This window comes from Trichlorobacter thiogenes (assembly GCF_900167465.1).
Lineage (GTDB): Bacteria > Desulfobacterota > Desulfuromonadia > Geobacterales > Pseudopelobacteraceae > Trichlorobacter > Trichlorobacter thiogenes.
On the sequence record NZ_FUWR01000014.1, the window covers coordinates 1 to 56,849 of the forward strand.

At 51.2% G+C, this 56,849-nt stretch carries 62 protein-coding genes and 4 tRNA genes (1 of these 66 running past the window's edge); 11 read left to right on the plus strand and 55 right to left on the minus strand.

Annotation, left to right across the window (positions count from 1 at the left end):
* A partial coding sequence (gene tnpA / locus B5D39_RS11815) for an IS200/IS605 family transposase (protein WP_139366761.1) occupies positions 1-190 on the minus strand: 190 nt, incomplete at its 3' end.
* 14 nt (positions 191-204) lie between these two features.
* On the opposite strand from tnpA, the gene B5D39_RS11820 reads away from it, so the two are divergent.
* A complete protein-coding gene (locus tag B5D39_RS11820) occupies positions 205-528 on the plus strand; it encodes an amino acid--tRNA ligase-related protein (RefSeq protein WP_244161400.1) in 324 nt (107 codons plus the stop codon).
* On the opposite strand, the gene xseA is transcribed toward B5D39_RS11820, so the two are convergent.
* Positions 495-1,859, minus strand: a complete 1,365-nt coding sequence (xseA, locus tag B5D39_RS11825) for an exodeoxyribonuclease VII large subunit (RefSeq protein WP_078790680.1) — start codon at positions 1,857-1,859, stop codon at positions 495-497. The genes B5D39_RS11820 and xseA overlap by 34 nt on opposite strands.
* Between xseA and B5D39_RS11830 the strand changes: the two genes are divergently transcribed.
* Together B5D39_RS11830 and B5D39_RS11835 are read left to right on the plus strand one after the other, a co-directional pair.
* Positions 1,858-3,330 (plus strand): ParA family protein, encoded by a 1,473-nt coding sequence (locus tag B5D39_RS11830; protein WP_341865450.1) that lies wholly within the window; start codon positions 1,858-1,860, stop codon positions 3,328-3,330. The genes xseA and B5D39_RS11830 overlap by 2 nt on opposite strands.
* Before the next feature lie 36 nt (positions 3,331-3,366).
* A complete protein-coding gene (locus tag B5D39_RS11835) occupies positions 3,367-3,840 on the plus strand; it encodes a GreA/GreB family elongation factor (protein ID WP_078790681.1) in 474 nt (157 codons plus the stop codon).
* Here B5D39_RS11835 and B5D39_RS11840 read toward each other — a convergent pair.
* From B5D39_RS11840 to rnc, 31 genes are all read right to left on the minus strand, one after another.
* Complete coding sequence (locus B5D39_RS11840) at positions 3,827-4,105, minus strand: integration host factor subunit alpha (protein WP_078790682.1); 279 nt, start codon at positions 4,103-4,105, stop codon at positions 3,827-3,829. The genes B5D39_RS11835 and B5D39_RS11840 overlap by 14 nt on opposite strands.
* Before the next feature lie 52 nt (positions 4,106-4,157).
* On the minus strand, positions 4,158-5,072 hold the full coding sequence (locus B5D39_RS11845; protein WP_244161401.1) for a divergent polysaccharide deacetylase family protein: 915 nt from the start codon (positions 5,070-5,072) through the stop codon (positions 4,158-4,160).
* Between the two features lie 99 nt (positions 5,073-5,171).
* Complete coding sequence (locus B5D39_RS11850) at positions 5,172-6,536, minus strand: S41 family peptidase (RefSeq protein ID WP_078790684.1); 1,365 nt, start codon at positions 6,534-6,536, stop codon at positions 5,172-5,174.
* Between the two features lie 92 nt (positions 6,537-6,628).
* Positions 6,629-7,756, minus strand: a complete 1,128-nt coding sequence (locus B5D39_RS11855) for a murein hydrolase activator EnvC family protein (protein WP_244161402.1) — start codon at positions 7,754-7,756, stop codon at positions 6,629-6,631.
* Positions 7,757-7,832: 76 nt separating this feature from the next.
* The gene (gene ftsX / locus B5D39_RS11860) at positions 7,833-8,783 is read right to left on the minus strand and encodes a permease-like cell division protein FtsX (RefSeq protein WP_078790685.1); all 951 of its coding nucleotides are present in this window, start codon (positions 8,781-8,783) and stop codon (positions 7,833-7,835) included.
* Positions 8,767-9,453, minus strand: a complete 687-nt coding sequence (ftsE, locus tag B5D39_RS11865; protein WP_078790686.1) for a cell division ATP-binding protein FtsE — start codon at positions 9,451-9,453, stop codon at positions 8,767-8,769. The genes ftsX and ftsE overlap by 17 nt, the downstream gene beginning before the upstream one ends.
* A gap of 287 nt (positions 9,454-9,740) precedes the next feature.
* Positions 9,741-10,460, minus strand: coding sequence for a polyprenol monophosphomannose synthase (locus tag B5D39_RS11870; protein ID WP_078790687.1), 720 nt, complete (start codon positions 10,458-10,460; stop codon positions 9,741-9,743).
* Positions 10,461-10,529: 69 nt separating this feature from the next.
* Positions 10,530-10,606, minus strand: a tRNA-Asp gene (locus tag B5D39_RS11875).
* Between the two features lie 67 nt (positions 10,607-10,673).
* Positions 10,674-10,749: transfer RNA gene (locus B5D39_RS11880), tRNA-Val, on the minus strand.
* A 16-nt stretch (positions 10,750-10,765) separates the two neighbouring features.
* A tRNA-Asp gene (locus tag B5D39_RS11885) sits at positions 10,766-10,842 on the minus strand.
* 37 nt (positions 10,843-10,879) lie between these two features.
* A complete protein-coding gene (locus B5D39_RS11890; RefSeq protein ID WP_078790688.1) occupies positions 10,880-11,158 on the minus strand; it encodes an HU family DNA-binding protein in 279 nt (92 codons plus the stop codon).
* Between the two features lie 93 nt (positions 11,159-11,251).
* Positions 11,252-12,511 (minus strand): ATP-dependent Clp protease ATP-binding subunit ClpX, encoded by a 1,260-nt coding sequence (gene clpX / locus B5D39_RS11895; protein WP_078790689.1) that lies wholly within the window; start codon positions 12,509-12,511, stop codon positions 11,252-11,254.
* Position 12,512: 1 nt separating this feature from the next.
* The gene (clpP, locus tag B5D39_RS11900; protein WP_078790690.1) at positions 12,513-13,106 is read right to left on the minus strand and encodes an ATP-dependent Clp endopeptidase proteolytic subunit ClpP; all 594 of its coding nucleotides are present in this window, start codon (positions 13,104-13,106) and stop codon (positions 12,513-12,515) included.
* Positions 13,107-13,119: 13 nt separating this feature from the next.
* A complete protein-coding gene (gene tig / locus B5D39_RS11905; RefSeq protein ID WP_078790691.1) occupies positions 13,120-14,442 on the minus strand; it encodes a trigger factor in 1,323 nt (440 codons plus the stop codon).
* Positions 14,443-14,476: 34 nt separating this feature from the next.
* Positions 14,477-14,561: transfer RNA gene (locus tag B5D39_RS11910), tRNA-Leu, on the minus strand.
* A 51-nt stretch (positions 14,562-14,612) separates the two neighbouring features.
* Positions 14,613-17,864 (minus strand): UvrD-helicase domain-containing protein, encoded by a 3,252-nt coding sequence (locus B5D39_RS11915; protein WP_078790692.1) that lies wholly within the window; start codon positions 17,862-17,864, stop codon positions 14,613-14,615.
* A complete protein-coding gene (locus tag B5D39_RS11920; protein ID WP_078790693.1) occupies positions 17,861-18,262 on the minus strand; it encodes a (deoxy)nucleoside triphosphate pyrophosphohydrolase in 402 nt (133 codons plus the stop codon). Before B5D39_RS11920 ends, B5D39_RS11915 begins: the two co-directional genes overlap by 4 nt.
* Positions 18,263-18,363: 101 nt before the next feature.
* Complete coding sequence (glyA, locus tag B5D39_RS11925) at positions 18,364-19,611, minus strand: serine hydroxymethyltransferase (protein WP_078790694.1); 1,248 nt, start codon at positions 19,609-19,611, stop codon at positions 18,364-18,366.
* Positions 19,612-19,703: 92 nt separating this feature from the next.
* Complete coding sequence (gene rpiB, locus B5D39_RS11930) at positions 19,704-20,153, minus strand: ribose 5-phosphate isomerase B (protein ID WP_078790695.1); 450 nt, start codon at positions 20,151-20,153, stop codon at positions 19,704-19,706.
* Between the two features lie 2 nt (positions 20,154-20,155).
* Positions 20,156-21,388, minus strand: a complete 1,233-nt coding sequence (fabF, locus tag B5D39_RS11935) for a beta-ketoacyl-ACP synthase II (RefSeq protein ID WP_078790696.1) — start codon at positions 21,386-21,388, stop codon at positions 20,156-20,158.
* A 90-nt stretch (positions 21,389-21,478) separates the two neighbouring features.
* A complete protein-coding gene (gene acpP / locus B5D39_RS11940) occupies positions 21,479-21,712 on the minus strand; it encodes an acyl carrier protein (protein ID WP_078790697.1) in 234 nt (77 codons plus the stop codon).
* A gap of 135 nt (positions 21,713-21,847) precedes the next feature.
* Positions 21,848-22,585: a 3-oxoacyl-[acyl-carrier-protein] reductase gene (gene fabG, locus B5D39_RS11945; RefSeq protein WP_078790698.1), complete on the minus strand. Its 738-nt coding sequence runs from the start codon at positions 22,583-22,585 to the stop codon at positions 21,848-21,850.
* 24 nt (positions 22,586-22,609) lie between these two features.
* Positions 22,610-23,047: a 3-hydroxyacyl-ACP dehydratase FabZ gene (gene fabZ / locus B5D39_RS11950; protein WP_078790699.1), complete on the minus strand. Its 438-nt coding sequence runs from the start codon at positions 23,045-23,047 to the stop codon at positions 22,610-22,612.
* Between the two features lie 27 nt (positions 23,048-23,074).
* Positions 23,075-23,998 (minus strand): ACP S-malonyltransferase, encoded by a 924-nt coding sequence (fabD, locus tag B5D39_RS11955; protein ID WP_078790700.1) that lies wholly within the window; start codon positions 23,996-23,998, stop codon positions 23,075-23,077.
* Positions 23,999-24,029: 31 nt separating this feature from the next.
* Positions 24,030-25,013 carry a beta-ketoacyl-ACP synthase III gene (locus B5D39_RS11960; protein WP_078790701.1) on the minus strand — a complete coding sequence of 328 codons (984 nt, stop codon included), beginning with the start codon at positions 25,011-25,013 and terminating at the stop codon, positions 24,030-24,032.
* 70 nt (positions 25,014-25,083) lie between these two features.
* On the minus strand, positions 25,084-26,121 hold the full coding sequence (gene plsX, locus B5D39_RS11965; protein WP_078790702.1) for a phosphate acyltransferase PlsX: 1,038 nt from the start codon (positions 26,119-26,121) through the stop codon (positions 25,084-25,086).
* 21 nt (positions 26,122-26,142) lie between these two features.
* Entirely contained in the window at positions 26,143-26,328 is a 186-nt protein-coding gene (gene rpmF, locus B5D39_RS11970; protein ID WP_078790703.1) for a 50S ribosomal protein L32, read from the minus strand.
* Positions 26,329-26,366: 38 nt separating this feature from the next.
* Entirely contained in the window at positions 26,367-26,909 is a 543-nt protein-coding gene (locus B5D39_RS11975; protein ID WP_078790704.1) for a YceD family protein, read from the minus strand.
* Between the two features lie 86 nt (positions 26,910-26,995).
* Positions 26,996-28,066, minus strand: coding sequence for a M42 family metallopeptidase (locus B5D39_RS11980; protein WP_078790705.1), 1,071 nt, complete (start codon positions 28,064-28,066; stop codon positions 26,996-26,998).
* The gene (locus tag B5D39_RS11985; RefSeq protein ID WP_078790706.1) at positions 28,059-29,126 is read right to left on the minus strand and encodes an elongator complex protein 3; all 1,068 of its coding nucleotides are present in this window, start codon (positions 29,124-29,126) and stop codon (positions 28,059-28,061) included. The genes B5D39_RS11980 and B5D39_RS11985 overlap by 8 nt, the downstream gene beginning before the upstream one ends.
* Before the next feature lie 10 nt (positions 29,127-29,136).
* On the minus strand, positions 29,137-29,823 hold the full coding sequence (gene rnc / locus B5D39_RS11990; RefSeq protein WP_078790707.1) for a ribonuclease III: 687 nt from the start codon (positions 29,821-29,823) through the stop codon (positions 29,137-29,139).
* A 110-nt stretch (positions 29,824-29,933) separates the two neighbouring features.
* Between rnc and tmk the strand changes: the two genes are divergently transcribed.
* Genes tmk through metG form a run of 4 tightly spaced genes read left to right on the plus strand, consistent with a single transcriptional unit; the run spans position 29,934 to position 34,211 of the window.
* A complete protein-coding gene (tmk, locus tag B5D39_RS11995; protein WP_078790708.1) occupies positions 29,934-30,572 on the plus strand; it encodes a dTMP kinase in 639 nt (212 codons plus the stop codon).
* Entirely contained in the window at positions 30,573-31,565 is a 993-nt protein-coding gene (gene holB / locus B5D39_RS12000) for a DNA polymerase III subunit delta' (protein WP_078790709.1), read from the plus strand.
* A gap of 3 nt (positions 31,566-31,568) precedes the next feature.
* Positions 31,569-32,678 (plus strand): PSP1 domain-containing protein, encoded by a 1,110-nt coding sequence (locus tag B5D39_RS12005; protein WP_078790710.1) that lies wholly within the window; start codon positions 31,569-31,571, stop codon positions 32,676-32,678.
* Positions 32,679-32,684: 6 nt separating this feature from the next.
* Positions 32,685-34,211 (plus strand): methionine--tRNA ligase, encoded by a 1,527-nt coding sequence (gene metG, locus B5D39_RS12010; protein WP_078790711.1) that lies wholly within the window; start codon positions 32,685-32,687, stop codon positions 34,209-34,211.
* Positions 34,212-34,280: 69 nt separating this feature from the next.
* Here metG and B5D39_RS12015 read toward each other — a convergent pair whose 3' ends face one another.
* Together B5D39_RS12015 and ppnP are read right to left on the minus strand one after the other, a co-directional pair.
* Entirely contained in the window at positions 34,281-34,568 is a 288-nt protein-coding gene (locus B5D39_RS12015; RefSeq protein WP_078790712.1) for an iron-sulfur cluster biosynthesis family protein, read from the minus strand.
* Between the two features lie 79 nt (positions 34,569-34,647).
* A complete protein-coding gene (gene ppnP / locus B5D39_RS12020) occupies positions 34,648-34,962 on the minus strand; it encodes a pyrimidine/purine nucleoside phosphorylase (protein WP_078790713.1) in 315 nt (104 codons plus the stop codon).
* Positions 34,963-35,141: 179 nt separating this feature from the next.
* On the opposite strand from ppnP, the gene B5D39_RS12025 reads away from it, so the two are divergent.
* On the plus strand, positions 35,142-35,435 hold the full coding sequence (locus B5D39_RS12025; protein WP_078790714.1) for a hypothetical protein: 294 nt from the start codon (positions 35,142-35,144) through the stop codon (positions 35,433-35,435).
* Between the two features lie 45 nt (positions 35,436-35,480).
* Here B5D39_RS12025 and B5D39_RS12030 read toward each other — a convergent pair whose 3' ends face one another.
* The 13 genes from B5D39_RS12030 to iorA all read right to left on the minus strand — a co-directional run bounded on the left by B5D39_RS12030 (position 35,481) and on the right by iorA (position 48,993).
* The gene (locus B5D39_RS12030; RefSeq protein WP_078790715.1) at positions 35,481-35,948 is read right to left on the minus strand and encodes a DUF2721 domain-containing protein; all 468 of its coding nucleotides are present in this window, start codon (positions 35,946-35,948) and stop codon (positions 35,481-35,483) included.
* A gap of 17 nt (positions 35,949-35,965) precedes the next feature.
* Entirely contained in the window at positions 35,966-36,382 is a 417-nt protein-coding gene (locus B5D39_RS12035) for a hypothetical protein (RefSeq protein ID WP_078790716.1), read from the minus strand.
* Positions 36,383-36,401: 19 nt separating this feature from the next.
* Positions 36,402-38,699: an ATP-dependent DNA helicase RecG gene (gene recG, locus B5D39_RS12040; protein ID WP_078790717.1), complete on the minus strand. Its 2,298-nt coding sequence runs from the start codon at positions 38,697-38,699 to the stop codon at positions 36,402-36,404.
* Positions 38,700-38,830: 131 nt separating this feature from the next.
* Positions 38,831-39,574, minus strand: a complete 744-nt coding sequence (locus B5D39_RS12045; RefSeq protein WP_078790718.1) for an ABC transporter ATP-binding protein — start codon at positions 39,572-39,574, stop codon at positions 38,831-38,833.
* Positions 39,574-40,329, minus strand: a complete 756-nt coding sequence (locus B5D39_RS12050) for an ABC transporter ATP-binding protein (protein ID WP_078790719.1) — start codon at positions 40,327-40,329, stop codon at positions 39,574-39,576. The genes B5D39_RS12045 and B5D39_RS12050 overlap by 1 nt, the downstream gene beginning before the upstream one ends.
* On the minus strand, positions 40,322-41,287 hold the full coding sequence (locus tag B5D39_RS12055; protein ID WP_078790720.1) for a branched-chain amino acid ABC transporter permease: 966 nt from the start codon (positions 41,285-41,287) through the stop codon (positions 40,322-40,324). Before B5D39_RS12055 ends, B5D39_RS12050 begins: the two co-directional genes overlap by 8 nt.
* Before the next feature lie 2 nt (positions 41,288-41,289).
* A complete protein-coding gene (locus B5D39_RS12060) occupies positions 41,290-42,174 on the minus strand; it encodes a branched-chain amino acid ABC transporter permease (RefSeq protein ID WP_078790721.1) in 885 nt (294 codons plus the stop codon).
* Between the two features lie 103 nt (positions 42,175-42,277).
* A complete protein-coding gene (locus B5D39_RS12065; protein WP_078790722.1) occupies positions 42,278-43,417 on the minus strand; it encodes an ABC transporter substrate-binding protein in 1,140 nt (379 codons plus the stop codon).
* 13 nt (positions 43,418-43,430) lie between these two features.
* Positions 43,431-44,579: an ABC transporter substrate-binding protein gene (locus tag B5D39_RS12070; protein WP_078790723.1), complete on the minus strand. Its 1,149-nt coding sequence runs from the start codon at positions 44,577-44,579 to the stop codon at positions 43,431-43,433.
* Between the two features lie 17 nt (positions 44,580-44,596).
* The gene (locus B5D39_RS12075; protein WP_078790724.1) at positions 44,597-45,028 is read right to left on the minus strand and encodes an ACT domain-containing protein; all 432 of its coding nucleotides are present in this window, start codon (positions 45,026-45,028) and stop codon (positions 44,597-44,599) included.
* 151 nt (positions 45,029-45,179) lie between these two features.
* Positions 45,180-46,487 (minus strand): phenylacetate--CoA ligase family protein, encoded by a 1,308-nt coding sequence (locus B5D39_RS12080; RefSeq protein ID WP_078790725.1) that lies wholly within the window; start codon positions 46,485-46,487, stop codon positions 45,180-45,182.
* A gap of 152 nt (positions 46,488-46,639) precedes the next feature.
* Positions 46,640-47,218: an indolepyruvate oxidoreductase subunit beta gene (locus tag B5D39_RS12085; protein WP_078790726.1), complete on the minus strand. Its 579-nt coding sequence runs from the start codon at positions 47,216-47,218 to the stop codon at positions 46,640-46,642.
* Entirely contained in the window at positions 47,218-48,993 is a 1,776-nt protein-coding gene (gene iorA / locus B5D39_RS12090; RefSeq protein WP_078790727.1) for an indolepyruvate ferredoxin oxidoreductase subunit alpha, read from the minus strand. The genes B5D39_RS12085 and iorA overlap by 1 nt, the downstream gene beginning before the upstream one ends.
* A 216-nt stretch (positions 48,994-49,209) precedes the next feature.
* On the opposite strand from iorA, the gene B5D39_RS12095 reads away from it, so the two are divergent.
* From B5D39_RS12095 to B5D39_RS12105, 3 genes are read left to right on the plus strand one after another with little or no spacing between them, the layout of a single operon-like run.
* Complete coding sequence (locus B5D39_RS12095) at positions 49,210-49,881, plus strand: ATP-binding cassette domain-containing protein (protein ID WP_078790728.1); 672 nt, start codon at positions 49,210-49,212, stop codon at positions 49,879-49,881.
* On the plus strand, positions 49,878-50,834 hold the full coding sequence (locus tag B5D39_RS12100; protein ID WP_078790729.1) for an MlaD family protein: 957 nt from the start codon (positions 49,878-49,880) through the stop codon (positions 50,832-50,834). Before B5D39_RS12095 ends, B5D39_RS12100 begins: the two co-directional genes overlap by 4 nt.
* Positions 50,827-51,633, plus strand: coding sequence for a tetratricopeptide repeat protein (locus B5D39_RS12105; protein WP_078790730.1), 807 nt, complete (start codon positions 50,827-50,829; stop codon positions 51,631-51,633). Before B5D39_RS12100 ends, B5D39_RS12105 begins: the two co-directional genes overlap by 8 nt.
* Before the next feature lie 8 nt (positions 51,634-51,641).
* Here the strand turns inward: B5D39_RS12105 and B5D39_RS12110 are convergent, their stop codons facing one another.
* The 7 genes from B5D39_RS12110 to B5D39_RS12140 form a co-directional block, all read right to left on the minus strand.
* A complete protein-coding gene (locus B5D39_RS12110) occupies positions 51,642-52,901 on the minus strand; it encodes an EAL and HDOD domain-containing protein (protein ID WP_078790731.1) in 1,260 nt (419 codons plus the stop codon).
* A 61-nt stretch (positions 52,902-52,962) separates the two neighbouring features.
* Positions 52,963-53,877, minus strand: coding sequence for a Ppx/GppA phosphatase family protein (locus B5D39_RS12115; protein ID WP_078790732.1), 915 nt, complete (start codon positions 53,875-53,877; stop codon positions 52,963-52,965).
* A 2-nt stretch (positions 53,878-53,879) separates the two neighbouring features.
* Positions 53,880-54,161, minus strand: coding sequence for an HU family DNA-binding protein (locus B5D39_RS12120; protein WP_012469905.1), 282 nt, complete (start codon positions 54,159-54,161; stop codon positions 53,880-53,882).
* Between the two features lie 45 nt (positions 54,162-54,206).
* Positions 54,207-55,520, minus strand: a complete 1,314-nt coding sequence (rlmD, locus tag B5D39_RS12125; RefSeq protein WP_078790733.1) for a 23S rRNA (uracil(1939)-C(5))-methyltransferase RlmD — start codon at positions 55,518-55,520, stop codon at positions 54,207-54,209.
* Positions 55,517-55,909, minus strand: coding sequence for a hypothetical protein (locus B5D39_RS12130; protein WP_078790734.1), 393 nt, complete (start codon positions 55,907-55,909; stop codon positions 55,517-55,519). The genes rlmD and B5D39_RS12130 overlap by 4 nt, the downstream gene beginning before the upstream one ends.
* Positions 55,902-56,627: a creatininase family protein gene (locus B5D39_RS12135; protein ID WP_078790735.1), complete on the minus strand. Its 726-nt coding sequence runs from the start codon at positions 56,625-56,627 to the stop codon at positions 55,902-55,904. Before B5D39_RS12135 ends, B5D39_RS12130 begins: the two co-directional genes overlap by 8 nt.
* A protein-coding gene (locus B5D39_RS12140; RefSeq protein WP_244161404.1) for a 7-carboxy-7-deazaguanine synthase QueE crosses the window boundary here: on the minus strand, positions 56,627-56,849 show its end. Its footprint extends 536 nt past the window's final position; the window shows 223 of its 759 coding nt (coding positions 537-759); its start codon lies beyond the right edge, outside the window — the gene reads right to left on this strand; the stop codon is at positions 56,627-56,629. Before B5D39_RS12140 ends, B5D39_RS12135 begins: the two co-directional genes overlap by 1 nt.

A 56,849-nucleotide genomic window follows, 5' to 3' on the forward strand; every position in this document is an offset into this window, starting at 1 on the left:
GATGGATGTGGTCAGGCATGGCATGACCCTCGATAAGTTCAACTTCCTTCTGCCGACATAACTGACGGATGATTTTGCCAACTTCTCCTCGAAGCCTGCCGTAAAGAACCTTCTTACGGTATTTCGGCACGATCACAACATGATATTTGCACTCCCATTTTACATGGGCTAAACTTTGCCACTCTCGCATGGCAGTTCCTCCTGTTGATTGCCTTTAGGGGCTTTCCTCAGGAGGAACTATCGCTGGAACGGCAGAGCCTTTTCAAGTCTCACCGGCAGAGCCGGTGGTTTACTGAAAACCTTCAATTAACAGACCCTCTGGAACAGCGGACCCGTTTTGAAGAAGCCAATCTGATCAGACAACAACTGGGTAAGACAAAACTACCATTACCAGAACCGTTTTTAACTGAACTTTCAGCCATGCCCTCTTCTGCTGGCATCGCGTTAGGGGTTGATCGTCTGGTGATGCTGACCACAGGTGCAGAGCGAATTGATCAGGTGGTTGCCTTTACACCTGAGTCACTGTAAGTCTCTTCAACCTGGCAGAGCGCACTTCCCTGCTGCAATCTTAGCCGTACTTCCTGTCCTATCCGTAATTCAGCGGCATTTCTCACAATAGTTCCACCATGGAGCTGTTCAACCACAGAATACCCCCGTGACAACGTATGGAGTGGTGAAAGGGTATCAAGCCGGGCTGTTGCCTCACCATGGCTTCGGCCAAGTGCTTCAAGATGATGACATACCCGCCGCTCAGCCCGTTCAGACAACAGCAGTAGTTCCTGTCTCAGCTTGCTGATTTTTACCGCTGGATGTAATCCGGCCAGGTATTGTTCCATACGGGCGAGCTGTTCACTGCGTCGCCCCAACAAATTCCTCAGAGCCATATCAAGCCGTTCAGACAGATCATCAACCCGCTGCACCTGATGTCCCAGCATCCGGGAAGGGTCATGCAGGGCACGGCGCAACCCTGTAAGGTTTTGTAAGCGAAGACGCAGCTGACCTGAGATGGCTTGCTGCAGCCGGTGTAAAAGTGCATCCAGCTGATGAGACAATTCTTCTTTGGCAGTGCAGACCAGTTCTGCAGCAGCAGAGGGGGTAGGTGCCCGCAAATCAGCAACAAAATCACAGATAGTCCAATCAATTTCATGGCCAACAGCAGAAATAACAGGGATCTTGGAGCGATAAACCGCTCTGGCGACCATCTCTTCGTTAAAGGCCCAGAGATCCTCTAAAGATCCACCGCCACGTCCCACAATCAAAACATCAGCTGCCTGCAGTTGATTCAGATTGTCAATGGCAGCCGAAATCTCTGCTGCAGCCCCCTCCCCCTGGACCCGGACCGGATAAATTAAAAGATCCAGACCTGCATTACGTCGCCCCAACACATTCAAAATATCGTGAATTGCTGCACCAGTAGCTGAGGTAACAATGCCGACCCGTTGGGGCATGACAGGCAAAGGCTGTTTGTGAGCATCGCTGAAAAGCCCCTCTCCTGCCAACCGCTCTTTTAACTGCATAAAAGCTGCCTGCAAGGCACCAATCCCTTTAGGTTCGGCATATTCAGCGATCAGCTGATAATCACCGCGCTGGTCATAGACAGATAGTCTGCCCCGTACAATGACAGACATTCCTTCCTCAAGCTTGAACTTGAGCGCCTTAACACAACTGCGGAACATGACACCGCGCAGCATGGCTCCGCTGTCTTTAAGGGTAAAATAGGCATGGCCTGAGGCAGGCAAAGCAAGGTTGGAGACCTCGCCTTCAACCCAGACCTGGTTGAAGTTTTCTTCAATCAGGTCCTTTAAGAGCGAGGTGAGCCGGCTGACCGTCAGGATGGTCTGTTCAGAAAAGAGGTTCATGACCAGAAAGGTAGCACAGTGCCTTCAGATGGTCAAACCAGGGTTGACCACAGGGCTCTCTTTCCGTATGATGCACCCCATGAATAATTTCCCCTATATCCTGACTATTTCGTCTGAAAAGGGTGGTGTTGGTAAAACCACCTTGGCAACCAACCTGGCAATTTTTTTAAAAGCAATGCAAGAAGATCTGCCAGTTACCATCATTTCCTTCGACAATCACTTTACTGTTGACCGGATGTTTGAATTAAAGGGACAAGAACCCCACGGAACGGTTGAAGACTTTTTAACCGGCACCCGTGGTATAGACTTGCTCCATCAAGGACAGTATGGCGTTAACTACATCCCCTCATCAAACAACCTAACTGAACTGTATCAAGGTTTTAAAGGCCCCATGGCTCTTTGTCGCATGGTGGCTGAATCAGGCATTTCAGGCATTATTGTGCTGGATACCCGGCCTGATCTGAATATTCTGACTCAAAACGCCTTGTATGCTGCTGATCGGGTACTTATTCCGGTCAAGGATATGCCCAGTCTTGAAAACTGTAAGCATATCTTTGCCCTGTTTGATCAACGGGGTATTGACAAAAAGTCGCTGGCCCTGATCCCCTGTCTGATTGACAACCGGATCAAATATGACGGTCTGTTCAAGGATCAGCGTACACTGCTGCGAGCCTTTGCCATTAACCGTGGCTACCGCTGCATGGATACCTACATTTCAAAAAGTCCCAAGGTTGAAAGTCTTAACACCAACCCTGATGGCAAGATCTATCCGATTCTCAGCCATGCACGGGAGACTGAGGTACATAGCCAGTTTATCGAATTATCCAGAGATATTCTATCCAGCTACAACCAAACCAAAGAACCACGATCATACCTTTACCATCAATGGCAGACTGAGCAGGAGGGGCGTAAGAAAGAGGCCTTTCTTGCCCGACTTGAAGGGGTTTTACCCCACTGTGTTATCTGCGGTGGACTGCATGAAGGTGAAGGCTCAAAGGGTTTCTATTTTGAAACAGCTGACCGTACTTCAAGAGGATTTCTACATAGTGATTGCTTTACCGGCATGCTTTGTTCAATCCTCTATGATCTACACCCCCGTTCAGACCTGTATCAACTTTCTTTACAGGTTATCCGTGAAAGCGCTGGTGCCTCAATAGCTGTGTTTCGTCCTCTTCTGGATGAGTCTGGTCAACCTCGGCTATTTTTTCAACAGCTTGATCCAAGTGGAGCACCACTGCTTGAACGGGAACTTTCCCTGGAGGGTTTCTTTGAAGGGGTGTTTGACGGCATCCGTGATCAACTGTTTCTACTGCTGAACGAATCAATGACCGGTTATGATGGTAAATTACGTTCAAGCTGGCTGGTGGTCCATCCGGTTGATAAAGAGAAACCGGAACAGGTGCTGCAGGATGTTGCCTATCGCAGAATCCAGGATATGCACCGCTTAGTGTCAGAAATGGCTACTAACTAATTTTCTGACACTAATAAGAAAGCACACAAAGTACCTATGACAAATCTTATAACGGCTCAAGGCCTCAAACGCCTTCAGGATGAGTTTGAATATCTCTGGCGGGTAGAACGACCTAAGGTAGTTCAAGGGGTTTCAGATGCAGCGGCTGAAGGTGATCGTTCTGAAAACGCAGAATATATCTATGGCAAAAAGCGTTTACGGGAGATTGATCGCAGGCTTAAGCAGCTGGGAGGACGGCTGAAAGTGCTGGAAATAGCACCGGCCCCGCCCCTTAACCCTACACGGGTAAGTTTTGGATGCTGGGTTTCCTATGAAGATATGGAGGGAAAGCAGTATTGTTATCAGCTGGGTGGGCCGGATGAATTTGATGTAAAACAGGGAGTCATCAGTATTGACTCTCCGGTTGGCCAAGCCCTTCTTCAAAAACAGATTGATGACGAGGTCACCATCCGGCGTCCCGGTGGTGACCTCACGGTCTATATAACAGAGATCCGTTCTATTCGCGGTTGATTCCCTCTTTAAGGATTGCACTGGGCTTAAACGTCAGAACCCGTCGTGGCTCAATGGTAATAGACTCACCGGTCTGCGGGTTGCGACCACGACGGGCATTCTTGTCTCTGACCTCAAAGATGCCAAAACCAGATATCTTGACATTTTCTCCCTTTGCCAATGTTTCCTTGATCAGGTCCAACAACGCCTCAACATGATCAGCAGCCTCTTTTTGCTTGATACCCAGTTCTTGATGCAGTTGTTTGGCCAGTTCTATCTTGGTCATGAACTCCTCCTTGAAACAGGTCTGCTGTCAGCAGCCCGAGTTTAGTATTTCTTTACGGTGCAATAACCAATCTGGTTATTTTTACCAGCTTCACCCCTTTTGACTGCAGCTCAGGTAATGCCTTAGCCAATGTGGCAATTGTTGTTGGATGAGGATGGCAAATGGCAATGGCATGTCCGTTTTTACGGGCACGAGCCACCGCTTGATCAAGTTGTCCTCTGATATAACCTTCATTCTGTTCATTATCCAGAAAAACATCACGTCGGGCTGAAGATAGCTTTAACTCAGCAGCCACCTTGAGCCCCATTGTTTTGGGGGTCGTAATGCTGTCTATATAGAACAGACCTTTCTCTTTAAGCAGTTTCAACACAACACGCATCTTATCAGAATGCTCTGTAAAGCCTGATCCCATATGATTATTGGCACCCACAGCCTGCGGCAGAATCTGCAGGTAGCCAAGCAGCCTGTTGCGAAGCTCTTCATCAGACTGTTCAAGTAACAGCCCATTGGACTCCAGGCGGCGCTGGGGGTATTCTTTTGGCTGCATCGGCATATGTACCAGAATCTCGATTCCCTGTTCAGCTGCATAGGTAGCGACTGCGCGGTCGTGCTTCAATCCGGGAATAATTGCAAAATTGATAGGCACCCCAATACCTGCAAGAGAGCGAGCCTCAGCTAAAGAGCTGCCCATGTCATCAACAATAATTGCCAGCTCAGCCTTGCCTCCTGCTGGAGGACGGTGAGCAGGCGGCGGAACCAGCTGATTAGGATGAACATCACCGGTATAGTAATCTGATTGTGCTGGTTTTGGTTGCTCAACAGGTTTAACTGCTGCTGGTGGAGGCGTTATTGCCGTTGCCGATGAAAGCACTGGTTGCGGAACAGTCTGCTGTGGAATTGGCGTGGGCTTCTGAACGTGGACTGCCTGTTTCTGCTGGTAGTGATGCAGCCAATACCCGCCAATCATAAGAAGGCAGATAGCAACAAGGAAAACGGCAAGGACGAAACCGCCCTTGCCGTTCTTTTTAAACCTGTTTGCACGTGGGGATGGTTGCTTCAGGGACACTTAACGCTTCTCCGGCCCCATTTTCTTTAAAATATCCCATCCCTTGAGTAGATCAAGGGCACGTACCAATTGGTAATCAACCTTGAGTGGATCTACTGTTTTCTTTGCATCTGCCGGTTCTTTAGCAGCATCTTTTGCTTCCTTCTTATCCTCAGGCTTCTTATCTCCATCAGTATTTTCAAAGTGGTTTTCAAGATCTTTTTCGCGAATAAACATCGATTCGCGACGTGTGGTTTCCTTAGGCATTTCCATCTGTTCTACCACGATGTCAGGAGTGATTCCTTTGGCCTGAATAGAGCGCCCTTTAGGGGTGAAATAACGGGCAGTGGTCAGACGAAGGCCAGACTCATCTGAAAGAGGAATAATGGTCTGAACCGAGCCTTTGCCAAAGCTTTGCGTGCCCATGATAATGGCTCGTTGATGATCCTGCAGAGCACCGGCAACGATCTCGGAAGCACTTGCACTGCCGCCATTAATCAGAACCACAATCGGATAACCAGGCTCTTTAGCACGAGAACTGGCAGTAAACTGCATCCGCGATTCCTTTTCACGACCTTCTGTATAGACAATCAGCTTACCATTTTCAATAAAGTGATCCGAGATGCGAACAGCCTGATCAAGCAAACCGCCTGGATCATTGCGAAGGTCAAGCACCAGACCAGAAAGTTGTTTACCCTTATTCTCTTCAACCAGTGCTTTAAGCGCCTTGGCAACATCCTCATCAGAACGCTCCTGGAACTGTGCTACCCTGACATAGCCATACCCGTTATCAAGCATACGGGATTTAACACTCTTAACCTGGATGATGTCGCGAATCAGGGTAAATTCCTTGGGACGTTCAAAGCCATCCCGCATGATCGTCAGAATCACCTTGGAACCTTTAGGACCACGCATCCTTTTAACAGAATCCGTAATGGTCATATCCTTGGTAAAACGCTCATCAATTCTCAGGATCTGGTCACCTGACTTGATACCTGCCCGCTGAGCCGGAGTGTCTTCAATTGGAGAGATTACGGTCAGGACGCCATCCTTCATACTGATTTCAATCCCCAGACCTCCAAAAGCCCCCTTGGTTTCGACTTTCATCTCCTTGAACGTCTCGGGAGACATGAATGAACTGTGGGGATCCAGAGCTGAAAGCATGCCATTAATTGCGCCGTAAATCAGTTTCTTGGAGTCTACCTCCTCAACATAACTCTTTTTTACAATGGTCATTACATCGGTAAACAGACCGATATATTCGTATTCCTTGCCCCCCTGCGCATCACAGCGCCGTTGGGTGCTAATACCGATAAAGGTAACCAGTGCAACGACAACAATCACAAATCCAAACGCAATTTTTTTTGTTCTGCCGGACTTCAGCATGGTGATTCATCCTCCAGAGTAGATCAAACAAGATGTTTGTATATACATCGAACCTATCAGAAAAACGAGTGTTTTTTATAGTAGCAACAGGATTAACGCACCCATCCTGAGGGGTCCACCGGTTTACCCTGGTGTCTGATTTCAAAATAGAGCGCCGGACCTTTGGCAGAATCAACATCACCAACAGCTGCCACCACATCTCCCTTGGCTACTTCTGCACCAACCTTGCGGGAAATACGTGAGGTATAGGCATAGAGACTGAAATAACCACCACCATGATCAATGATGATCATATTGCCATACCCCTTAAAATAGTCAGCAAAGATAACCGTGCCTTCATAGACGGAGCGGATATCAGAACCCACCGGGGCTGCAATCACAATTCCCTTGCTGAAGGTATAGGAATTAAATTCAGGGTGTTTGTGCTTGCCAAAGGTCTCAATTACCTCACCTTTGACCGGCATCCGCATACGACCTTTTTGGGAGGCAAAACCACGGTCAGGCACAGGAGGGAGTTCTGGTAACTGTTTGTTTTTTGCTGCTGGATCATGCTTTACTGCGGCCTTTCGGCGACTTTGGGCTTCAAGCCGGTTAAGCATGGTCTGTAGTTTAGCGGCATTTGCCTGCAGTTCTTTAAGCGAGCTTTCGTATCCCTGACGGTCCTGACGTACCTTGCTTAAATAGCTTGATTTCTTCTGTTTATCCTGTTCAATCTCGATTTTCTTAGAGGCTATATTTCCCTTGAGGCGTTCCTTACGGGTAGCATCTTGTTCAAGACGAAGTTTCAGCTGGCGTAACTCTTCAATTTTTTGATTGTATTCGGCAAAGATCCGCTTATCCTGCGTCAGTACAGAGCGCATGTAACGCATGTTTTCAGCCATTTGCGGGAAACTTTCGGCAGAAAAAAACATCCGTATAGCTCCCAGTTCCCCAGCTTTATAAAGTGAAGTCAGGCGCCGTTCAATCTGCAACTGCTTTTGTTGTGCCTCAACAGTTACACGTGCTATCTCTGAACCTGTTCTGCCAATACTGCCTTCTACGGTCAGAAGATCACGATCAAGCTGTTTTAGTTCTGACTCTTTTCTGTCCAACGAACGGATAATCTCCTGCAATTCACTCGAAACAGCAGCTTCAACCTTGCGTGTCTTTTTGATCAGATGTTGCTTTTCACGAATTTCCTTCTTAACACCACGCAGTTCATCCTGAGGACTGGCACTCACAGTAAAGCTGTTACTCAGAATCAGGGCGAGCGATGCGATGCAAGCTATTATGAAGGGTGTCAGTCTCACGTTTCAGTTAACCGGTTATCTCATTGATAAAACGCCGCAAGGCAGCAAGACTGCCAAGAAAACCAAGCATGGCTCCGGCTCCCAGTAGTCCAGCACTATACTCAGGCGGCAAAAAGGCAAGTCCGGCAGTAGCAGGATTAAAGGTCAGGAAATTGCCTGCATTATGTAAAAACAGGAGGTGTACCGCCAGCAAAAGAAGCAGAGCTAAAACGCCTCCTGCCAACCCTTGAAGCAATCCCTCCAGCAGATAGGGCATTTTGATGAACAGCCGCGTGGCACCAACCAGCGACATGACCTCTAGTTCATCCCGACGGGCGTAAATGGTAAGTTGAATGGTATTTGAAACAATAAAGATTACTGCCAGAACAAGAAAGCCACCAACCAGGCCACCTACAATCCGCATAAAGGTCAAAAAAGTATTAAAACGACGTACCCATTCTTCACCATACTGAATCTCACCAATACCCTGGATATTCTTCAGCTTGGCAACATAGGCAGCCACATCTTCTGAACTGCGACTGGCCTTTTTAAGGCTGATTTCAAAGGATGTTGGCAGCACCTCTGGCCTGATCCCCTCAAGCAGGGTCTCTTGACCTTTTAAGCGTCCTTTAAAGCGCTTTAATGCCTCATCACGACCGACCCAGGTCACTTTTGACGTGGCAGGGAGGGCTTGTATTTTGTTTTTAAGATCACTCTGCTCCTGCGGGGTAAGCTCCTTATCAAAATAAACAGTAACCTGTACCTTTTCACTCCAGTTATCCGCCGCATTTTCAAGGTTTACAAATAACAGTAAAAACAAAGAGACTATCAGCAGTGCCAAGGTGATGGTACCGACCGTCACAACGTTTACAAATACATTCTGACGAATATTGCTTAAGGCCCGCCCTATAAAATAACGCAGCCGCCCCTGTGCACCCGGTGTAGTCATGGCAGGACGCTTGTTAGTGAATTTCTTCATTGCGTACCTCCCCGTTATCTGCAAGTTCACCATTTTGCAGCCGTATGATCCGGTAATGGGCATGCTCAATCAGGCGTCGATCATGGGTGGCAACAACCACAGTCGTACCTCTGACATTAGCCTCTTTAAAGATATTCATAATTTGCATCTTGTTTGCATCATCAAGATTTCCGGTGGGCTCATCAGCCAGCAGGATTTTTGGCTCATTAACAAGGGCCCTGGCCAGAGCAACCCGTTGCTGTTCGCCACCGGAAAGACGCTGCGGTGTCAGGCTGATTTTGCTTTCCATCCCCATCTGACGCAAAATATGCATGACCCGCTTGCTGATATCAGCCTTACTTCCCCCACCCTGCACCTCAAGAGTAATGGCTACATTCTCAAAGACCGTCCTGTTTTGAAGCAGCTTAAAATCCTGAAAAACAACACCGATGCTGCGCCGTAAAAAAGGGAGTTGAGATGATGTTAAGCGGCTGACATTCTGACCATCAATTAACACCTGTCCACGGGATGGGGTCAGAGCACCATAGATAAGCCTTAAAAGAGAGGTTTTACCTGCACCTGAGGGGCCGGTCAAAAACACAAACTCGCCCTTTGCAACGCTAAAACTGACATTTTGCAGCGCAGTTGCATCCTTTTGATAGGCCAGAAAAACATTATGGAACTGAATCATCGTTGTCACCAGTGAGTAAAGGGATGTTCAGATTGTAATACCACAGATGGGTGTTAATGGGAAAACTGAAAAAGGCTGGTAAGAAGTAATGATCTGTATCATGCCAGGCGAAGGGCTATCATCCATAAACTTGCACACAAAACAGATACAACGCCCCAGATCAAGGCAGGGCGGGATTGAAAAACTCCAAGTCGTGGAAAGGCCTTAAAGATAAACAGCAGGCTAGAGGCGACCCACCCCCAAAACATGATAATAGCAATAACTGACCATGCTTCGGAAGTCACTGATTACCTCCTGCGCCCAAACAGACTGCCCAGCTTTAACTTCCAAACCATCAGCACCGCTTCTCGCACAATCCGTTTTGACATCTTTGATTGACCAACACGGCGATCAATAAAAATAATCGGCACTTCAGTTATCCTTGCTCCAAGTTCAGCAGACCTGAAATGCATCTCAATCTGAAATGAATAACCATCGGACTTGACGCGATCAAGATCAATCAACTCAATCAGGCTACGACGAAAGCATTTAAAACCACTGGTACAATCCATAATAGTCAGACCAGTGACCAGGCGGGTATACCAGTTGGCTCCATAGCTGAGCATCAACCGCCTCAAGGGCCAGTTAACCACACTGATACCATTCAGGTACCGTGATCCAATGACCAGATCATGGTCTTTAATCTGCTCAAGAAAGATCGGTAAAATTGAGGGATCATGGGAAAAATCAGCATCCATTTCAATCAGCAGATCCGCCCCCAACTGCATAGCGCGTCGAAACCCGTCCCGGTAGGCAGACCCAAGCCCCAATTTGCCAGGACGATGCAGCACGTTGATACGGTCATTGGTGCTGGCAAGCTCATCAGCCAACCGCCCTGTACCATCGGGAGAGTTGTCATCAACAACCAGGACCTGCAGGGATGCATCCTGTTGCAATACCTGTTCTATCAGGCGCTGCAGGTTATCCTGTTCATTGTAGGTCGGTATGACAACAAAGGCCTTACTCATGCTGGATGATTTACCTCGTATCACTACAAAAAGAAAGAGGGTGCCTGGAGAGCACCCTCTAAAAACTAATGGCGGGGTTGACGGGGCTCGAACCCGCGACCTCCGGCGTGACAGGCCGGCACTCTAACCAACTGAGCTACAACCCCAAAATGTAAAACAACAGACATCAATCTGATAAAAAAAGGAAAAGTTGCCTTTTCCTTTTAATAGTTATGGTGGGTGAAGAGGGGATCGAACCCCCGACATCCAGCTTGTAAGGCTGGCGCTCTCCCAGCTGAGCTATTCACCCAAATCTACTTTTAAAATGGCGGGGTTGACGGGGCTCGAACCCGCGACCTCCGGCGTGACAGGCCGGCACTCTAACCAACTGAGCTACAACCCCAATTGTGTATCAGGTATAACGTGGTGATGCAGACTTCTTACTTACCGTTTACAGCTTCCTTCAAGGTCTTGCCAGGCTTGAACTTAGGCACAGTTGCAGCAGCAATGTTAATCTTCTTGCCGGTCTGTGGGTTCTGACCTTTACGAGCAGCGCGCTTGCTGGTGCTGAAGGTACCAAAGCCAACCAGGCTGAGCTTATCGCCCTGCTTGAGACAGCCGGTCACAGCGGAGACAAATGCAGCAACAGCTTTTTCAGCCTCAACTTTTTTCAGACCAGCTTTCTCAGCAACGGCGGTAATCAGTTCAGCTTTTGTCACGTTACACCTCCATAAGAGATTGGTTAGGGAAGAATCAAAGAGAAGAAGTTTTTATCAATGCTATTCAAAACTGTCAAGCACTTTTTTCAGTATTTATGCGACTGCAGAGCTGGTTGACTGATCATAGACCAGTAAAGGCCGCTCTTTATGGTAAATTACATCCTCACTGATAACAACTTCACGCACAGTATTTTGTGAAGGAATCTCATACATTACGTCCAGCATGGATCCTTCAAGGATGGCACGCAGACCACGTGCACCGGTATTACGCTTTAATGCTTCCTTGGCTATGCTTACCAGGGCACCATCAGTGAAACGTAACCGGACACCTTCCATATCAAACAGCTTCATATACTGTTTGGTAAGGGCATTTTTAGGTTCAGTCAGAATCTGTACCAGTGCGTCTTCATCCAGTTCAGTCAAACTGGCAAGCATTGGCAATCTGCCGATAAATTCAGGAATATACCCGTACTTAAGCAGGTCTTCCGGCGTTACCTGCAGCAACAGTTCACCGGCCTTTTTCTCCAGCTTTTTCTTGACATCTGCACCAAAGCCCAGGGTCTTTTTACCAATCCGTTGCTGAATGACGCCATCAAGGCCGGCAAAAGCACCACCGCAGATAAAGAGTATATTACTGGTATCAACCTTAAGGAATTCCTGTTGGGGATGCTTGCGACCACCCTTGGGAGGAATGCTGGCTACCGTGCCTTCAATAATCTTCAGTAGTGCCTGCTGCACACCTTCACCAGACACATCACGGGTCAGTGAAGGGGATTCAGCCTTGCGGGCGATCTTGTCGATTTCGTCAATATAGACAATACCTTTTTGAGCACGTTCAACATCATAATCTGCAGCCTGCAGCAGACTCAGGATGATATTTTCAACATCCTCACCAACATAGCCAGCTTCAGTCAGGTTGGTTGCATCGGCAATGGCAAACGGTACCTTCAGCATCCGGGCCAGAGTCTGAGCCAACAGGGTCTTGCCTGAACCGGTGGGACCCAGGATCAGGATGTTGCTCTTCTGCATCTCTACATCGCCCGGCTTTGCTGGGCGTTCGATCCGCTTGTAATGATTATAAACAGCAACCGACAGGACCTTTTTAGCTGTTTCCTGACCAATCACATACTCGTCAAGAAACTCCTTGATCTCCCGTGGCTTGGGAAGCTTGGTAACATCTGGGCCCAGGGCATCTTCCATACGGATTTCTTCTGCAATGATGTCATTACACAGCTCAATACACTCATCACAGATATAGACTGCCGGGCCGGCAATCAGCTTTTTGACTTCATCTTGACTCTTGCCGCAAAAAGAGCAGGTCAGGTGATGCTGGGATGTGTCTCTTCGACTCACGTTAGTCACCTCCCTCTGGACGACGGGACATGACAGCATCAATCAGGCCATAATTCTGGGCCTCTTCAGCCGACATGAAAAAGTCACGCTCCGTGTCCCGTTCCAGACGCTCCACCGGTTGCCCTGAAAGGTCAGCCAGTAACTGGTTCAACTCCCGCTTCATACGCAGAATTTCTTCAGCCTGAATCATGATATCGGTAGCCTGCCCGCGTGACCCCCCTGAAGGTTGGTGAATCATAATACGGGCATGGGGCAGCGCAAAACGCTTACCCTTCTCTCCCGCAGTCAGCAGTACCGCCCCCATGGAGGCAGCCTGACCGATGCAGATGGTGGAAACCGGGGCCTTGATATAGTTCATGGTGTCAAGAATAGCCATACCTGCAGTAACCACACCACCAGGTGAGTTTATATACAGATGAATATCCTTATCCGGGTCTTCTGCCTCAAGAAACAACAGTTGAGCAATGATCAGATCCGCGACCGGATCATTAATTTCACCCCCCAGAAAGACAATCCGTTCTTTCAGAAGCCGTGAATAGATATCATAGGCCCGTTCACCGCGGCCGCTCTGCTCAACCACCATAGGTACATACATGGAGATAAATCCTTTACTCTGCAGCTGCAGGAGCGTTCAACTCTGCGGCATCTACTTCGCTAACCACTGCATTTTCAAGCAGGAAGGCGATGGCCTTGTCTTCCTTGATTTCTGCCACCATTGAGTTGCGTGCATTTGCCTGGTTGGCATAGAACTCCTTGATCCGGCCGAGCATATCTTCATTACCAGCGGCGATCTGCGTGTAACGGGCCTCAAGGTCAGCATCTTCAACAGCAATGTTTTCTTTTTCAACCAGCGCCATAACCAGCAGACCGCCTTTTACCTTCTGCGCGGCCTCACCCCAGAAACGCTGCCTAAAGCCGTCATCGTTAAGTCCCATTTGCTCTATGGACATGTTCTGACCCTTCAAGCGATTCTTGAGGTTTTCCAGCATAAAGTCAGTCTGGCGACGAACCATTGAATCAGGGACTTCAAGGGGGTTTTTCTCAATTAGCGCATCAATAACACGGGTCTTGAGGTCTGTTTTGATCCGCTCAAGCTCTTGCTGTTCACGCATCTCAGCCAGCTTCACCCGCATATCAGCGATGGTCTCAAAATCACCAAACTGTTGAGCAAACTCATCATCCAGTGCAGGCAGTTCCTTTTTCTTGATCTCTTTCAGGGTAACGGTAAACACACCAGGCTTGCCGGCAAGTTCTTTGTTTGGATTATCATCCGGCATCGTCACGGTAATATCTTTGGTTTCGCCCAGAGACATACCCAGCAGGCCCTCTTCCAGCCCAGGCAGCAGGCGACCGTTGCCAACTTCAACAGAGGCATCCTTGCCGCTGGTCTCTTCTTCAGGATAACCAGGTACCGCAAAAGAGAAATCAACCGTCAGAACCATACCTTTTTCAACGGCTCCCTCTTCAATCGGTGCCAGTTGCGCCATGTTCTCGCGCATCCGCTCGATTTCACCTTCAACCGCTTTTTCATCAGCGATGTAACGCTCTTTTTTGACCTGCAGCCCCTTGTACTCACCAAGCAGAATCTGCGGCATAATCTCAATCAAGGCAGAATATTTGAAGGGAGTCCCCTCCTCTACCATGGCGATATCATCGATCATTGGAGCATCAACAGGCTCAAGCTTATGCTCTTCAAGTGCCGGAAAAAGGGTCTGCTCATACAGGCGACGCATAACTTCATCCTGCATGGCATTACGATAAAACTTTTTGACCATCTGCATCGGCGCCTTGCCCTTACGGAAACCGGAAAGGGTGGCTTTTTTTTGGATACCAGCAAATGACTTTTCAATTTCAGCATTTACCCGCTCAGCAGGAACTTCAACACTTATCTTGCGCTTAACCGAGTTGATCTCTTCTATCTGAACCTGCATACCTGTTCCTCGCTTGCGTGGGATGAAATTTAAATGGTGCGAGAGAGGAGACTTGAACTCCTATACCTTGCGGTGCCAGATCCTAAGTCTGGTGCGTCTGCCAATTCCGCCACTCTCGCAATTTGAATTGGTTAAATTAGGCGAATTACCTTATTTCGTCAAGGTAATTTCTAAAACAATTCCATCTGAGCCTCTGATTCGGCTGAATTCCTGCGTCTCTGTCTGCCTGCTTCTGGCTTGTCAACCAATTCTGCAGGCAGCTCAGAAACAAATCGGGACAACTCCCGTAACCCCTGACCGATCCAGCCTCTGTAACCTGAGGCGGTCAGAATGACCCGTTGTTTCGCACGGGTCAGACCAACATAAAAGAGACGACGTTCCTCTTCCACATTTGGGGTACCCATCAGGGTGCAGGGGAAAATCCCCTCTTCAAGCCCAGTCATGAAGACGACCGGAAATTCCAGACCCTTTGCACTATGGCAAGACATCAGTGCAACAGCTTCTGCCCGCTGATCATAGACCGTTGCAGTGGCATACTGCTGCAGGTGATGACTGAAGGCGGGCAGATTGGATCCAAATCCCTCTGCCTGGTGTAGCAGCCGATCAACACCAGTATCATCGGATTCCAGGGCAAACACCGGCAAGGCTAGGCGCAGGGCTGTTGCGACGCCCTGAGCTGCAGCAGCCTGAATAAACCGCTCAAGCGTGGTTGTCAGCAGCTTGAGGGCCTTGCCTGTTGCTGGCGTATGATCATACTCTGCTGCAAGCTCAAGAAAATTGCCTTTAAGCGGCAGTTTTGATTCAAGCCGGTCAAGTGTGGTTGCGCCAACACCTTTGAGGGCACCAAACAGATCAAGCCATAGGGCTATTTCATCACTGCCATCTGCTGCCTGCAGTAATTGATACAGAGGCCGTAGCTTTGTCTCCATGTAGAAAGGAGTTGCTCCAACCAGCTGATACGGTATGCCGCGTCTGGCAAGCGCTTCTGCCAGTTCTTCTGCCTGTCGTCCCAACCGGAACAGAATGGCAAAATCAGCAAAGCTCAAGCCATCTGTTGGGGTAGCGTTACCACTCCGACCAGTGCTGCGGGAAAAGCTGTCCACTCCACCGATCAACTCTTCAATCCGCCTGACAATCAACTCAGCCTCAGAACCTGGAGAGAGCGTACGGTGAAACTCAATCGCACCTTCAGGACAGTGATCCGCAGCAGAAAGTGGCAGACCGCTGCAGATCAGGTTACGGCAAATCAGACTGCCCGCTGCCTGCACTATCTTTCTGGGGAGCCGATAGCTAGTCTTTAACGGCAATAAAACCGTACCCGGCACCTCGGCAAAGCGGAAAAAATAGCGAAGATCGCCTCCCCTGAAGCCATAAATGGCCTGATCAGGGTCACCGATGGCAAAGACCGTTGCCTGCTCTGCCAGTAATTGCACCAGATCATATTGGGATCGGTTCAAGTCCTGAAATTCATCCACAAACAGGTGCTGAACAGCTTGCTGCACCCGCTGTTTGAATGATTGATCGGCATTCATAAGCTGTACACAGACCGGAATAATAGCATCCAAGTCAAGGGCGTTCAGGCGCACCAGTTCATCCACGTAGAGCTTGGTTTCTTCTGTCAGCGTCAGCTGGATACCGGAACAGTGGGCAGCAATAGCATTGGTGATTCTGCTGCGCTCAGCAACGCCACGATCAGCATACAGTCTCTTTAATAGACGTTGACGACTTTCAGGTCCAACCACGGTCAGCCCAGGATTATCCTGACGTAACTGTTCCAGGCAGAAGCGATGAAAGGTGCCGATAAACAGGTTTTCTGCCAGCAGACCGCAGCTTTTTTTCAGGCGTTCCTGCATCTCTTCAGCAGTGCGGGTCGTAAAGGTAATAGCAACCATACGGGTGGGATCAGCGCCCTGATCAAGCAAGCGCTGCAGGCGAGACACCAGGGTAAAGGTCTTGCCGGTACCTGGTCCGGCAGCCACCAACACGCGCCGACCATCAGCCTGAATGGCTGTCTGCTGCTCAGGATTAGGTCCGGTTGTCTTGAGAGCAACAGGTTCCGTTATTTTACGGGGTGGATCATTCTGCTTTAGTAATGGTTCTGATGCTGTTTTCTTGCGGCTTTTGGGGGCACGCTGCTCACCGAACAGCCCCCCCTGCCCTGCCAGTTGAACCAGTTCACCTTCTTCAAACAGACGGATCACACCAAATTCACCGTCATAGCCTGGCTGCCGGATTACGGTGCCTGCTCGCATCCGCTTAACCGCTTCAGCCAAGAGCGGTTCATGATCGTTGATCTGCTCCAGATCCGCATGTAACAGCAGGTTGAATTCTGATCCAAACTGAGTCAGCGCCCGGCCATACTGATGGATGACCTGTTTGGATGATGGACCAACCTGCAGCAGCTCACCAAGAATTTCCGTCAGCGGAATCAAGGAGTAAAACCCAGGTGCATCATCGTGATACTGTGGTGTTGCACGATCTGCCAACTCAAGTACCCGATGGTGAACCCCCACGGTAACCGGCTTTCCGCAGGCTGGACAAAGATTGTTCAAGCGACGGGTTTCATGGGGGTCAAGGCAGACCTTGCAGTCACGGTGACCGTCAAAATGGTATTTTCCCTCTTCAGGAAAAAACTCAATTGTGCCGCAAAAGGTATCGCGCCTGTTCTGCTTCAGGGCCTCACGCAAAGAAAAGAAATCGAACCCGGTATTGAACAGGTTGGCCTCACGCCCCAGCTTTGATGGCGAATGGCAGTCAGAGTTGGAGATCAGGGCACAATGATCCAGTCCTGAGATCAGGCGGTTCATTTCAGGATCAGAGGAAAGTCCGGTTTCAAGGGCAAAGATATGGCTGGTCAGGTCACCAAAACATTCTTCAATACTGTCAAAACCTGATTTGGAGCCAAACAGGGAAAACCAGGGGGTCCAGATATGGGCCGGCACCATAAAGGCATCGCTTGAACATTCCAGCAAGATCTCCAGCAGGTTACGGCTATCTAGCCCCAGAATTGGCCGGCCATCTGAGACAATATTGCCGATACCGGACAGTCGGGCATTCAGACGCTCAACCGAGGCGAAATCTGGCAGATACAGCAGATTATGCACCTTGCGGGTTGCTCCGCCCCGCTTGTAAATAGAACTGATCTCGGCAGATAACAGAAAGCGTACCGGAGTGTCAGGTTGTATCACCCCAGGCAGGATGGCAGGAATGGCCTTTTCATCTTTCAGGCGGTAAAAACCAGGCTCTGCAGGCTCCAACTGTTCTTTCAACAGCTTGAACCAACCGGGGTGAGTACAGTCACCGGTGCCGATGACCTGAATCCCTTTCAGCCGTGCCCAGGCAGCCAGACCTGCCGGGCTGCTGTCCGGGCTGGTGGCCCGTGAAAAGGGAGAATGGATATGCAGATCCGCACAATAGTTCATAGGTGGTGTGCCAATTGCGAAATGATCGGCCAGTCAGCCTCAGCCCAATCAAGGGTTGGTAGTTCATTTGGGGTAAGCCAGCAGGCTGCACTGTGCTCATGCAGGATCATGGTGCCTTCAAGAGAGTCACAGAAAAAGGGATAAAGCGTAACTTTAAAAGCTGGATAACTGTGGGTGACCGGTGGCAACCCCTGCCCTACCCTGACCGTAATCGCCAGTTCTTCCTGTAGCTCCCGCTGCAGACACTGTTCCGGTGTCTCGCCAGCTTCCAGCTTGCCACCGGGGAATTCCCATTTAAGCGGCAAAGACATGGTTGCAGAACGTTGGGTGGCCAGTATCAGGCCATCCATTTGGATGATGGCACAGGCTACATGAATATGTGGAATCTTGTCAGGCATGGCACTATCTGTATCATACTGCATCAAGAGGAACAATCAGGGAAAAGCAAAAGCCCGGCAACAAGGGTCGCCAGGCTTTTATTGAGCTTGCAAATTTCAGACTATTTCAGGCGGTTTGCATACAGCGGAAACTTCTTCATCATCTCATTTACCCGCTTCTGAATACCGGCCAGGGCCTCGTCATTGCCGATATTGGCAACAGCGTCGGCAATAAATCCGGCAACCTGCTCCATGTCGTTCTCTTTCAGGCCATGGGAGGTACAGGCTGGCGTACCAACCCGGATACCGGAGGTAACAAAAGGAGAACGGGTCTCAAACGGTACGGTGTTCTTGTTTACGGTAATGCCTGCCTTGTCCAGAGCCTCTTCAGCAGCCTTGCCGGTAATCTCGGTGCCGGTGAAGTTGATCAGCATCAGGTGGTTATCAGTACCGCCGGAAGTCAACTTAAACCCTTTTGCCATCAGGCATTCTGCCAGCTTGGCAGCGTTCTTGACGATCTGCTGCTGATAGGTCTTGAACTCAGGCTGCAGCGCCTCTTTAAAGGCAACTGCCTTGGCAGCAATCACATGCATCAACGGTCCACCCTGAATACCAGGGAAGATCTGGGAATTAATGGTTTTGGCAAACTCTTCACGACAGAGAATCATACCGCCACGGGGGCCACGCAGGGTCTTGTGGGTGGTGGTGGTAACAAACTCGGCATAGGGAACCGGGTTGGGGTGTACACCGGCAGCAACCAGACCGGCAATGTGGGCCATATCCACCATCACCTTGGCGCCAACCTTGTCAGCAATGGTACGGAAGGCCGGGAAGTCAATGATGCGGGGATAGGCGCTGGCGCCAACCACGATCATCTTTGGCTTATGCTCCAATGCCAGACGTTCGACTTCATTATAATCAATGGTTTCCGTGTCAGGAGAAACGCCGTAAGGCACCACTTTATAGAAGCGGCCCGAGAAGTTAACCGGGCTGCCGTGGGTCAGGTGACCACCATGGGAGAGATTCATCCCCAGGATGGTATCGCCTGGTTGGCAAACCGCATTGTAGACCGCCATATTGGCCTGTGAACCGGCATGGGGCTGCACATTGGCATGATCTGCACCAAACAGCTCCTTGGCACGCTCAATGGCCAGATTTTCAACCACATCCACATGGTGACAGCCGCCATAGTAGCGCTTGCCTGGGTAACCTTCAGCATACTTGTTGGTCATTACGCTGCCCTGAGCTTCCAGGACTGCTTCAGAGACAAAGTTTTCAGAGGCGATCAGCTCCAGGTTGTATTCCTGACGCTCGGTCTCATGCTGAATCGCTTCAGCAACTGCTGGGTCAAACTGGGAGAGAATTGACATCGTTCAAGCTCCTTATCTGGTGTATACGGTTAGTACAAAAAGGAAACGGGACTTTTGCAAGTCCCGCTTGATGATATAGTTGCTAACAGACGCTACTGACAACTCTTTTTCTCAATGTCAGTAATCTTGTCAAGACGACGTTGGTGACGGTCGCCTTCATAGGATGCATCCAACCAAGCTGCCACACAAGCCTCTGCTGTTTCTACCGACAGAATGCGGCCACCCAGAGCAAGGATGTTGGCATTGTTGTGCTGCTTGGCTAACTCTGCCATCTGAGGTGTGGTTACCAGGGCTGCCCTGATTCCTGGCACCTTGTTGGCGGCAATGGAAATACCGATGCCGGTGCCGCAGATGACAATACCGGCGTCAGCCTCACCATGCACCACCAGCAGGGCCACTGCTTCGGCAAACTCAGGATAATCAACCGAATCAGTTGTATAGGTGCCAGCATCAGCCACTTCAATGTCTCTACCCTGCAGAAACGGGATCAGGGCCTGTTTTAATTCAAATCCGCCGTGGTCAGAACCGATGGCAATCTTCATTGCTAGACCCTCTTGAACAGCAATGTGGCGTTGGTGCCACCGAAGCCCAGTGAGTTACTCATGACATAATCCACTTTAGTTTCACGAGCTGTGTTGGGCACATAATCAAGATCACATTCTGGATCAGGCTCTTCGTAGTTAATGGTTGGCGGAATAACATTCTTATCCAGCACCATACAGCTGATAACTGCCTCAAGCCCCCCAGCTGCACCCAGCAGGTGGCCGGTCATGGACTTGGTGGAGGAAACCATCAGTTTGTAGGCATGATCACCAAAAACCGATTTAATGGCCAGGGTTTCGTTCAGGTCATTAAAGTAGGTTGAAGTACCGTGGGCATTGATATAGCCGACCTGCTCAGGATTCACGCCGGCATTCCTGAGCGCCATCTTCATACAACGTGCTGCACCTTCGCCACCTTCTGCAGGGGTTGTCATATGGTAGGCATCACCGGTCAGACCATAGCCAACCACTTCGGCATAAATCTTTGCACCACGTTTTTTGGCGGCTTCATACTCTTCCAGCACAACGATACCTGCACCTTCACCAAGGATAAAACCATTACGTCCCTTGTCAAAAGGTCGGGAAGCACGCTGTGGCTCATCATTGCGATCTGATAATGCCTTCATTACGGCAAAGCCACCAATTCCCAGCGGCGTAACTGTTGACTCAGTGCCTCCGGCAATCATGGCATCGGCATCACCACGGGCAATCATGTGATAGGCATCACCAATGGAGTGGGTACCGGTTGCACATGCTGACACAGAAGACAGATTCGGGCCTTTAGCGCCGTATTTGATAGAGATATGACCAGGTGCCAGGTTAATAATCAGCATTGGGATAAAGAAGGGGGAAATTTTCTTGTAACCACCCTCTTGCAACGCAATATGGTACTTTTCAATGGCTGGCAAGCCACCCAAACCGGCTCCAACCAGTACGCCGACCTGCTCGGCATTCTCTTCGGTGATCTGCAGACCGGAATCTTCCATGGCAAACTGGGCAGCGGCCATGGCGTATTGAATAAAGAGATCCATTTTTTTGATCTCTTTTTTATCAATATACTGCTCCGCATCAAAATCCTTTACCTCACCGGCAATTCTTACCGGTAGAGAGCTGGCATCAAAGCGGGTGATATGGTCAATGCCGGAGCGACCACTCATCAGGCCATCCCAGTTTTTCTGATTGCCGGTTCCTAACGGGGAAACGGCACCCACACCGGTAACGACGACTCTTCTCATCTGTAAACTCCCATTCATAGTGGGTCTGGTAAAAAAGGAAAAGAGGGGACCAGTCCCCCCTTTTCAATCCTGCCGGTCTTCAGTCAGATCCTAGGTGTGCTCAACGATGTAATCAATGGCATCCTGAACGGTCTGGATTTTCTCAGCATCTTCATCAGGGATTTCGATGTCGAATTCCTCTTCAAGAGCCATAACCAGCTCAACGGTGTCAAGGGAGTCTGCACCCAGGTCATCCATGAAGGATGCCTCGGAAACAGCCTGTGCCTCGTCAACTCCCAGCTGCTCGGCAACAATTTCTTTTACTCTTTTCGCTACATCAGACATCTTACACCTCCGTGTGATATAAACCGTTGCTGGTTTTGTTTTTGAAAACGTCTCTGCTTCTTAGCAAACAGAAACGACAAATGTCAAAGCAATTTTTCAGGAGATTGGATCAATATCCAACCACCTGAAATCATACTACATATACATACCGCCATTAACCGCCAGCACATGGCCAGTGATGTAGGCAGAGGCCTCTGAGGCCAAAAAGACGACAGCATTGGCAATATCATCGGCTGAACCAAGCCGCTCCAGAGGAATCTGGGCTGCCAGTTCTCCACGTACTTTATCGGACAAGGCGTCGGTCATGGCAGTGGCAATAAAGCCGGGAGCAACGGCATTAACCGTCACATTCCGCTTGGCCATTTCACGGGCATTGGACTTGGTCAGACCGATCAGACCTGCCTTGCTGGCGCAGTAGTTGGCCTGTCCGGCATTGCCCATCTGCCCTACAATTGAGGCGATATTGATAATCCGACCATAGCGTTGCTTGCTCATCACCTTGAAGGCGGTACGGGTACAGACAAAGGCGCCTTTCAGGTTGACGCTCAGAACGGCATCCCAGTCTTCGTCCTTCATCCGCATGATCAGGCCGTCACGGGTGATGCCTGCGTTATTAACCAGGATATCCACCCGGCCAAAGGCCTCAACAGCTGCATCAATCATCCGCTCAACATCATCGGTAACAGTTACGTTACCAACCACGGCCAGTGCCTTGGCACCAGTTGCCTGCAGTTCTGCAACGGTTGCATCAGTGCTAGCCTGATCCATATCCATGGCTACAATGGTGGCACCCTGCGCTGCCAGCGCAAAGGCAATACTTTTCCCAATTCCTCGTGATGCACCGGTAATAACGGCTACTTTCCCTTTTGGCATAGTCTGTCTCCTCGTAAATAACTATCAGGATTGCTTATCTGCAAAGGTTGCCTTTAAATCTGCCTCGGTTACGACCTTGCCATCCACCAACGCCTTGGCGCTAAAGAACCAGATCCCACGTTTGCATGCCGTTGCTTCGACTTCAAAACGCAGCTGATCCCCAGGCATGACCGGTTTACGGAACTTGGCATTATCAATGCCGGTGAAATAGGTCACCTTGTCACGAATAGATTCATCGGACTGATAGGCCAAAATGCCGGCAACCTGCGCCATTGCTTCGATAATAAGAACCCCGGGCATAACCGGATGTCCAGGAAAATGGCCAGGGAAAAACGGTTCATTAATAGTGACATTCTTAAGACCGACAATCTTCTTTCCAACCTCAATCTCAAGAATGCGGTCAACCATCAAAAACGGATGGCGATGGGGCAGTATCTTCATAATCTGATTGATATCAAGCATAGGGAACACCCTCCTTTAAAACAGGAATCAGGCAGCTGCTTTTACACCGGCAGTGTCTTCAATGTTAACCAGGGTCATCTCTTTGTTGATCCGCTTTACCAGTCCGGTCAACACCTTACCCGGTCCGATCTCAACAAAGCGGGTTACCTCTTGATTGATCATGGCATGTACTGACTGTTCCCAACGTACCGGCGCACAGACCTGAGCCACCAGCAGTTCACGCACCCGCGCCGCATCCTGGTTCGCCACAGCTTCAACGTTGGTAATAACTGGCAGGGAAAGTGGGTGTACCAGCACGCAGTCGAGTACCTCTTTCAGGCGGTCGGCAGCAGGCTGCATTAAGGCGCAATGGAATGGGGCGCTTACCGGAAGCAACATGGCCTTGCGGAACCCTTTGGCCTTGGCCAGCTCAATAGTGCGGTTCACTGCAGTTGCGTGTCCGGCAATCACGATCTGTCCAGGGGAGTTAAAGTTTGCCGGAGCAACCACTTCGCCCTGCGCAGCCTCTTCGCAGATGGCTGCCAATACATCAGCTTCAATCGAAAGCATGGCCGCCATGGCCCCGACACCAACCGGCACCGCCTCCTGCATAAAGGTACCGCGGGAGCGCACGGTCTTGGCTGCATCAGCAAGAGACAGGGCACCGCTGCAAACCAGGGCGGAATACTCACCCAATGAGTGACCGGCAACACAATCAGCCTTTAGGCCGGTCTCCTGCTGCACCACCCGCAGGGCTGCAATACTTGCTGTTAAGATAGCAGGCTGGGTATTAAAGGTCAGCTTGAGATCCTCTTCAGGACCTTCAAAACAGAGCTTTGAAAGTTTAAATCCAAGCGCTTCGTCTGCCTCTTCAAAGGTCTGACGTGCTATGGAGAAATTTTCTGCCAGATCCTTGCCCATACCGGCATACTGGGAACCTTGTCCAGGAAACAGGAAAGCTGTTTTACTCATAATTATAACCCTTTATTGTAACGTTATACTGCTACCACTTTAACAATACTGAACCATAGGTAAAACCACCACCAAAGGCATCCAGCAGCACCAGATCGCCGGATTTCAGGCGACCTTCACGGTTGGCCTCATCCAGAGCCAAGGGGATGGAGGCAGAAGAGGTGTTGCCATATTTATGAAGATTAACAAAGATCCGTTCTTCAGGAATACCAACCCGCTTGCCGGTTGCCTCAATAATGCGGCGATTGGCTTGATGGGGAATCAACAGCGCGACATCATCAGCTGTGACTGCATTATGTTCAAGGGCTGCAACAGCAGCATCACCCATGGCGCGTACCGCATGCTTGAAGACTTCATTGCCTTCCATTCTCAGGTAATGCAGCTTGTCGGTAAAGGTGTTTGGTGCCGTAGCAGGATTTCTGCCGCCGCAACCAGGCTGGTACAACAGACCCCAGTGGGTGCCATTGGTAAAGATATGGCTTGAAAGTATCCCCTGTTCACCACCATCAGCTTCCACCACAACCGCACCAGCCCCATCACCAAACAGGATACAGGTGTTACGGTCGGCGAAATCCACAATACGGGTGAGCACCTCTGCCCCCATGACCAGCACCTTGCGCGCCATACCACTCTTGATATACGCCTCAGCCATATTCAGGCCATAAATAAAACCTGAACAGGCAGCTGAAAGATCAAATGCAGCGGCATTATGAGCACCCAGTTCTTTTTGGATGATACAGGATGTAGCAGGAAACGGGAAATCAGGAGTGACGGTACCCAGGATAATCAGGTCAAGCTCTTCTGGCGAGACATTGGCCATTTCAAGAGCCCGGCGTGCTGCCAGTGTGGCAAAGGTGGAAGTGTATTCGTTCTCAGCAGCAATCCGACGTTGTTTAATACCGGTTCTGGTGGTGATCCACTCATCATTGGTATCAACCAGTTTTTCAAGGTCGTGATTAGTAAGAACCTTATCGGGAACAGCAGAACCGGTTCCCGTGATGCGGGCGCGCAGCATGTGACCCCCAACCGGAACTGAGGGAGATCTGGTTCCGGCACGTAAATAACAGATGGAAGGAAACCTACGGTCAGGAAACTGGCGGTACAGATTGATTGCTGCGTGGAAACAGTGCCCCGTAATTTTCAGACAGTTTCTCGGCAATACGTTCTGTTACGCCACTGGTTGCATAATCATGGGCAAAGCGGATGGCATTCTTGATCGCCTTGGCATTGGAACCGCCATGGCAGATCATGCCAACGCCGTTAATACCGATCAGAGGTGCGCCGCCATACTCAGCATAGTCAACAGTCTTTTTAAAGCGTTTAAAGGCGCCGCGCATGAACAGATAGCCCATCTTGGCTATCATATCGCCCATAATCTCACGCTTTAACATGGTACCGGTCGCCTCAGCCAGCCCTTCAGACAGCTTAAGCACCACGTTTCCCACAAAACCGTCGCAGACCACTACCTCAACCGTGCCTTTGAAGATATCACGGCCTTCCACATAACCGGCATAGTTCAGTGATGTTTGGCGCAGAATAGCATTGGTTTCGCGGGTCAGTTCATTGCCCTTGGAATCTTCTTCACCATTGGAAAGCAGACCGATGCGAGGATTAGGAATGCCCAGCGCATGCTTGGCATAGACCTGTCCCATAATGGCAAACTGCACCAGATGGGAGGCCTTGCAATCAACATTGCCCCCCACATCCAGCACCAGCGTCTTGCCTTCAAGGGTCGGAAAAACCTGGGCTATGGCTGGCCGTTCAATTCCGCTGATCCGCTTCAGGACGAACATACCGGCAGCCATGGTGGCACCGGAATTACCGGCACTGACCGCAGCACAGGCCTGACCATCCTTGACCAGTTCAAAGGCTAGACGAACCGATGAATTACGCTTTTTACGTACCGCATCAGAGGCAGAATCATGCATTCCCACCACCTCACTGGCATGGTGAATGGTGATATCAAGCCCTGACGCAGCATGACGATCTAGTTCCTGACGGAGACGATCCTCATCTCCGACCAGAACAATCGGAATACCGAACTGACGGGATGCAGCAACAGCACCCTCAACCTCAATGGCTGGGGCGTTGTCGCCTCCCATGGCATCAACAGCAACTCTCATGGACATGCAAGTCAGGCCCGATTAGGCCTGCTTCGCAGCCCCGACTACTTCCTTGCCTTTGTAAATTCCGCAGGAAGGGCAGGCGCGGTGCGGCATTTTAGGGGATTTGCACTCTGGGCAGACCGACAGGCTGGGGGCGGTCAGAAAATCGTGGGCCCGACGCATATTCTTACGTGATTTGGATGTTTTCTTCTTGGGTACTGCCATGGCTGATACTCCTTTGTTGGTGGCCTTGAGACCACTGTTTATGGGCGGACTTTGAAGTCCTTTAAAGCAGCAAACTTGGATTGCTTCTGTTCAATAATACAACTACAGGAACCGGAATTCAGGTCAATGCCACAGACCGGACATAACCCTTTGCAGTTCTCTGAACAAAGTGGTTTAAGCGGGATCTCCAGGGCAACCTGCTCGGCGATCTCAGGCAGCAGATCAATTTCATCACCACTGAAGCAGGTGGAAATCAGATCATGTTCGCCAAGTTCAACTTCGTCTTCTTCTTCGTGATTTGCTGCACTGTCTTCACGGAAGAAGATCGTAAACTCTGAATGCACGGTTCGGTCAAAACTGCAGAGACAGCGGGAACAGTCCAGCTGAACCGGTACTGTTACGGTTCCTTCAACGCGATAGTGGTCAAGCTCCCGTCCAGCTGTTAACGCAACCTGCACAGAACCGGTAAATCGACACTCACCAGCAGCCACCATCTCGGCAAGAACCGGAAATGATTCTGCCGGTTCATTGAAGGAATACTCCCGAACGGCTTCCTTGATATGTTCGGTTCTGACCTTCATGCACGTACCTCTGGCTGTGGAGGGTTAAGAAATGAGGTAATATAGTGAAAGCTGATAGTTTGTCAAGAATAAAGAGCTTTTTTACTTTATTGTGGCACAAACGCCCCACGGTCAGTAATCCGCTTGAGGGTTGCCACAATCAGCTTGGCTGACTGCTCCAGGTCCCCCAGCGACACCACCTCTACCGGCGTATGCATGTAACGCAACGGTAACTTTACCAGGGCAGTGGCCACGCCGCCCCGGGAAATCTGCATCACATTTGCATCAGTTCCGGTTGCGCGGGGATTAGCGGTCAATTGCACGGCAATCTTATCCTTCTGGGCTGTAGCGTACAGCAGCTCAAACAGGGCATGGTTGATATTGGCGCCACGGGTTAGAATCGGCCCCTTACCCAGGGCAACCTCACCATTATGCTTCCGCTCAACATCCGGCTGGTCAGTGGCAAAATCCACCTCAACACAGATACCGATATCTGGATTAACCGTGTAGCAGCTGGTGGTGCCACCGCGCAGACCGATCTCCTCCTGTACTGATGAGACACCATACAGATCAACCGGAAGTTTTTTCTTTTCTGCTGCCACCAGACGCAGCACCTCTGCCACCACAAAGGAGCCAGCCTTGTCATCAAAGCCACGGGATGCGACCCGGTCACCCTGCAGACGGGTAAACTCGCTAGCAAAGGTGATACAATCCCCTACCCGCACCAGCTTCTGGGCCTCTTTTTTATCCTTGGCGCCAATATCAATATACTGGGCCTCCAGCTTGACCACGGTTTCGCGGTCCTTGGCATCCATCAGATGGATCGGTCGCTTGCCCACCACCCCTGACAGTGGCCCATCAGCCGTATGGATATGCACCACCTTACCCGGCGTCAGATGGGCATCCACCCCACCAATGGCGGCAAAATAGAGAAATCCTTTATCATCAATATACTTAACCTGCAGACCGATCTCGTCAGAATGTCCAACCAGCATTACCTTGGGACGATCCTTGCCTTGCCCAGGAATAAAACCATAGACATTTCCCATTACATCACTACTGACCTGGCAGTAGGGAGCAACATAGTCACGAAACAGTCGCTGGGCAGGTTGCTCATAGCCAGAGGGACTGGGGGCTGCCAACAGTTTTTCAAGAAACGCCAGTGATTCTTTACGCATCAGATCTCTCCTTATAAATACATGTGGTTATGATAGAACCTCTACACTTTTGCTGTATGTTTGAAAGAAGCACTTGATCATATTGCAGGTTGGCATCGGTCTGAACTTTTTTGATCACGATACCGGACTGCTGCCAATGAATCAGGTTGTCCCGTGCATGGCCCTGCACTTCTGATAGTCGGTCAGGATGACAGACAAGCTGTAACCCTTCAGTTGACAGGAACTGCCCTGCAAGCATTTCAACCAGATCATAATACAGTTGAGCCTTAACCAGCTGCCCCAAGGCAGGGTGCCAGCAACCAGCCAGAATAGCACCGTCCACAGACAGTCCTTCTTCGGCCTGCAGGCCGATCCGAATAACCGGTATACCTGCCTGCAGACAGAGATGCAACATTCGCGCACAGTTTTTTACACCCTGTTCAAGACCGGGCGGTTGATACTGGCCAGCGTTAAACTGATCTGCCAGTGCAGTGCCTGAGAGTACCACTGCCGGATAGATCCGAACAAACTCTGCTCCTGCGGCAATAACCCCCTTAACGCTGGCCAGAGCCTTTACCTGGGTATCTCCAGGCAGGCCGGGTAACAGTTGAGCACCAACCTGAAACCCTGCAGCCTTGACGCGCTGAATAGCAGCTAGACTCTCAGCTGCAGTATGACCTCGCCTGCTCTGTTGCAGCACCTGATCATCAAGTGATTGCACCCCAACCTCAATGGTGGTTACCTTGTGGTTTGCAAGAAATGCCAGTACTGCTTCATCAAGTGCATCAGGTCTGGTTGAAATTCTTACACTTTTAATTTTTTGTTGCTCTATCAGTGATTGAACAGCACCAAGCAACTGCTCCTGTTGCTTTCTGGGCAACAAGGTAAAACTGCCACCATAAAAGGCAACTTCAGCAACCCTATCAGGAGAACGGGCCAGCCACTGCTGCACGGTTTCTTGTATCAGCTCTGCTGATGGCAGATCTTGTTTAACACCGGAAATCAGATGCTGGTTACAGAAGAGACAGGTATGTGGACAGCCTGCATGGGGGATAAAAAACGGGATAATCAAAGGACGCATGATGCCTGGATTAACTCCTCAAGCGGGCTAAAGCTGCCTCTGCTGCTGACTGCTGGGCTGCTTTTTTACTGCGGCCCTGCCCTTGCCCCAGCACGGTGCCATCGACAACCACCGCTACACTGAAGAGGCGGTCATGGTCAGGCCCCTGCTGATCAACCAGATTATAAACCGGAGTTGGTTGCTTTCTGGCTGCCAGCAGCTCCTGCAGTTCACTCTTGGCATCATGTTGTGCTGAAGCACCTGACCCAATGGCAGCAACCAACGGTGTATAGATCTGCTTAATCACCTTTTGTACTGCCACAAATCCGGCATCACAGTAGATGGCGCCGATCAACGCCTCAAACACATCAGCCAGAATAGAGGGGTTGGTGCGTCCCCCTTCCCGCTCCGCTCCTTTGCCCATCAGAATCAGTGAGGCGATCCCTGCATCAACAGCCAGCCCGGCCAGGCGGGGCTGATCAACCAGAGAAGATCGCAAACGGGACAGGTCTCCCTCAGGAAGTCCGGGAAACTGCTGATAAAGCAGGTCTGCCAGTAACAGTCCCAGCACCGCATCTCCCAGAAATTCAAGCCGCTGGTAGTCAGTAGCCCCTTCCTGGCGTGCCTCATTCAGATAGGAAGGATGGGTCAGAGCCTGCTGTAGCAGGGTTTGGTTGACAAAACGGTGGTTAAGTATCGATTCTGGAAAGAGTGACATGGGCAGGAGTATACGGGATGCACCGGTTGGCTGCAAGTAGCTTTGATTGTTGATTTGCGTTGCCAAGTATAGCCTGGATGCCTATAATGATCCACTTTCATGGAGACCGTATGTTTATTACCTTTGAAGGCATAGAAGGCTGTGGCAAAAGCACCCAGATTACGCTGCTTGCGGATGCCCTGCAACAGGCTGGTCAACGGGTGCTGCTCACCCGTGAACCGGGCGGTTGCCCCATAGCCAACCAGATCCGCAGCGTTTTGCTGGATGCTGCCAACACAGCTCTGGTACCAATGGCTGAACTGATGCTGTACGCTGCTGCCCGGGCTCAACATCTGGCAGAGGTGATCCGCCCGACCCTTTCAGACGGCGCCATTGTACTCTGCGACCGGTTCAGCGATGCCACCCGTGCTTACCAGTCCTTTGGCCGTGGCCTGGATCGCCAGACCATCGAAACCCTGAATGACCTGGCCTGCAATGGCATCAGCCCTGATCTGACCCTACTGCTTGACTGTCCGGTTGAGGTTGGTCTGGGACGTGCCAGGCAGAGGATAGAAAGCACCAGCGGCCCTCGGGAAGAGCGGTTTGAACTTGAATCGCTTGCCTTCCATCAACGGGTACGGGATGGCTATCTGCAGCTTGCAGCAGAAGAACCGGACCGTTTTGTGACTGTAGATGCGACCGGTCAACCGGATCAGGTAGCGCGTGCTATTTCAGACGCACTGTTGCCGCGCCTTGTGGTACCTGCCTAGATGCCACTCAGTGCAATAAAAGGCCAAAATCGCGTCATAGATGCCTTGAAACGCTCCATCACTGCCAATCGGGTGGCCCATGCCTACCTGTTTGAAGGACCAGATGGCTGTGGGCGACGCACCACCGCTTTGGCCCTGATGCAGGCGCTTTTTTGTAAGGAACCGATTGATGGCGATGCCTGTGGCAGCTGTTCGTCCTGTCGTAAACTGGCTTCCGGCAACCATCCTGACCTGCATCTTCTGTCACCATTGCCGGATAAACGGGATATCAGCATTGAGCAAATCAGGGAGCTACAGCAACAGCTTTCTCTGCGTCCCTTTGAGGCTAAGCGCAAGGCCTGCCTGATTGAACCAGCAGAACGGATGAATGAAAAATCAGCCAATGCGCTGTTAAAGACCCTTGAAGAACCACCGGGACATGCGATCATTATCCTGCTGACAACCCAGGCGGATCTGCTGCTATCAACCATCCGCTCCCGTTGTCAGCACCTGCGCTTCAGCCCACTGGATGACAGCTCTGTGGTAGAGTTGCTGGTGCAACAGGGAATGGCGTCTTCAAAGGCGCTGGAACTGGCTCCGCTGGCAGAAGGAAGCATGGAACGGGCCACTGCGCTGGAAGAAGAATCAGATGCAGTGCGACGCCAGGAGTTGTTGGCACTGTTGTCAAAGGTATCATCAAAACATATTGCCACTGTTTTTGATGTTGCCGAGTCAGTGGCCGGTGGACGGGAAGAAACCGTTCTGACCTTCAATCTGCTGATATCATTATTGCGTGACCTGCTACTGATCCGTTCCTGCGGACAGGTTGGCATAGCAAATCGTTTTTTACATACTGAACTTACTGCTGAAGCCGCCCGTTTTACCCCGACTGGCAGTATGGAAATCCTTGAGCGTGCCCTTGAAATCAGACGGGCGGTTCAGGGTAATGCCAACCCAAAGCTGGCAATGGAGCGCTTCCTGCTGACCTATGATCGTTTACGAAAAGGAGTCTGATACGTGATACGTGTTGTTTCCATACAGTTTAATCCGGCAGGCAAGATGTATGATTTTAATGCCGGCGACCTTGATTTAAAGCCAGGAGATCGGGTGGTGGTTGAAACCGAGCGGGGCATCAGCCTGGGGTCTGTAGTAACCGGCCCGGAAGAAAAAGATGAAACCAGCTTCAGTCATCCCCTGGCACCGGTTCAACGCCTGCTGGGGCCAGAGGATGAAAAGACCCTGGCCCATCACAACCGTCGGGAAAAAGAGGCCTATGACTTCTGCCTGCGCCGGATCAAAGAGCGCAACATGGATATGAAACTGGTCCGGGTTGAGCATCTCTTTGATGGTAGCAAGGCGATCTTTTATTTTACCGCTGATGGCAGGGTTGATTTTCGTGAGCTGGTCAAGGATCTGGCCCACACCTTCCACACCCGGATCGAGATGCGCCAGATCGGGGTGCGGGATGAAGCCAAGATGGTTGGCGGCCTGGGGATCTGCGGACGTGAACTGTGCTGCGCCTCGTTTCTGCGGGACTTTCAACCGGTATCGGTCAAGATGGCCAAGGAGCAGAACCTTGCTCTGAACCCATCCAAGATCTCAGGACAGTGCGGCAGACTGCTCTGCTGCCTTGATTATGAATATGAGACCTACTGTGACCTGCGGAAAAACTTCCCCAAGTGTGGCAAGCGGGTTCGCACGGTCCAGTACAGCGGTACCGTAGAAAAGATGAACCTCTTGACTGGCGAACTGATCCTGCGCCAGGAAGATGGCAAACAGATCTCTGTAAAGGTCAAAGAACTGCTTGATGAAAACAGCCCGCTTGCTGCCCAGCCAGAACCGGCAAAAGAACAGGAACAGGTCCAGCACCAGCAGGCCCCGCGCCGACCACGTGAACAACAGCCCCAACAGAGACGTCAACGCCCTGCACCTTCAGCGGCAGCAGCAACAGCTCCTGCTCCAGAAGCTGTTGCTCATATAGCAACAAAAGCTCCAGTAGCTGAAAAAGCCGAGGCTGCCACCCAGCAGCCCAAGGCTGATGACAAGCAGAAGCGTAAAAAGCGTAACCGGCGTCATGGACATCGTAAGCCATCTGATCAGAAAACAGAAAGACCACCCCAGGAGTAATCAGCAATGAAACCAACTTTTTACGTTACCACACCGATCTACTACGTTAACGACGTGCCCCATATCGGCCATGCCTATACCACTGTTGCGGCCGATGTTCTGGCCCGTTACAAGCGGATGAAGGGGTTTGATGTCTTTTTTCTGACCGGCAGTGATGAACATGGTCAGAAGGTTGAAAAGGCTGCCCAGACTAACGGCGAAACTCCGCTTGAACTTGCAGACCGTGTGGTAAAGCGCTTTCAGGCACTGTGGGAAAAGCTGGGCATCTCCCACAACGACTTTATCCGCACGACCCAGGAACGCCACAAGCAGGGTGTCACCCATATCTTTAAACAGTTGATGGAACAGGGTGATATCTATCTGGGCGAGTACGAGGACTGGTACTGCACCCCTTGCGAGACTTTCTGGACCGAGACCCAGGTAGAAGATGGCAAATGCCCGGATTGTAACCGTCCGGTTGAAAAACTGAAGGAAGAGTCCTACTTCTTCAAGATGAGCGCCTATGGTGAAAAACTGCTGGCCCATATTGAGGCAAATCCTGAATTTATCCAGCCCAAGACCAGACGTAATGAGATCATCTCCTTTGTTAAAGAAGGGTTACGTGACCTGTCCGTATCCCGCACCTCTTTTTCCTGGGGTATTCCGGTGCCTGGTAATGAGCGCCATGTCATCTATGTCTGGTTTGACGCCCTGACCAACTACATCAGTGCACTTGGCTATCCAAATTCTGATGGCAACTATGGTCGTTACTGGCCTGCCGATGCCCACCTGATCGGCAAGGATATCCTGCGTTTCCATACGGTCTACTGGCCAACCTTCCTGATGGCAGCTGGTCTGCCGATCCCCCAGAAGGTCTTTGCCCATGGCTGGTGGACAGTGGAAGGCCAGAAGATGTCAAAGTCTCTGCAGAACGTTGTTGAACCAAACATGCTGATCGACAAGTATGGCGTGGATGTGGTGCGCTACTTCCTGATGCGTGAGGTACCCTTTGGTCTGGATGGTGATTTCTCCCACGGATCATTGATCAACCGGATCAATTCTGACCTGGCCAACGACCTGGGCAACCTGCTGTCCCGTTCAACCGCCATGCTGGTCAAATATTTTGATGGCATCCTGCCTGCGCCAGGTCCTTTTTCAGAGCTTGATGGCACTCTGAAGGCCAAGGCTGAAGGGATGATTACTGCGGTTGATAACTGCATGGATGAGCTGGCCTTCAGTAAGGCCCTGCAGGCAATCTGGGATGTTATTTCAGCCGGCAATAAATACATTGATGAAACCGCACCCTGGGGCCTTGCCAAAGATCCTGCCAAGCGTGAGCAACTTGCAACCGTCATGTATTGTCTGCTTGAGGCCCAGCGATTGGTACATTCTCTGGTAGCGCCATTTATGCCTGACACCGCACGCAAGGCGCTTGCCTGTCTTGGCTGGCAGAAGGAAGCAGCTGAAGAGGATCTGGTCTGGGGCAAACTTGCCCCAGGTACTGCAATTGAAAAGGCGGCAGCGTTGTTCCCGCGGATTGAAACAAAAGAATAGTTCCAATAGAAATGGGGAGGCCGATTCGGCCTCCCCATTTTTCTTCATCATCTCGTATCAAAATTGTCTCTATGAGCAGGAAGAACCAAACTCCGGAGAAATCACAAAACCTTCCCGCATACCAGAATTAACAAAGTCAATCACCTGACCATCCAGAAAAGAGTTCAGACTTTTTTCTGCAAGCAATTCAATCCCGTTCAATGTCAGCTTGTTATCATTTTCACCCGGCTCATCCAGAGCCAGCCCCAGACGGGGTCCGCCTCAACCAAAACCTTCAAACACCACCCGCAGCAGTTTGCCGGGGTTCTGGGCCAGAATCGGCTCCAGAGCTGTCTTTGCTGCATCCGTAATTTTCATAACGATGCTCCTTTAGAAGTATTCATATATCTGAATATATCAAGTGAGACTAACAAAAGCCAGAAAATTTTAAAAATTACTAAGCCAGAAATGAGCAGCAGTAGTCAGCTACGGTCTGAACCTTCATGGTGAAGGAAGAGTTTGCTGCAACCTCAAACGACTGCCCGCCGCCAATCCGCCGCCAGCCGGTCTCACCAGCCAGTTGCAGGTCCAGTTCGCCGGTCAGTATCTCCATCAATTCAGCAGCACCGGTGTTAAAGGTATATTCACCCGGTTGCATGATCCCCAATGTCTTCTTGGAACCATCAGGAAACAACACAGTGTGGCTGGCAACAGCACCATTAAAATAGATATTTGCTTCACGAACAACGGTTACACCTGCAAACTCTGACATACGCCTACTCCTTTGATCATTAGATATGTCTTAAAAAAGGTAAAACTCACCTTTAAACAGCTATGGCAAAACAACGAAAACCTTATCAACAAAATTAAATTCATGAATTTCAAGCAATTGCAAAACATGGCACGCCTGATGCTCTTTGATGAGTAACACATCTCACAAGGAGGAGTACCATGAAACGGCTTATTTTCGCAATTACCGCATCACTGATTACCCTGGCAACAGCATCATTTGCAGAAGAGGTTAAAATAGTCGGCCCTGTTATCAAGGTTCAGGCCGAAGCTGGCAAGGCATCAGTCGTGATCAAGGACAACACCAGTGGCAAGGATATTACCGTTACTGTAACTGATCAACTAACGGTGGATAAACTTACTGATAAACGAATCACCACCGGCGATGAAGTTCGGGTAAAATACGACACTAAAGACAATATTTCCAAGCTTTTCAGAAAAACAGCCGGTTGTTAAATGTTTACAGGGTCAGACCACACGGTCTGGCCCTTTTTTAATGCTTTAATTCGGCGGTGGTGCCTGCGAACCCGGCCCAATCCGTAAATTCGCCGTGGCAATATAGATTTCCCTCAAAAACCAGACCAATCCAAGTACCATGGAGAGCATGGCACAGATAAACAGGATCGCCACCGGAATGGAAGGATCAATCCCAAGAAAGGCGCCGATAAACATCAGTGCGATAACGGTACAGACCAGGAAAGCAGTGGTTGTACAGAGGTTAATGGCCCTACCGATCAGCTTGGCCCGTATGGCCAGTGTGTTAAGGTCACTACGAATCAGTTCCTTATGCTCATCAAGCGTAGCGATTTCAAAACGTGATTCAAGCAGGCGGGCACGGTCAATCACCCGTCCCAGCCGGTTGGTTAACACCGAAAGAATAGCACCGATACCGGTCAGCAGAAAAACCGGTGCCACTGAAAGCTGGATGGCATGGGAAACCGTATTAACGTCTGACAAGGTACGCTGCATTGTTCAACACTCCTGACCTAGCGTCGTCCATTCCAGTCAAACTTTTCTGGATGACCATCGGTCTGCCAGGAACCGTAGAATAATTTAAAACCTTCTTCAAACTGGATATCCAATCTGCCGGTACCATACTTGTCTGTCCAGACACAACTGACACGGGGAGGCGTTGATTTGGCTGTACAGGGAAACAGAATCCCTTCAACCAAGGTATCTTTCTCTTCAAAGGTATAGTTGCCAGCCAGATCCCCCTGCTGATTAATCTCAAAGGTCGTGTTTCCCTTCAATAATTCACCAGCGCTGTGAATATCACTTTGGTAGCTGCCTATGGCCCAGTGAAACCACTCAAGCGGTTCACCCGGTCCAGCCTGTGCAACAACAGCAATAGCGACAATCAACAAAGAGAAGATAAACGTTCTTTGCAGTATCCTGATAATCATACGGTTCCTCCCTTGCAAGTTATGCAATAGCGGCCAACTCCAAACGGGTTCCCCAACGGCGCAACAGCTCTTCTTTTATCCTTTGTCCATCCGGCATTGTCAACCCAGGATCATGCTCCAGCAATTCCAGGGCTACTGTGCGAGCCTGCTCCAATATAACGCCATCCCGCAGAATACTTGCCACCCTGAAATCAGGCATGCCGGATTGCCGCGTACCCAGAAAATCGCCTGGACCGCGGATTTCAAGATCAGCCTCGGCAATCCTGAAACCATCGGTGGTGGCCTCCATCACCCTGAGCCGTTTCTCACCATCTTCAGACAGTTTGCCCGCTGTTAACAGTATACAGTGTGACTGATGACTGCCACGCCCTACCCTGCCCCGTAACTGGTGTAGTTGGGACAGACCAAAACGCTCGGCATGCTCAATTACCATCAGGGTGGCATTGGGCACATCAATCCCCACCTCAATCACGGTGGTGGCCACCAGGATGTCCAGTTCATGGTTTTTAAATGAGGCCATCACCGCCTCTTTTTCCTCCGGCTTCATCCGGCCATGCAACAGCCCCAGCTTAAGTCCAGGGAAAATATCAGCCTGCAGATGTTCAGCCATCTGGGTTGCGGCCTTGAGATCAGACTTCTCAGACTCTTCAACCAGAGGATAGATAACGTATGCCTGACGTCCCAGACCAACCTCTTTATGAATCATTTCGTACACCTGTTTACGGCGTGATTCAAAATATATCTTGGTATTGATGGGAGTTCTACCTGGTGGCAGCTCATCAATCACTGACAGGGAAAGATCACCAAACAGGGTCATGGCCAGGGTACGGGGGATCGGGGTGGCGGTCATGACCAGAATGTCAGGATTAGCCCCTTTTTTCTTAAGGATACTACGCTGCAGAACACCAAAGCGGTGTTGCTCATCCACAATACCTAATCCCAGACGACTGAACTCAACCTTATCCTGAATCACCGCGTGGGTACCGATCACAATGGCTGCCCGGCCATCAACCACCTGCTGCATCGCCTCTTGCTTGGCCTTACCCCGCATACCAGAGGTAAGTAGGACAACAGTGATACCCAGCTGGTCGCACCAATGGTGAATATTGTGCCAATGCTGTTCAGCCAGGATCTCGGTAGGTGCCATGATTGCCACCTGGTACTCATTTTCAACCGCCACCAGTGCAGCCATCAGCGCCACCAAGGTCTTGCCGCTACCAACATCCCCCTGCACCAAGCGATGCATCGGGTGGGGAGCCATCATATCAGCCTTGATCTCAGACAGTACCCGTCGCTGGGCACCAGTCATCTGAAACGGCAACAGCTTGACCAGCTCTTTGGTATAACGATGGGTAACCTGAAACGAGATTCCTGTCTCAAGGGCCACACCGCGCTTTTTCAGGGCCAAACCCAGTTCCCAGAAAAAGAACTCATCAAAGGCCAAAGAACGGTGGGCCAGAGTACGGCCTTCATTGAGATCATTCAGGGGCGCTTCTGAAGGTGGCAGATGCACCAGACCAAGCGCTTCCTGTAGCGGAAGATACTGATAGCGACCCAACAGGGACTGAGGCAGGATGTTTTCAAGGTTAGGGAGAAAGCTATCAACCACCTGACGCATCACCCGCCGCATCCCCTTTTGATGCAAACCTTCCGTCAAGGGATAGACCGGCACGATCCGCCCAAAATTGACCGGATCAGCAGCCATCACAGCGTTCACATCGGCACCATTTTCTAACCATTCAACATCTGGATGATGCACCTCAGGTTTCCATCCAAAACTGGTCACCTCACCGGTAAAAACCCCCTGTTTACCTATCTGCCAAGTCCGTTTCATCCAGACACCATTGGCATGAAACCACTTCAGTACGATACTGCCACTCTCATCCTGCACCACCGCCTCAAAGACCTTGCGCCCCCCTTTGGTGGTGGCACTTTCAGCAGAAACAATTGTGCCTTGAAAGACCTGTGTCAGCCCGGGTTTTAACTGTCTGATGGGAATGAGTTGACGGCGGTCTTCATAGCGGTGGGGCAGACAAAACAAGGCATCTTCAACCGTATGAATACTGCGCTTGGCAAGCAGTTCAGCCAGCTTGGGGCCAACTCCTTTAAGAAACTGGATACCGGTCTGAAGGTTTTTGCGGGCAATCGCCTGTTGTACTGAAACCACAGGCGGCACTACTGTAACCAGTTTACGCAGCAGCAAGCCTGTATCATTGGCTTCAATACCCACACAGTCGCCCGGCTGAAGACCAAGCTGTAGCAGCTCCTCTGCGGGGATTAACAGTGAACCGGTATGATCAACCTGAAGTTTTGTCATGGCAGTAGGGTCAGTGGCCAATCATGAGGTAAATCTCAAGTTACTTTATGAAAAATCACTCCCGAAGCGGCGTGGGAAGCTAATCAGGAAAACGAATGATTTTGAGTTGTTTTTAAAGGGCTGTTAAAACGTTACCGCTCCCATATCTCTTTTTTGTCTTTGCCCAGATAAGCCCGCTTAACCTCGGCATTTTCCAGTAGTTCGTCTGCAGCACCTTCCAGAATCACCTTGCCGGTTTCCAGCACATAGCCTCGATCAGCCAGTTTGAGGGCTGCTTTGGCGTTCTGTTCCACCAGCAGGATCGTGACACCCCGTTCATCCCGTAGACGCTGCAATACCCGAAAGATTTCCTGCACCACCAACGGTGCCAGACCCATGGATGGTTCATCCAGCAGCAACAGTTTAGGACGGGCCATCAAGGCACGACCAATGGCCAGCATCTGCTGTTCACCACCGGACATGGTACCGGCTGCCTGTTTGCGGCGTTCTTCCAGACGGGGAAAGAGCTGAAAAATCTCTTCCTTGTCTTTCAGGATCTCTGCCTTGGGATCACGCGCACGGTAGCGCAGGTAGGCCCCCAGCTCAAGGTTTTCATCTACGGTCATCGGTTTAAAGACCTGGCGGCCTTCAGGTACCTGAGATATGCCCAGCTTGACGATCCGATCCGGGGCCAGGGCCTTAATCTCCTCTTTCTGGAAGAGCAGATCACCGCCATTGGCAGGTGTTACACCAGAGATGGTGTTCAGGATGGTGGTCTTGCCGGCACCATTGGCACCGATCAGGGTGACGATCTCCCCTTCTGCCAGATGCAGGGAGACATTCTTAAGGGCATGGACCTTACCGTAGTAGGTATTGATATTTTTAAGTCTTAACATTATTCGTCGTCACCTAAATAGGCTGCAATAACTTCCGGGTTATCCTGAATTTCCCGCGGTGTTCCTTCGGCCAGTTTCTGGCCCAGGTTCAGCACCACGATCCGGTCACAAATATCCATGACCAGCTCCATGTCGTGCTCCACCAACACCACCGTTACTCCCAGATCACGGATCTTACGGATTAGCTCAGCAAGGCCAACAGTTTCCTGGGAGTTTAGGCCGGCAGCAGGTTCATCCATCAGGATCAAGCGTGGTTTGCAGGCCATGGCCCGGGCGATCTCCAGCATTCTGCCCTTACCAAAGGGCAGGTTTGATGCCTGGACATCAGCCAGTTGTTCGATACCAACAAAGCGCAGCCACTCATGGGCCTCTTCGCGGATGCGGCGTTCTTCCGTTATCGCCCAAGGGGCCTTGAAAGAACAGGCAAACAGTCCGCTTTTACTCTTGCTGTGCAGACCAACCATGACGTTTTCAAGTACAGTCATCTGACCAAAAAGCTCGATATTCTGGAAGGTACGTACCATCCCTTTGGCAGCCAGACGCTCCACCGGAATGCCGCTGATGTCGCTACCTTCAAAGATCACCTGACCTCTGGTCTGTTGATAGATACCGGTCACAATATTAAACAGGGTGGTCTTGCCAGCACCATTGGGGCCGATCACACCGGTAATCTGATCAGCATGGATAGAAAAGGATACGTCGTTTAAGGCAGTAACCCCGCCAAAGATCTGGGTGATGCCTTGTAGTTCAAGCATGGGCACCCCCCTTTTTGTTCTTCAGGCCGGTAATCTTGCGAAACAGGTCAGGTATACCACGCACAAGTCCACCAGGCATGAAAATGGTCATGACCATCAGCAATCCGCCATAAAAGACAATGTCATAGTCATGCATAAAACGCAGGAATTCAGGAAGCAGTGTCAACAGCAACGCCCCCAGGAAGGAACCATAGATACTGCCCAGACCACCGATCACCACCATGGTCAGCAGCTCTACCGAAATATTGAAACCAAAGGAGGGAGGTGCCACAAAGGTCATGACATGGGCATACAGGGAACCGGCAATGGCGCAGATCATGGCAGACAGGGCAAATACCTGCACCTTAAGCAGACGTGCATTCACCCCCATTACGCGTGCTGCCACCTCAGCATCATGGATCGCCCGAAAGGCCCTGCCAATACGTGAGTTTGCCAGGTTGACCGACAACAGTACACAGCCCAGCACAAAGCTCCAGACCAGATAGTAGTTCTTAAGGTCGCTATCAAAGACAAGTGGCCCCAATTCCAGGTTGGGAATACCGGAAAAGCCCGATGGCCCGCCAGTGATGGCAACCCATTCGTTAAAGACAATATAGACGATGATCCCCATCCCCAGGGTTGCCATGGCCAGATAATGACCTTTCAGCTTCAGGATCGGGAAACCGATGGCAAAGGCCAGCCCCCCCACCACGAGCGCAACCACGGTCATGGCAAGCCACGGATTCCAGTTATAGGTTGTGGATAGAATACCGGAACCATAGGCACCCAGCCCAAAGAAGGCAGCATGTCCCAACGAGATCTGGCCAGCATAGCCCAACAGCAGGTTAAGCGCCACCGCCAGCATGGTGTGAATCCCCACAAAGACCAGTACATTCATCAGGTAATTGCCGGAAAAGACCAGGGGAGCAAGCAGGATACAGAGGGCAAAAACAGCGTATTTGATCAGTTCCTTCTTCACTGTTACACCCGTTCACTTTCCGGCTTGCCGAACAGGCCCTGGGGACGGATGAACAGAATCAACAGCAGAATCACAAAAGCAATGGCATCTTTGTAGCCAGAGGAGATCAGGCCAGCCCCCAGTGACTCCAGCACCCCCAGGATCAGCCCGCCAATCACGGTGGGAATGCCACTGGACATCCCGCCAATAATGGCAGCACAGAACCCTTTCAGGCCCAGCATAACGCCAACGTCATAGGAGGTCATGGTTAACGGCGCCACAATAATACCGGCCAGAGAGCCCATGGCAGCGCTGATCACAAAAGAGAGTAACACCATCCGGCGCACGTCAATCCCTACCAGGCCTGCTGCACGGGGATTATAGGAACAGGCCCGCATCGCCTTGCCGCTGATGGTATGGCTGAAGAACCACTTATTCAGGCCGATCAGCACCACCGTGATACCCAGAATCCAGAAATGTTGTGGCAACACAGTGGCACCGGCAATCATAATCGGCTCTTCGCTGGAAAATGGCGGCAGGGCATGGGTATCCTTATCCCAGATCAGCATGGATAGACCACGGATCAGGATTGAACCGCCAATGGTAATGATCACCAGACTAATGGGTGAAGCCTTGCGTAAAGGACGGATAGCCAGCCGTTCAAAGAGCAGACCAACCAGGGTGGCCAGCAGAACAGCCAGTGGAATAGCTGCCCAGAGGGGAAGCTTCAGAGTTTCCATTAGAAACAGGGTCAGCATCCCGCCCAGCATGACAAACTCGCCCTGGGCAAAGTTGATGATGCCGGTGGCATTGTAGATAATGGAAAAGCCGATCCCGATCAGGGCGTAGATAGCCCCGGTGGAAAGCCCTGACAGCAGATATTGCAGTAATTGGTTACCTAATTCCATGGATGCTGTTTACCAACCCTTTACAGACGTAAAGACAGGCGCACTAAAACGCCTGTCTTTACGGTAGTGTGTCTATACCTCATACCGACAGAAAAGACTGTTTCTATTTTGCAATCACCCAGTCTTTGTTCTTGATCTCAACCATCACAAAGGCATCTTTGTTCAGGCCGGCATGATCTCCAGCTGAAAAGTTAAAGGTACCACCAATGCCGTGAAAATCCTTGAGCCCTTCCAGGCCGGCACGGATTCCTTCAGTGGTTGCCCCACCCTTTTCAATGGCAGCCTTGACCAGCATCACACCATCCCAGGCATGGCCACCAAAGTGGTCACCTTCAGCCTTGAAATGCTTTTGATAATCCTTGACATAGGCCAGAAGCGAACCTTTTTGAGGATCATTCTTGGGCAGTACATCTGAAACAATCACCTTGCCGGATGGCAGTTTGACACCTTCTGCTGCATCACCAGCCAGGGCAATAAACTTCTTGGAGGAGACGCCATGGCTCATGTAGAGCGGCAGCTTAAGTCCAAGCTGTTTGGCGTTCTTGGCAATCACTGCCGGACCAGGATTGGTACCCCAGACAATCAGTACCTGGGCCTGTGAGCCGCGAATCTTGGTCAGCTGCGAGGTCATGTCAGTATCTTTGGGGCCATAGGTGTCATCAACCACAACCTGCATGCCAAACTTGCCTGCCAGAGACTTGAGCTGCTCCCGACCAGAAGCGCCAAAACCATCAGAGACGGTCAGGATAGCAACCTTGTTCTGCTTATGTTTTTGCAGGTATTCATAGATCTTTGCCACTGCCAGACCGTCATTCTGGGCAGTCTTGAAGACATAACGTTTAACCGGGTCGGTTATCTTGCTGCCTGCTGCACAGGAGATCAACGGCACCTTCTCCCGTTCAGCAACCGGAATCACCGCCATGCTCTCACCCGTGGTGCTGGGCCCGATAATGGCAATCACCTTGTCATCCTTGATCAGTTTGGTGGCCATCTGCACAGCCTTGGTGGCATCACCGGCAGTGTCATACACCACCAGTTCAAGTTTTTGCCCTTTAATGCCGCCTGCCTTGTTGATGCTGTCCACCACCATTTTAGCGGTATTGCGTTCTGGCTCTCCCAGAAAGGCGGGAGGACCGGTCACTGAAAAGAGGCCACCGATCTTGATGGTACCGGCAGCAAAGGAAAGAGATGCAGTAAGAAGCAGCAGTGCTGCAGTTGTCAGAGTTGTAAATCGGAAACGCATGCTGGTATCTCCTTTATTTCAGTATGGACCAATCGCCCTTGTGAATCTTCACCATTTCAAAGGCTGACAGATCCAGGCCGTTGTGATCGGTAGCCGCCATGTTAAACACACCGGAGACACTGACCAGCTTTTTGGTCTGCTCCAGGCCGTCACGAATCTGGGCAGGAGTTACACCCTTGGTCTTGATGGCATTGGTTACCAGCAGGAACGCATCGTAGGCATAGCCGCCAAAGGTAGACGCCTCAACGCCGTGAGCCTTTTTGTAGGCAGCATCATATTCGCGTAACAGCTTCTGTTGCGGATCATTTTTAGGCAGCGCATCATACACAGCAAGCTTTCCTGCAGGCAGCATGATCCCTTCCGCTGCTGCCGGGCTGGCCAGTTCAATGTACTTTTTGGAGGCAACACCATGGCTCATATAGACCGGTGTCTTAATCCCCAGCTGCTTGATATTTTTGGTGATAATGGCAGGACCGGGGTTAGTACCCCAGCAGATGATCGCATCAGCCTTGCTGGAGCGGATCTTGGTCAGTTGCGGGGTCATATCGGTGTCTTTGGGGCCATAGGTTTCATCAGCGACAATCTTGAAACCCTTTTGAGCAGCAGAGACCTTCAGCTGCTCACGACCTGATGCGCCAAACCCGTCAGTTACCGTAAGAATAGCCAGATTCTTCTGCTTAACCTTGGCAGCATACTGCAGGATCTTTTCCACTGCCACATGGTCATTGGCCGGGGTCTTAAAGGTAAACTTGCGATCCTTGGCAGGCTCGGTGATCTTGATGCCGGCTGCGCAGGAGATCAGCGGAATCTTCTCTTTCTCGGTCAGGGCCAGCACAGCCATGGATTCACCAGTGGTGCTGGGGCCGATGATGGCAACCACCTTGTCATTCTTGATCAGCTTGGTGGCCAGTTGCACCGCCTTGGTGGCGTCACCGGCAGTATCATAGATTACTGCCTCAAGTTTCTGGCCATTGATGCCACCCTTGGCATTCAGATCAGCCACCAGCATCTCCAGAGTCTTCTTTTCTGGCTCACCCAGGAATGATGCCGGACCGGTCACGCTGAACAGACCACCGATCTTGATCGTACCGGCTGCCAGAGCCATTGTTGCACTGCAAAGCAGCACTGCTGCCATACTGCAGACCATCACCAGTTTTTTCATGCTCTCCCCCTGTTTAACTACATTGAATAGAGTCGCTCACCTGCAAGGATATTAAAATTGTTGGCCGTTAGTGTGGCAATCGCCTTGTCGGTCTCATCAAAGCGGAAGATGATTACCGCATTGCCACCACAACGTTCCACAAAGGCATACATATATTCAACATTGGTGTTATCCCGATCAAGAGCCTGCAGAATGGTGGACAGGCCACCGGGTTGATCCGGCACCTCAACCGCCACCACTTCAGTTTTAGAGACCGTAAAACCTTTATCCTTCAACACTGCCTTGGCCTTTTCAACCTCATTCACGATCAGGCGCAGGATCCCGAAATCAGAGGTATCAGCCAGAGACAGGGCACGAATGTTGATGCCTGCCTCGCCCAGAATACGGGTGATCTCGGCCAGACGGCCGGACTTGTTTTCTATGAAGATGGAGATCTGTTCAACTTTCATCTGTAGTCCTCCTTGTTAGCTTGAAATAAGAAACGAGGATTTTTTTTGTTCTGGTACAGTCGGCAAAAAAATGGCGCGGAGGCGTACACGAGAGGTACGCCGCACAAGGCATTTTGATAGACGGCTGTGCCAGGGCAGAAAAAGACCGTTTCTACAGCTTCCGATTATCGCGCACACGCTGCGCCTTGCCTTCACTACGCTGAATAGTCTTGGGCTCCACCAGCTTAACCGTGCAGGTAACCCCCAGCATATCCTTGATCTCTTTCTCGATCTGGCGTGACAGGGTCTGCAACACCTTGATTTCGTCAGAGAAGATCCGCTCATCCACCTCCACCTGCACCTCAAGGGTATCCAGGTTATCCTTGCGATCAACAATCAACAGGTAGTGGGGCTCAACCCCCTCAATCCGTACCAGAATTGATTCAATCTGGGACGGGAAGACGTTCACACCACGGATGATCAGCATATCATCGGAACGTCCGCTCATCCGGGCGATCCGGCCATGGGTCCGTCCACAGGCACAGGGAGCATAGCTGATACTGGTGATATCACGGGTACGATAACGGATCAGCGGTATGCCCTGCTTGGTGATGGTGGTGATGACCAGCTCACCCTTTTCCCCTTCAGCAACCGGCTGGCCGGTCTCAGGATTGATAATCTCCGGTATGAAATGATCTTCCCAGATATGCAGACCATGCTTTTCTTCGATGCACTCAATCGCTACACCAGGTCCCATGATCTCTGACAGACCATAAATATCAATGGCATCCAGACCAAGATTGGCCTCAATCTCGCCCCGCATCGCCTCAGACCAGGGCTCGGCGCCAAAGATGCCGACCCGTAGCTTGGAGGATTTGATATCCACCCCTTCTGCAGCAGCCTCTTCAGCCAGATACAGGGAATAGGACGGGGTACAGGTCAGCACGGTGGAGCCAAAATCCTGCATGATCATGATCTGACGCTTGGTATTGCCGCCAGAGATCGGGATAACTGATGCCCCCAGTTTTTCAGCACCGTAGTGGGCACCCAGGCCACCGGTAAACAGGCCATAGCCATAGGCGTTGTGGATGATATCACCCTTATGGGCACCGGCAGCCATAAAGGAACGGGCCATCAGTTCAGACCAGGTCTCGATATCCTTCTGGGTATAGCCAACGACGGTCGGCTTGCCGGTGGTGCCGGACGAGGCATGAATCCTGACGATCTCCTCCATGGGGGCTGCAAACAGACCATAGGGATAGGAGTCACGCATATTCTGCTTGGTGGTAAAGGGCAGACGCTGCAGGTCAGCTAAGCTCTTGATATCTTCAGGCTTGATACCGGCAGCATCAAAGGATTGCTTGTAAAACGGCACGTTAGCATAGACCCGTGCAACAGTTGCCTGCAGACGCTTCAGTTGGAGCGCCTCCAGAGCTGCACGTGGCAGGGTCTCAAACTCTTCATTGAAATAGTTGGCCATAGAAAAACTCCAAAACAAAAACTAAAATTATTAACGCAGAGACGCAGAGACGCAGAGACTCAAAGAAAACAAGGAAAATAAAGGAGGTAAAAAACTATTGATTTTCTCTGCGTCTTTGCACCTCTATTTTAACCTCTGCGTTAAAATGCCTTTTACAACCCACGACCAAATTCAAAAGCCTTCAGGTTGATCTCCAATGCCTTCTTGGGCACCATCTTTTCCAAAGCCTGCTGCCAGACCCCGTCAGCAATCTGCAGACGCTTGGAAACCGCACCCAGCATCACCGTATTGGCAGCCCGCACATCACCGGCCTTCAACGCCAGTCCCTGACCATCAACCAGCAGAAAATCAGGGAATTTGGCCTTTATTTTTTCAGGTAATGCTTGAGGATAGACAGCCTGCCCCAGCAGTATTGAAGGAGGGGCGATCTTGTAATCATTGGCCACCACGGTAGCACCTGGCTTGAGCAGCGACAGGTAACGATAGGTCTCCAGCAGCTCAAAGCCGAACAGGATATCCCCCTGCCCTTCTGGCACCACCGGAGAAAAGACCTCTTTACCAAAACGGACATGGGAGACCACGCTGCCGCCCCGCTGGGACATGCCGTGAATCTCGCTCTTCTTGACATCAAAACCTGCCAGCATAAACGCCTCTGACAGAATCTCCGAAGCCAGCAGAATCCCCTGCCCACCTACTCCCACCAGGAGGATGTTTGTGATTGTGGTATCCATTACTTTCTCCCCCCGATGGCGTTGAATTTACAGAGCTGCTGACAGACCGTACAACCGGTGCAGAGCTGCGGGTCAATAAAGGCCTTGCCTTTGTTGCCATCCGGGTTTGGTTTCCACTCAATGGCAGGACAGCCGATCCGCAGACAAGCCTTGCAGCCGGTACACTTGCCCTGATCCACCTCCAGGATCTTTCCTTTTTCAAAACGTCCAGCCCCCTTGATCAGGCAGCAGGGACGATTGGTGATGATCACCGATGGCTCTGGGCGGTTCATCTCTTCTTCAATGGCCAGTCTGGTGGCATCCAGATCATAGGGATCAACCACACGGACATGCTTGATGCCCAGCACCCGGCACAGTTCCGGGATATTCACCTCAGATGTTTCTTCACCGGCAAGGGTAAAACCAGAGGCCGGGTTTTCCTGACGGCCGGTCATGGCCGTAATCCGGTTATCCAGAATAATTACCGTGGCCGGCGCCTTGTTCCAGGCCATCTCCATCAAACTGTTGATGCCGGTATGCAGGAAGGTGGAATCACCGATCACCGCCACTACCCGCTTCTGCTCTTCCGGGGGCAGCGCCCGCACCATACCGGAGCCCATGCTGATGGAGGCCCCCATGCAGACACAGGTATCCATGGCATTCAGAGGAGGCATAAAGCCCAGGGTATAGCAGCCGATATCACCGGTAACATAGGCGTTGGCACGGTTCAACTGATAGAAAACACCACGGTGGGGACAGCCGGGGCACATGTTGGGCGGACGGGGCGGTACCGGTTCAGCAGCAATGACTTCTGATGCAGCAACCTTGATGATACCGGCCTTGGCAAAGGCAGCCTGAATCCGGCCAGGTGACAGCTCACCACACAGTGTGGTCAACTCCTTGCCCTGGCAGGCAATTCCCATCGCCTTGACCTGATCTTCAATAAACGGATCAAGCTCCTCAACCACAAACAGCTGCTTGACCTTGGCAGCAAACTCACGAATCAGGGCATGCGGCAACGGCCAGACCATGCCCAGCTTCAGCACACTGGCATCAGGCAGCGCTTCACGAACATACTGATAGGTCACGCCGGCGCAGATTACACCGATCTCGCTGGAATGGAGCTCCATCCGGTTAATAGCAGCAGAGCTGCCGTAGTCCGATAACTTGAGCGTGCGTTCTTCAACCAGGGGATGGCGAACCCGGGCATTACCGGGCAGCATTACCAGCTTGGGTGCGTCTTTCACCAACTTGGGAGTTGGCAGGCCAGTAACCCGCTCACCCAACTCCACCACTGACTTGCCGTGGGAGATGCGGGTGCAACTGCGCAGCATCACCGGGGTATCAAACTGCTCAGACAGCTCAAAGGCCAGTTTGGTAAACTCTTTGCACTCAGCTGAATCAGCCGGTTCCAGCATCGGAACCTTGGCAAATTTGGCATAATTACGGCTATCCTGCTCATTCTGAGAGGAGTGCATCTCCGGATCATCAGCAGCAATCAGCACCAACCCGCCCTTGACACCGGTATAGGAGGCGGTAAACAGCGGGTCAGCAGCTACGTTCACACCGACATGCTTCATGCAGGACAGAGCGCGTGCCCCACCAAATGAAGCGCCAATCGCAACCTCAAGGGCAACTTTCTCATTGGGGGCCCAGGAGGCGTTGATCTCTTTGTAATTGATGACATTCTCAAGGATTTCAGTGGAAGGGGTACCGGGATAGGCACTGGCCACCAGGCAACCAGCCTCATAGGCGCCCCGTGCAATGGCCTCGTTGCCGGACAGAATTTCTTTCATAGGGACACATCTCACTTTACGACATAAAAATAGACTTAAAGGCGTAATTTATACACGTTGATACACTGTATTGTCAATTCGTTTACTCTTGTTTCATATCCTCAAATGGGCGAATCTTCACGCTTTGTGAAGCGGCCCAGTTTGTGGTATGTAGACTGACACGTAGCAGATTATGCCACCGGTCTACCGGTTACAAAACAGGAGCCTGTTTTTGCCATGCCTTCGCTGCTTGAACTGAGAGATCTTACTATCCCTGGCATTGTCAGCAACCTGGACCTGAGTCTATCCCAGGGACAGATTGCCCTGTGCAGAACAAGCGGGGAGCAGGAGACCAAACAGTTTCTCAGGACCGTTATTGGCGAATCCGCACCAGAATCAGGATCGGTACTGTTTGATGATCAACCGCTCTATGAGCTTGATCAAGACCAGCTGTTCAGAATCAGAAAAAACGTGGCTACGGTCACTGCACAGGCAGGGTTAATCTCGAACCTGAAGGTCTGGGAAAATATCACCCTACCCCTGTTGTACCACCATGGCATTGTGTCTGATCAAGCAGCAGAAAAAGCCATGCAGCTACTTGAAAAACTTGGCTACAAAGGTAACATCTGGGCACTTCCTGGGCATTTGAGCTATGCAGAGCGAATAATGGCCGCCTTTGTCCGGGCAGCTATTTCTTCACCACGTCTGATGGTGTATGCTGAATGCCTTGACGACCTGCCCAGGCAGCACCGGGAAAATCTGCTGACACAGGCCATCGCCCTGCAAGACCAGGCTGATGCACCTGCAGCACTGTTCATTATTACAGGCGATATCCAGCTGCCGCTACTGGTTCCTGATATTACCTGTGACCTGCGCTATAATCCGCCACAGATCACGAGGCATACATGATCACGCAACAAGACCCCAGATTCAAAAACCTTGAACGAAAAATCGGCCTGTTTACCCTGTTGGCACTGGCTGGTGTGGCACTGGTAGTGCTGCTGGTGGGTGTCCAGAAAGACCTTTTCAGCCCCAAATACAGCCTGAACGTGACCGTTGACCGTGGTACCGGCTTTACCAAAGGGATGCCGGTCAAGCTATCCGGTTTCAGGGTGGGACGAATTACTGATATGGCCTTGAATGAGCAGGCCATGGTTGAAATCACCATTGAAATTGCAAAGAAATACAGCAAATGGATCCGCAGCGACTCAACCGTCAAGCTGGTTAAAGAAGGACTGGTGGGTGACAGTATTGTTGAAGTTGCCGTAGGTTCTCTGGATAAGCCGGAGCTGAAACCGGGTGAATCCATCACCTACCTGAAGACCAAAGGGCTGGATGAACTGGCAGATGAGATCGCTGAAAAGGTTAAACCGGTGCTGATTGAGGTGCGGGATATTATCGGCTACGTCAATGACCCCAATGGTGACCTGAAAAAGACTATCCGTAATCTTGAGGTACTGACCCGGCATCTTGAGGCGACCCGTAGCAATGCCGATACCCTGCTGATAAGCACTACCCGCAACCTTGAGGCGATCAGTAACCGGACCACAACCTTGCTGGATACCACCACCCGCAAGATTGACAGCCTGGATGTGGCCAAACTGAATACAACCCTTGATAAATTTCCGCCGCTACTGGAAAAGACCGACGCTGCCATGGCCAATGTAACCGCCATTTCAGCAGAAACAAAAAAGCTGTCGCAACAGGCATTCCCTCTGATCCCAGGGGTACTCTCACGCACTGAAGAGCTTTTGTTCAGTACTGACCGGCTGATGAACACCCTGAACAGTTCATGGCTGCTGGGAGGTGGTTCAGCCCCTGCCCCGGTCCGTTCCTTCAAGGCAGGTGACAGCCATGACTAATACATTTTTGAAGTTGGCACTCTGTGTGGCGGTCTGTGGCCTGTTAAACGGGTGTGCCGCTAACAAGGCAACCCAACTGAGCGAACATGAACGCAGGGTTACTAATCTTAATGAGCGGGCTCTGGATAGCGCTGCAAAAGGATATGACACTGATGCCCAGAAACTGCTGCAGGAGGCGTTACAACGTTCCTTGGCACAGGATGACCGTAGTGGTGTCACTGTAACCTTGTTGAACCAGAGCAGGCTTGCCCGTCATGGCGGTAACCTGCAGTTGGCTGCGCAGCTGGTGGAACAGGCCCTTGTCAGTGCAACCGGCACCACACAGTATGCCGATGTTGCCCAGGAAAAGGCCTTACAGGAGCTGGCGGATAATCGCCTTGCAGAAGCTGGTCGCTGGGCTGAGATCGCCCGAACATCAGAAAAGGGCAACCTGCTGGGCCGTCGCCTGAATCTGCTGGCGCGGATCGCCTTGTTAAAAAAGGAAAGCAACGCAGCAACCCTCCTGGCTGAACAGGCCTTGGCAGCCAACAAGGGTGATGGTATGGAGCTGGAGCGGGCAAACTCGCTGCGGATGTTGGGATTAATCAGGGCGCAGGAGAGACAGTTTGATAAGGCAGAAGAGTTTCTGCAGGAGGCGCTGAGCCTTGACAAGCAACAGGCTGCATCCGCAAAGATTGCAGCAGATCTGGAAGCATTGTCAGAACTGGCTGGATTAAAGGGTGACAAGAACCTGCAGCAGGGCTATTCGCAGCGGGCTAAGACGGTACGGGAAAACAACAGGGTAGTATCAAAACAGTAAACAGCAGATCAGATCAGACTGTTTCGCCAGCTATAGGCCTTTTTCTGACAGGCAAGGACCAGGTCAGGACACACTCCCAGCCGTCCAAGACATTGCTCTGCCTCTTCAAACTCAAGCTGCTCAATCATCTCTGCCAGACAAAGCATGGTGCCCAGATCGCCCTCATGGGCTATCATGGCGCCAACAAGATCATCCGACAAATTCAGACTTTTACGCATCTCATCTGCGCCGATCTCAAAGACATCCTTGAGGACAGACAAGGTTCCCAGCATAAAACACTCATCCGGCTGGGCATAACGTAGCAAACGTGTCTTTTTCAACTCAAGTCGGGCCATTTCCTCCATAAAGGCTGCCCGCACCGCTGCCATATCCAGAAGCGGATTATTCATCCCCAGGCCACCATCATCAGCAAAAATAGCCAGTTGCACCCAGCGCTTCAGGTGCTGCATCCCCACCAGCGTAATGGCATGACGCACGGTACGGATCTTTTCACGGGTAGCAAACGAGACCGAATTGACCAACAGCAGCAGTTTGTAGGTCAGGGCCGGACTTTGCTTAAAGGTATGCTCAATCTCATCAATATCAGCATTGCGGGAGAGTTGCTGCATCAACTGAAAAAAGGTACTGGCAGAATTGGTTAAACGAGTCTTCTTGATCAGCGAGGGGCGGGCAAAAAAGTAGCCTTGAAACAGCTCAAATCCCATCTTGCGGCAGCGCAGATACATATGTCGGCTGTCAACTTTTTCAGCCAGCAACGTAACCGGATAACGGTTAAACAGTTCAATCTCCCGATACTGATCTTCAAGGGGAGTGGTGATCATATCCACTTTAATTATGTCAACCAGACCATCATACAGCGCTTCATACTGAGGTTCATAGCGATGATCATCAAGAACCAGTTGATAGCCTTGCGCCTTCAGATTTCGGCAACGTTCAATAATTTCAGGGGTAATAGCAACATCTTCAAGCAGCTCAAGACCGATTGACGAGCCGGGAAGCAATTCTATTGCATCGCTTAACAGCATCTCTGCATCCACATTGATATAGCCGGGCAGATCGCCCAACATTTCATGGACACCGAAACTGGAGAGTACATCTAACATCACACGGGAGGTTGCCTGAACCGGACACTGAATGTTTGCAGATGCGATGGATTTTGGAGAACGGAACAGCAATTCATAGCCGACAACCTCTTCAAGGCCGTTCAGGATCGGCTGCCTACCCATCAGATAACTGTTACTCTCCACAAAAACTCCCTGGCTGATCATCTGTATAGTGCATTGATACTATACCATCTGTTTGAAATTTGTCATGTCAGTTTCTGTTTAATCAAATCAAGTCTGACAGCACCAAACCTTCAAGCAGACCATAATCACTGACTTTCATTGAGCTGAAACCAAAACGTTGGAGGGTAAGCAGGGTAATCAGGCTGCCAGCGATAATCAGGTCTTCACGACCTTTTTCCAGACCGGCAATTGAGAGACGTTCTTGAGGGGAAAGGGGCAACAGCAGGTTGTAGATACGTTGTATTTCCTGCTGTTCCAGCAGACAGTTGTTGACCTTGCGATAGTCATATTCTGTCATTTCCTGGGAGATGGCAGCCAGGGTAGTAGCTGTACCGGCAGTACCCACCAGCAGGGTGTTGGGGGAAAGTGCAATCTGTGCCTGTGCCATCTGCTGCTGCAGGCTGTCCAGTTCACGTCCAATCTTATCCGCCATGGCTGCAGGATCAGGTTTACCTTCGGTCAGCCGCACCACCCCCAGCGGCAGGCTATGCACAAAAAGGGGGCAAGTGCCCCGAGCAACAGTATACTCGGTACTCCCCCCCCCTACATCAAACATCAGTATCTGTTCCGGCTCTTGATCCAGACCAGCCAGTACCCCGGCCAGGGTCACGCGGCCTTCAGTTAGACCGTCGATAACCCCAAGCCTGATACCGGTTTCCTGGGCCATCTGATCCACAAAGGCCGGGCCATTGACTGCATCACGAACTGCGCTGGTTGCCACAGCACGCACCGTATCTACCCCATGCCTGCGAATGGTCTCAGCAAACTGGTGCAGGCAAGTTCTGGCACGCTGCATGGCATCTGCAGCCAGACCGGTTTCACGGCTGAAACCGCCCCCCAGACGAACAATGGTCCGGTTAAGGGCCACCTGCTCAAACTGCCTATCATCAAACAGATCAGCAATCAGGAGCCGTGCGGTGTTGGTTCCAAAATCAATGGCTGCAATACGACGAGACATGCTTACTCGCCGTCCAGGATACGCTCCTTCAGCTCTTTACCAACCTTAAAGAACGGCAGTTTCTTCGGCTTAACTTCAATCGGCTCACCGGTTTTGGGATTACGACCAGTATAGGCACCATACTCCTTAACCACAAAGCTCCCCAGGCCACGAATTTCGATCCGCTCACCAGCGGTCATCGCCTCGCTCATGGAGTTAAAAATCATGTTGACCACCTCTTCAGCCCGCTTGTGAGAGATCTCGCGTTGGAGTGCAAAGGTTTCGATCAGTTCAGACTTGTTCATGGTACGCTCCTTGTTGTGCAGATTCGCTATAAAAAAACAGCTTATTCAGGTTTTAGTCAGTAGGGCCACTGTTTCCAGGTGGCCGGTCTGGGGAAACATGTCCAGTGGTGTTGCTTCAATCAGCCGGTAACCAGCAGCTCCGCACAGGTGGCCCAGGTCACGGGCCAGGGTAGCAGGATCACAGGAAACATAGACAATCCGCTGCGCCCCAAGTTGGCCTAGTTCGCGGGCCACATCAGCTGCTCCAGCCCTTGGCGGGTCCAGCAGCACCAGATCAAACTGGGCATGTTGCGCTATCAAGTGACGCAACTCTTTTGAGGCGTCGTTACATCTGAAAGTGCTATTGTTTACACGAAGTTGTCGGGCATTGTCAACTGCCGATGCAATCGAGGGAGCAAACCCTTCAATCCCCAGCAGTTCCTGCACCGCACAGGACAACGGCAGCGAGAGGTTACCGTTGCCACAGAACAGATCCAGCATACGCTGGTTTGCAGCCGGTTGGGCATAGTCGCAGACCAGTTTAACCATGCTCTGGTTTTGCAGACGATTGACCTGTGAAAACCCGCCAATTTCATAGCCAAGGGTCATGATGGTAGCAGCTGGATCGCAGCACGGCACCTGATAGGTCAGATGACCAGAGCCAAAGACCGGCTGCAGCGCCTCTTTCCTGCCGATCTGCAAAAAAAGCCCGCTCAGGCCCAACTGGTCCTGATGCTGCAAGAACAGGTGCTTCAAACGCTGCAGGTCGCCACCAGTATACTGCACAACAGCCACGACCCCTGCCAGCCCCTCTTCCAGGCTGATCTGAGGCAGACGGTTGATATCCGGCAGCGACTGCATAACCTGACGCAGCTTCAGCATGGCAGCATTAATGGGTGAGGTACAGATTGGGCAGCCCTGGGGCAGATCAATCACAACATGCGACCCACGCCGAAAAAAGCCAACCGCAAGACCAGCCGGAGTTGCATGCAGCTTGAACTTGGCCCGGGCCCGATAGCCATAATCCAACTTGGATGATACCGTTGCAGCGACCTGCGGGGTATCAAGCCGGGCCACCCGTTGCAGTGTCTGAGTCAGGATCTGTTGTTTGGCATGGGCTTGCGCCTGGTAGCTGATATGTTGCCAATCACAGCCACCGCACTGCTCAAAGACGGGACAGCGTGGTTCAACCCGTTGCGGTGATGCTTCAAGCAGATCAACCAGTTCAGCCTCGCAGTAAGAGCGATGTTCCCGTGTCACCCGCACCTTCAGCCGGTCTCCTGGTGCAGAAAACGGCACAAAGCAGACCTTGCCGTCAATTCTACCTACACCACTGCCCCCCAGGGCCAGCCGTTCAATCAGACATTCATGCACATTCATAGCAGACAGGGGATCCCACGGTTACTCTTCTTGCAGCGTTTTTGAAATTCAGCTTGAATAAAGCGGGATGGAAACTGCTGATTGCCAAGAAACGGCAACAGGTGGCGATCAAACCGCTCCAGCAGTTCCTGACGCACTGCTGCCAGTTCATCACCATGCACCGCCATTTTTTCCAGATGGCGTACAAAGGGAACAGCTGTCCCCAAAAGCCGTCGGGCATCCGCTTCAACTGACGGATCAGAAAACTGCCCCATTTCAAGGGGAACCAGACAGCTGACCTCAAGGCAAACCTGCCAATAGCCACCATAGTAATGACGTGAGACATCGGACACAGTAACCTTCAGGCCGTTAGGGAGGGCACTTTCACGCAGGAACGACTGTTCAGACATAGCGTCCCTCTTCCAGGGCCTTAACCAGTTCCACCACCTTACGGGCAACCAGCTCTTCTATCCTGGCACCTTTATCCACAGTTGCCTTGGATGGATCGCCCCAGACCCCGCCAGGCCAGTAGCGGCGCTTATCCCGCACCAGAATACCGGTGGGAAAGGTTGGATATTCTTCCGGCGCTGTACCCTGCACCAGGTGGGGATGGCTGTGCATGATCCGTGAGGTTTCGATCTCACCGGCATGGGCATCACCAGGGGTTTCAATGATCCCCCTGCCCTCATCCTTGGCCAGTTCATATTCAGTAACTACCGCTATCCGCAATTCCGGCAGTTCATCCAGCAGTTCTTCACCGGCATCCTGCAAGGCCAGGCGATGGGCGCCGCCGGCATGACCGGTCAGCACCACCACATTGCACATGCCTTGACGATAGAAAGAACGTACCAGGTCTTTTAACAGACTCCGCAGGGTAGCCGTGGAGATGGAGACCGTACCGGGATGGCAGTTAGTTGAGCGGCAGTTACCGTAAGGGATTGGGGGTGCAACAAAGAGCGGGATCAGCTCAGCTGCCCGCTTGCCTACCTGATAGGCTTGGATGGTATCAGTGGCCAGCGGCAGGTGAGGACCATGCTCTTCAAGCGCGCCAAAGGGGATATAGACGGTTCTACAGCCAGCAGCCAGAGCAGCCTCCACCTGGGGCAGGGTCATCTCTTCCAGCAGCATCAGGCCACCTCAAGAAAACGGTGCATCTGGGGCAGGACCCGCACATCACACAGTTTTTTTGCTGCAACAGCCTGAAACTTCATCAGCCGCTCCGGGGCTACGGCCACCCGACCGTCCCGACCGGTAACCGGCTGAATAATAAACGAAATTTCATCATCAACCTCTGCAACCAGTTTACAGGCCTGCAGCAGCTCTTGTTCAGTAGTCAACTCGCCCACAATC

Excerpts from the sequence above, each read along its gene's own strand:
- B5D39_RS11830 (WP_341865450.1), top strand. The coding sequence starts at position 1,858 with ATGACCAGAAAGGTAGCACAGTGCCTTCAGATGGTCAAACCAGGGTTG.
- xseA (WP_078790680.1), bottom strand. The coding sequence starts at position 1,859 with ATGAACCTCTTTTCTGAACAGACCATCCTGACGGTCAGCCGGCTCACC.
- B5D39_RS11835 (WP_078790681.1), top strand. The coding sequence starts at position 3,367 with ATGACAAATCTTATAACGGCTCAAGGCCTCAAACGCCTTCAGGATGAG.
- B5D39_RS11840 (WP_078790682.1), bottom strand. The coding sequence starts at position 4,105 with ATGACCAAGATAGAACTGGCCAAACAACTGCATCAAGAACTGGGTATC.
- B5D39_RS11845 (WP_244161401.1), bottom strand. The coding sequence starts at position 5,072 with ATGATTGGCGGGTATTGGCTGCATCACTACCAGCAGAAACAGGCAGTC.
- B5D39_RS11850 (WP_078790684.1), bottom strand. The coding sequence starts at position 6,536 with ATGCTGAAGTCCGGCAGAACAAAAAAAATTGCGTTTGGATTTGTGATT.
- ftsX (WP_078790685.1), bottom strand. The coding sequence starts at position 8,783 with ATGAAGAAATTCACTAACAAGCGTCCTGCCATGACTACACCGGGTGCA.
- ftsE (WP_078790686.1), bottom strand. The coding sequence starts at position 9,453 with ATGATTCAGTTCCATAATGTTTTTCTGGCCTATCAAAAGGATGCAACT.
- B5D39_RS11870 (WP_078790687.1), bottom strand. The coding sequence starts at position 10,460 with ATGAGTAAGGCCTTTGTTGTCATACCGACCTACAATGAACAGGATAAC.
- clpP (WP_078790690.1), bottom strand. The coding sequence starts at position 13,106 with ATGTATGTACCTATGGTGGTTGAGCAGAGCGGCCGCGGTGAACGGGCC.
- tig (WP_078790691.1), bottom strand. The coding sequence starts at position 14,442 with ATGCAGGTTCAGATAGAAGAGATCAACTCGGTTAAGCGCAAGATAAGT.
- B5D39_RS11915 (WP_078790692.1), bottom strand. The coding sequence starts at position 17,864 with ATGAACTATTGTGCGGATCTGCATATCCATTCTCCCTTTTCACGGGCC.
- B5D39_RS11920 (WP_078790693.1), bottom strand. The coding sequence starts at position 18,262 with ATGCCTGACAAGATTCCACATATTCATGTAGCCTGTGCCATCATCCAA.
- glyA (WP_078790694.1), bottom strand. The coding sequence starts at position 19,611 with ATGTCAATTCTCTCCCAGTTTGACCCAGCAGTTGCTGAAGCGATTCAG.
- rpiB (WP_078790695.1), bottom strand. The coding sequence starts at position 20,153 with ATGAAGATTGCCATCGGTTCTGACCACGGCGGATTTGAATTAAAACAG.
- fabF (WP_078790696.1), bottom strand. The coding sequence starts at position 21,388 with ATGAGAAGAGTCGTCGTTACCGGTGTGGGTGCCGTTTCCCCGTTAGGA.
- acpP (WP_078790697.1), bottom strand. The coding sequence starts at position 21,712 with ATGTCTGATGTAGCGAAAAGAGTAAAAGAAATTGTTGCCGAGCAGCTG.
- fabG (WP_078790698.1), bottom strand. The coding sequence starts at position 22,585 with ATGCCAAAAGGGAAAGTAGCCGTTATTACCGGTGCATCACGAGGAATT.
- fabZ (WP_078790699.1), bottom strand. The coding sequence starts at position 23,047 with ATGCTTGATATCAATCAGATTATGAAGATACTGCCCCATCGCCATCCG.
- fabD (WP_078790700.1), bottom strand. The coding sequence starts at position 23,998 with ATGAGTAAAACAGCTTTCCTGTTTCCTGGACAAGGTTCCCAGTATGCC.
- B5D39_RS11960 (WP_078790701.1), bottom strand. The coding sequence starts at position 25,013 with ATGCTGCGCGCCCGCATCACGGGAACCGGTTCTGCTGTTCCCGATAAG.
- plsX (WP_078790702.1), bottom strand. The coding sequence starts at position 26,121 with ATGAGAGTTGCTGTTGATGCCATGGGAGGCGACAACGCCCCAGCCATT.
- rpmF (WP_078790703.1), bottom strand. The coding sequence starts at position 26,328 with ATGGCAGTACCCAAGAAGAAAACATCCAAATCACGTAAGAATATGCGT.
- B5D39_RS11975 (WP_078790704.1), bottom strand. The coding sequence starts at position 26,909 with ATGAAGGTCAGAACCGAACATATCAAGGAAGCCGTTCGGGAGTATTCC.
- B5D39_RS11980 (WP_078790705.1), bottom strand. The coding sequence starts at position 28,066 with ATGCGTAAAGAATCACTGGCGTTTCTTGAAAAACTGTTGGCAGCCCCC.
- B5D39_RS11985 (WP_078790706.1), bottom strand. The coding sequence starts at position 29,126 with ATGCGTCCTTTGATTATCCCGTTTTTTATCCCCCATGCAGGCTGTCCA.
- rnc (WP_078790707.1), bottom strand. The coding sequence starts at position 29,823 with ATGTCACTCTTTCCAGAATCGATACTTAACCACCGTTTTGTCAACCAA.
- tmk (WP_078790708.1), top strand. The coding sequence starts at position 29,934 with ATGTTTATTACCTTTGAAGGCATAGAAGGCTGTGGCAAAAGCACCCAG.
- holB (WP_078790709.1), top strand. The coding sequence starts at position 30,573 with ATGCCACTCAGTGCAATAAAAGGCCAAAATCGCGTCATAGATGCCTTG.
- metG (WP_078790711.1), top strand. The coding sequence starts at position 32,685 with ATGAAACCAACTTTTTACGTTACCACACCGATCTACTACGTTAACGAC.
- ppnP (WP_078790713.1), bottom strand. The coding sequence starts at position 34,962 with ATGTCAGAGTTTGCAGGTGTAACCGTTGTTCGTGAAGCAAATATCTAT.
- B5D39_RS12025 (WP_078790714.1), top strand. The coding sequence starts at position 35,142 with ATGAAACGGCTTATTTTCGCAATTACCGCATCACTGATTACCCTGGCA.
- B5D39_RS12030 (WP_078790715.1), bottom strand. The coding sequence starts at position 35,948 with ATGCAGCGTACCTTGTCAGACGTTAATACGGTTTCCCATGCCATCCAG.
- B5D39_RS12035 (WP_078790716.1), bottom strand. The coding sequence starts at position 36,382 with ATGATTATCAGGATACTGCAAAGAACGTTTATCTTCTCTTTGTTGATT.
- recG (WP_078790717.1), bottom strand. The coding sequence starts at position 38,699 with ATGACAAAACTTCAGGTTGATCATACCGGTTCACTGTTAATCCCCGCA.
- B5D39_RS12045 (WP_078790718.1), bottom strand. The coding sequence starts at position 39,574 with ATGTTAAGACTTAAAAATATCAATACCTACTACGGTAAGGTCCATGCC.
- B5D39_RS12050 (WP_078790719.1), bottom strand. The coding sequence starts at position 40,329 with ATGCTTGAACTACAAGGCATCACCCAGATCTTTGGCGGGGTTACTGCC.
- B5D39_RS12060 (WP_078790721.1), bottom strand. The coding sequence starts at position 42,174 with ATGGAATTAGGTAACCAATTACTGCAATATCTGCTGTCAGGGCTTTCC.
- B5D39_RS12065 (WP_078790722.1), bottom strand. The coding sequence starts at position 43,417 with ATGCGTTTCCGATTTACAACTCTGACAACTGCAGCACTGCTGCTTCTT.
- B5D39_RS12070 (WP_078790723.1), bottom strand. The coding sequence starts at position 44,579 with ATGAAAAAACTGGTGATGGTCTGCAGTATGGCAGCAGTGCTGCTTTGC.
- B5D39_RS12075 (WP_078790724.1), bottom strand. The coding sequence starts at position 45,028 with ATGAAAGTTGAACAGATCTCCATCTTCATAGAAAACAAGTCCGGCCGT.
- B5D39_RS12080 (WP_078790725.1), bottom strand. The coding sequence starts at position 46,487 with ATGGCCAACTATTTCAATGAAGAGTTTGAGACCCTGCCACGTGCAGCT.
- B5D39_RS12085 (WP_078790726.1), bottom strand. The coding sequence starts at position 47,218 with ATGGATACCACAATCACAAACATCCTCCTGGTGGGAGTAGGTGGGCAG.
- iorA (WP_078790727.1), bottom strand. The coding sequence starts at position 48,993 with ATGAAAGAAATTCTGTCCGGCAACGAGGCCATTGCACGGGGCGCCTAT.
- B5D39_RS12095 (WP_078790728.1), top strand. The coding sequence starts at position 49,210 with ATGCCTTCGCTGCTTGAACTGAGAGATCTTACTATCCCTGGCATTGTC.
- B5D39_RS12100 (WP_078790729.1), top strand. The coding sequence starts at position 49,878 with ATGATCACGCAACAAGACCCCAGATTCAAAAACCTTGAACGAAAAATC.
- B5D39_RS12105 (WP_078790730.1), top strand. The coding sequence starts at position 50,827 with ATGACTAATACATTTTTGAAGTTGGCACTCTGTGTGGCGGTCTGTGGC.
- B5D39_RS12110 (WP_078790731.1), bottom strand. The coding sequence starts at position 52,901 with ATGATCAGCCAGGGAGTTTTTGTGGAGAGTAACAGTTATCTGATGGGT.
- B5D39_RS12115 (WP_078790732.1), bottom strand. The coding sequence starts at position 53,877 with ATGTCTCGTCGTATTGCAGCCATTGATTTTGGAACCAACACCGCACGG.
- B5D39_RS12120 (WP_012469905.1), bottom strand. The coding sequence starts at position 54,161 with ATGAACAAGTCTGAACTGATCGAAACCTTTGCACTCCAACGCGAGATC.
- rlmD (WP_078790733.1), bottom strand. The coding sequence starts at position 55,520 with ATGAATGTGCATGAATGTCTGATTGAACGGCTGGCCCTGGGGGGCAGT.
- B5D39_RS12130 (WP_078790734.1), bottom strand. The coding sequence starts at position 55,909 with ATGTCTGAACAGTCGTTCCTGCGTGAAAGTGCCCTCCCTAACGGCCTG.
- B5D39_RS12135 (WP_078790735.1), bottom strand. The coding sequence starts at position 56,627 with ATGCTGCTGGAAGAGATGACCCTGCCCCAGGTGGAGGCTGCTCTGGCT.